Raw genomic sequence first — 50,707 nt, 5'->3', positions numbered from 1 at the left:
GGGATCATCAAATATAGTTAAGTTACCGGAAAATGCGGCAAAAGGTGAATCAAATCTTATTTGATTGGTGTTTTCATCCCAATATCCATTAATTGGAATAGGTGTGCCACGGAAATTAACCGTACCAACTATCCTGTTATCTGTAATAGAGTTAATGTTTAGTAAACCCCAAACGATTGGTCTACCAGCTATAGCAGCATGGATGCCCCATACTGACGGGAATGGAATACTAACCATTGTTTGCTGTGCAGTTTGCAATACTAATCTCCCCCTAAATTTAAAGTTTATGTTCTGAAGGATAAAGGATTAGATATCTTATTTACTATCCTATATAAAGGACCAATCCAGTATATGCACCACAAGCTGAATATGTTTACTTTTAACGGTTAGAAGCTCATCCTTTCGTTGAAAAATGCAGATCATTCAACGTTTAGAACAAAAAATTATGTTACAAAAAAATTCCTTTACACAGAGGCTCCAAGTCAAGTCCTTAAACGCATATTCTGTGGATACATATAAACAATGATAAAGGGTGCAACATATCAATGTTTTGTTGTTGATACTATATATAAGGTGCATATAGTTGAATGGTACGATTTGTCTTGAAAGGCTGAAGCTAAGGTTTCATCAGGCAAACGAGCCTATCATACCCATCTCTCCAAGTAAAGTCCTATGTTTGTATACGTTGTTGGATTATCCCATTTGTGTGCAAAGCTAACCTTAACGCAGTTATTAATCCATATAACTAGCAGGACAAATTGTAGGCTATAATATTTTGCTATTTATTATACGGAAAATGAATTTTGTCCAGCGTTTGAATACCTTCGTTACAGGAGTGATTCCCCATAAAATATGGGGATTACTAATTTGTATTAGGGTTATCAGTCAAAAATTATTAATAGTGATTTTCTGAAGCCATGGCAATTGCCTTTGTCTCATGAACAGTACCATATGGATGTTGAGGTGGTGCATAAATGGAGTATAATTTTATTGGTTTATTACCTGTGTTCGTTAGATTATGCCATGTTCCTGCGGGTATCACGATTACATAGTCGTCATATACATTGGCTTGAAAATCGTATATTCCTTTATTTTTCCCCATTTGAACAAGTCCTTGACCATCTTCAATACGGAGGAACTGATCCAATGTTGGGTGGATTTCCAATCCGATATCTTCTCCAACACCAATATTCATTAAAGTAACCTGCAAATGATTTCCCGTCCATAAAGCTATGCGGAAATTGTTATTCTTCTTGGCGGCCTGTTCAATATTAATTACAAATGGCTGCGGCCCGAAATCCTTTAATATATTGCCTCTATTATAAGGATTTTCATTATCGCCCAAATTATTGTTCCAGTTATAATAATGGGGATTCCAGTCGTTACACCAATTATTGTCATACCGGTTATAATACATTGGATTTTGCCATTGATGGTAATAACCTAATTGTCGGTACAAATTCATTCTCCTTTTACAGACGTATTTATCCCTTTAATATATGTCACTTTTTTTAAAAACGTGTTATTTACGCAGCAGGATTACTATATTATAAATGTAACGATTTATTTTTAATTAAATAACTTTTTTTACTCAACTAGATTACCAAAAACCAGTGTTTTTGTAATGTCCCCCCATCGCCCTGTTACCCTTTGATTTTATTAAGATTAGCAGTTACCAAAAATAATTACCAAAAGTATTATCAAATACCTTTACAATAAGTGCCCCTCTAGTAAAATAAAAATATACAAGTTTATTGGAGGTTACAAATGATAATTGGTTATGCTCGGGTATCTACTATTGACCAAAATTTAGATCGGCAAATTGGTATGCTTAATGAATATGGTTGTGAAAAAATAGTTGAGGAGAAATTCACTGGTACAGTTAAAGATAGAAAAGGACTTCACCAACTTTTTGATGTCATCCGGAAAGGCGATACAGTTGTAGTGGAGAGCATCTCCCGTTTAGGACGTAAAACATTGGATATCCTCAACATTATTCAACAGTTAGAAGAGATGGGGGTGCAATTCATTTCTTTAAAAGAAAATATGGATACAAGAACCTCTACAGGCAAAGCCATGTTCCAAATGATGTGTGTCATTGCAGAATTAGAAAGAAACCTTATTGCTGAGAGAGTAAAGGAAGGACTTGAAGCAAGTAAAAGGCGTGGGAAAACATTAGGTAGACCCAAGTTGGATAAAGAAAAGCTTGCTGTTGCGCTAAGGATGTATGATAGTGAGGAATATTCCATAAAGGAGATTGTCTCGGCAACTGGAATATCACAAGGTTCCTTATACAGAGCAGTCAATAGAAGAAAGCTTGAAGAACTAAAAAAATAGGATTTTATTACTTCTCCAAAGTTACTTTGCGGTCTACAGCAGGAACCCTGTCACTAGGCCTAGAGGAATAGAAGCAATCGCAAGCAAATCTAACTTATTTTTGGCGTTCATAAAATCCTCCGTACAAATATGACATCTTTTTTAGTATGATTAATTTAATGCAATCCATTCAAATAATTGACGAAAAAGTCGATGTAAAGCTAAACTATGAACATTATCATAAGGAAGAGAAAGGACTTATAATTATGGAGCATTTGTTAAATCCATCTGTTCGAAACATTCAGCTTTCCGGTATCCGTACGTTTTTCAATACGGTTAGCCAATATGAAGATGCCATTTCATTAACGCTCGGGCTGCCTGATTTTCCTACACCGGATCATATTAAATCCGCCGCGAAAAAAGGGATTGATGCCAATAAAACCGTTTATTCTCACAATGCAGGGTATTTTGAATTAAGAGAAGCGGCTTGTCATTTTTTAAAAGAAAAATATCAGCTATCTTATAACCCTGAAGATGAAGTGATCGTCACAAGCGGCGCGAGCGAAGCGATTGATGTTACGTTAAGAACGATTTTGCGGGAAGGAGATGAAGTCATTCTTCCCGCTCCAGTTTATCCTGGATATGCACCCGTCATTACAATGTGCAAAGCAACTCCTGTATTTGTCGACACAAGGGAACACGGTTTTAAATTAACCAAAAAATTAATGGAGGAACATGTTACGGAAAAAACGCGTTGTATCCTTCTTCCTTACCCTTCCAATCCTACGGGCTGTACGTTAAGCAAGTCGGATTTACAGGAAATGGCGGATTATTTGAGTGATAAAGATCTTTTTATTATCGCAGATGAAATCTACAGCGAACTGACATATGATGAAAAACATACGTCGATCGCTTCATTTCCGGGAATGAAAGAGAAAACGGTCGTCATTAATGGACTTTCTAAATCTCATGCGATGACGGGATGGCGAATCGGCTTTATTTTCGCACCGTCTTATTTATGTAAACATCTCATTAAAGTTCATCAATATAATGTTTCTTGTGCCTCTACCATTTCGCAAGTCGCAGCAATCGAAGCGCTGACAAACGGGATGGATGATGCTTTGCCAATGAGAGAAGAATATAAAAAACGATTAACTTATACGTTTAGCCGGCTTCAGGAAATGGGTCTCCCAACAACAAAGCCGGACGGGGCATTTTATATTTTCCCGAATATTTCTCGTTTTGGCCTTAGCTCGCTTAACTTTGCCACAAAGTTGTTTGAGGAACATCGTATCGCTGTGGTGCCCGGGAGCGCATTTTCCGAGTACGGAGAAGGATATATTCGCATCTCTTATGCAGCTTCGATGCCGCTATTGGAAAAAGGGATGGACAAACTTGAAACTTTTATACGCTCTCTTGAATCGTAGGCAGCCCTTTTCCGGGCTGCTTTTTCATATTTCCCACAATTCAAAAGAACTTAATTGTTTACAAAATGGGAAAAAGATATTAAACTTAGAAAGGTTCGGAAAATTCTTCCGAAAAATATAAATATAGGAGGGTCAACAAATGAAAAAGCTATTTGGTATTGCTGCCAGCTTGCTATTAGCATTTAGCATCGTCGGCTGCAGCAATAAAGATACTGCCGAAAAGAACGATAATGAACCGAAGAAAGTGGCGAAAACTGACAATGCTGTAAAAGAAAAAACAGAGGTTCTAAACTTTGAAGGGGATTTGTCGAATAAACTTAGAACATGGCATGCCCCTTACAATGCTTACATAGCGGCTCAAGATCCGGAAAAGAAAACGCCTAAAAAAGATCTTGAGAAAGCGAAAACTGATGCGAAAGCTTCTTTAGAAAAAGCCGTATCTGAAATTCCTAACATTACGGTTCCTGCGACATTGCCAAAAGACGATCAGGACAATATTAAAGCAGCACTGGAAGATTTGAAAAAATCTTATGAAGCTCGCGCCGCCTCTCTTAATGATGAGAAAAAAGGGGCTGAAGCTGATAAACTATTCAAATCATTCAACGACAAATTAAATAAAGTTCATGAAAAACTTAAATTAGTGCCCGCTGACTTATCAAAAGAAATATCGTAAATAAATGACCACCGCTTCCGCGGTGGTCTTTTATTATTCAATCGACTCTATTTTCCTCTGGCATTCCCGTAATTGTTCTAAAGCTGTTGGATCGTTTAACGCAAGAAGCAAGCCTTTAATATAAGCAGATAGCCGCTCATTGATTTCCCCCAATTGCGTTTCACATTCCGTTTGAAAGCAACTTCCGTAATAGCGGTTAAACTCCTCTGTCGACTTTAGGATAAAACGTTGACAAGGTTCATCAAACATATCTTTTGCCGACTCCATCATTTTGCTCTTCCCATTTTCTTCAAAAAATTGTCGTGCATTTTTAAAGAATTTAAAAAGAGCTGCACTTTTTGAAGCCTCTAAATGCTCAAGATTGAGCGATAATTCCGGTGTCTGAATGGTTACATCTATTTCTGTAAAGATGGATTCCGGCAATTCATTTTTTATAAATTCGTTTTTAAGCTCTTGCAAAATTTCCTTCAAGAGCTTGCTAATATAATTTTCAACCCTTAACATGGTGGCCCTTGATTCCTGCAACAAATCAAATTCTAATCTTTCATGCAATTCCTTTAGGCAGGAAGGCAATGCCATCTTTTGCTCCTTTACCGTGCCTGTTAGCACTGCAGGATTAAACGATTCATTAAAAAACTCATTAAACCTGAGGAACACTCTTTGTTTTACATAAAATAACAATTCCTTTATTTCTTTTTCAAGCCGCTGATTGTATTCAGCTTGATCAAGCTGTTCCGTAATTTCAAATCCTTTATTCAACTGTTGATCTAAGTGCAGTGCTTTTGCTTCTCGACTTTCTTTATCTAAAGCCGCCTGTCCGATAAAATGATCGAGAATAGTTTTAACTTGTTCAACTTGCCGCTTTGCCTTCGATACTAGCATATTCGACAAATCGTCCTGGATAAATGTTGTAAACCTGTTATAGAACGGCGTAAAGCCCGATTGGATTAAAACTTGTTCTTGTTCCGCGCTTCCTGCCCACTCTTGCAATCGTCTTTTCTCGTCGTCCGTTAATTGTGAACGATCTTTTTGTCCGAGAATAGCATATCTGCTCGAAACAGGAAATAACCGGGGGTTTCGAATGCCGAACTGTTGTAAATTTTGTTGAACATGCAGAACAACGTCATTTAATTCTTCCTCATCGCTCGCCAGATCCGCCGCATTAATTAAAAAGAACATTTTATCGAGTTCAAATGCATCTTTGACCCTTCCGAGCTGAATTAAAAATTCGCGGTCAGCGCTTGAGAAAGCGTGGTTATAATAGGTTACATAAAGAATGACATCTGAGTTTTTAATATATTCGAATGCGACATTTGTATGGCGGGCATTTATTGAATCCGCTCCAGGCGTATCAACAAGTGTCACTCCTAAATTTGTCAGCGGGGAATCAATATAAATTGTAATATGATCTGCAAAACATGCTTTCTCTTCCGTTGCGACAAATTCTTTAAATTGTTCGATCGATACTTTTAGTTGTTTCCCAAGTTGATTCTCTATTTTCTGAAAGCCGCTATTAACCGCCCTTAAAAATTGGATGTGCGGTTTTGTCTTTTCATTGCCGTCCAATTGAGATAAGCTACCTGCCATCTTCACGGCATCCTTCATGTTTTCAGCCTGTTTTCCAAAATGTGAAAGAGATTGGTTAATTTCTGAAAGCAGGCTATCTTCGCTTTTCAGAACGACAAAAACGGTTCCATGCGGTATTTCATTTGTTGCCGGTTTGATTTGATTGATCGTTGCCGTCGTTGGATTTGGAGAAACAGGAAGCAAATCATCACCCAAAAGTGCGTTTGCAAAAGATGATTTCCCTGCAGAAAATGCGCCAAATAACGATACTGTAAATTCTCGGCTCTCTATCCTTTCAGCAAATCGTTCCATATCGGCTGCGGAATTTTCCAGACCGCTTACGCTTCTGATGATGTCCGATACTTGTTTTAGCCTTGCCGCGGTTGAAGCTAATTCGCCTTTTGTGACCCGCGACGATTGTCTTTCTTGCTGATTGTGTGTTCCCTCTGTTAACTCTGTTTCTATAATCGGATTCATCAAGTTTTCGATTTCGCGCGCATCTAAGGAACGATTATGCCGGGCTCTTGCCGCTTCCGTTTCCTCAATCATTGCCTCCGGAATGTGTTCCGCCGTCAATAAACGGTTTAATTCCTCCTCCGTTTCTTCCAGCTGTTCTTTAACGCTTTCATATGTTTCGTAGGCTTCTATTTTTTGAGCCAATTGAACAAGTTCTTGTTCAACTTCCGCAAGCTTTGTCTCACCTTTTGCTCGAATAGAATTTTCGATTTCAGCGAGAATCGATTGGAGCTCTTTAAACGCCAGCCTTTTAATCACATTTGCGACATCATTACCATATTGAAGGACGTACTCTCCATTTAATGAGGCACCCGGTTTAATTAATTTAGCTAGATCGTCTTTTGTCAAAGGAATGGTTACCTCCTTAAAAGGAGGATGGTCGTACGTTTTGCAAAACGCAGTTAAATAGTCATTTAAATGCCACTCTATTTGCGTTTCGATATTTTCTTTCACACTTTTAAATAACGCTTCTAGCCGTTTGTCCCTTTCTTCTTCCGTCTTTTTGGAAGAAAAAAGGAAACCTACTTTAAATCCGTTTTGTCTGCTTTCAATATAGTTTCTCGCCAGGTCTCTCGTATGGAACGGCATTAAAATGGCGTTCTCTACAATTTTATTCGCCTCGTTTTTATAGTCAGCCCATTCTTCTTCTACGCGTTTTTCATGCGTTTCCTTGTCATGAAGCAATCTTTCGTACTCATTTCTCGTGTCCTCGCTATTTTCCCGTTCCTCTTCAATTAACTGAAACTGTTCATTAAAATTATCTTCAAAATGAGAAGTGAGCGTTTGGACATGTTTTTGAATGAGCCTTTTCGTTTCATTGATCGTGCTTTGTATAAGCGTTTGATCCTTCTCTAAATAAAACTTTTCGATTAACGTTCGAATATCTTTCAACTGGCTATATGGGTGGTCGGGTTTAAGGACGGACGTGTAAAAGATCTTTTCCGGCTCAATCCCCCAGCTTTTAAAACCAGCCTCGACTTTAGTTTGAAATTCTTTAAAGTCAAGTTCTTTTTCGTTGTGCTTATCGATCTGGTTAACGATTAAATACAGCTTCTTCCCTTGTTCTTTCAAAAGCCTTACAAATGTAAAATTCAGTTGTGAAAGAACATGGTTATAATCCATGACATAAAAAACAACATCGCCTAAATGAAGGGCAGACTCTGTTGCCACACGGTGGGCATCATCTGTTGAATCAATGCCCGGTGTATCAAAGATCGCAATCTTATCAGGCAAAATGTTTTTCTCCAAATGAATAGTAACTTCTTGTACATCAAGCCCATTTTTGCAAAGCTCTTTAATTTGCCCCATGTCAATTGGCGGAGGAAGGTGAATCGTGCCTCTATCCCTCACACGAATGTCTGCCCCGCCACTGCCTTCTTGGAGCCGTACAAGATTGGCACTTGTCGGAATTGGGCTTGACGGCAAAATATTGTTTTGCACAATCGCATTGATCATGCTTGATTTTCCAGCTGAAAAATGGCCGCAAAAAGCGATCGTAAGTTGCATCTGTTTCACTTTTTCATATAATTGCAACACTTCTAAAGCACTTTCTTCATCTTCTGTTTCTGCGATTTTTACATAAATCGCTGCAAGTGATTCTGCTAAAGCTTGAATTTTTTTCTCTTCATTGAATGATGTCTTCCGCATAACTATCCCCATCTACTTGTATTCTATCTTTTTACTTTACCATATTTATGTGTGTTCATCTAGATTTGTTCGGTTTAAACAAGGAACCGGCCATTTGCCGATTCCTGTTAAAAATGAATGAGATATCGAAAGTAGATATAAATATGGGCAATGATTAAAGAAAGGATAGTTAACGGTGCCCCAATTTTAAGAAATTCAAAATAGCTGAACCCTCTTCCATCGCGGGCAGCCATATTAGCGACGACTACGTTCGCCGATGCCCCAATGATCGTTCCATTCCCGCCCAGGCAGGCACCTAACGCTAGCGACCACCAGAGGCTATTGATTTCTGGCGAGTTTACAGCAAGGCCTAAATTGTGCGCCATATCTTTGATCAACGGAATCATGGTTGCAACAAATGGAATATTATCGATCGTTGCAGATGCAACGCCAGATCCCCATAAAATGAAGATTGAAGCAGTTGTTATATTTCCGTTGGTTACATCTAATACTTTTTGTGCGAGCAACTTGATCATTCCAACCTCTTGAAGACCGCCGACGAGTGTAAACAATCCGGCAAAAAAGAAAATCGTCACCCACTCTACCGACTCAAATGCTTCCTCAATATCTTTTTCTTTTAAGCCAATAAGCATGAGCAAAGTTGCCCCCGTGATACTAATAACGGAAGCTTCCAAATGAACGACTGAATGAAGCATAAATCCTACAATTGTTAAACAAAGAACAACTAACGACTTCTTCATTAATATCGGATTCTCGATATAGTTTTTTTCATTCAGCTCCATTAATTTGGCAACATCTTTTTCATTCACCTTCAGTTGTTTACGATAAATTAAATACAGCATAAATAATGTCACTGCTAAAATAATGACAATAATTGGGCCAAGTTGAATGAGAAATGCATTAAACGTTAAATGTTTGTTTGCTGATCCGATCATGATGTTTGGCGGATCACCAATTAAGGTTGCGGTTCCGCCAACATTTGAAGCGATAATTTCCGAAATTAAAAATGGGACAGGGTTAAGATGTAACAGTTTGGTGATCGATAGCGTGACCGGAACAACGAGCAAGACGGTCGTTACATTGTCTAAAAAAGCGGAGGCCACTGCCGTCAACAATGAAAGAAATAGCAATATTCGAACCGGATTTCCTTTTGCAAGTTTAGCAGCCTTTACTGCGGCATATTGGAATACTCCCGTCTTATTTGTGATTCCGACAAGAATCATCATGCCTATAAGCAGTGTAATCGTATTCCATTCAATGTACGTTGTAAATGCCTTATGAACATCAACGATTCCCAATATAACCATGATTGCCGCTCCGAAGATGCTTATGGCTGCCCGGTTTAATTTTTCCGTAATTATAATGGCATACGTCAATAAAAAAATAATGATGGCGACTATCGTTTGATTCATCTCGTTTTCCTCCTTTAATTAAATTAGGAGCCTTGCCTCCCACAAGACTCCTAAAAAATACAAAAGGAGCCCGTTAGTGACAGGCTCCTCCAAAAAACAATTTTTATTCTTTTTTTCAATCATAACAAAAAGTGGTTAATCGATCAATCATTAATAGGCTCGATTTTCTTCCCGGACTCTTTTTGGAGCGCGGTACGATTTATCTCTACCGCTTGATCGTTTCATACGGTCATTTCGCGGGTTTCTTCGTTTATCCCGGCCGTCTCTGCCATGCCGCCTGCGGTCGCCAAAACGGTTTTCATTGCGATTTTTCGCCTTTTTAACAGCGAGCGGTGGTTCCCCTGTCAATTCAACAGGCGTTGTATCCGGCTCTTTTGTAATGAGCTTTAAAGCGGCGGATAATAACGTTACTGAATCATTATCCTCCAATAATTCAATGGCAAGCTGCTTATATTGTTGGCTTTGTTCAGAATCGATCATGCTCATTAGCTTTTCAATGGCGATTCTTTGTTGTCCTTCTGCAGCCTCGGCAAGTGATGGGACAGGACGTCGAACGAGTTTTCGTTTCGTAATACGCTCGATCGTGTATAGATGGTCAAACTCTCTTGGGGTTATAAACGTGATCGCATACCCTGTTTTACCGGCGCGTCCCGTACGTCCGATGCGGTGTACATAACTTTCCGGATCTTGCGGAATATCAAAGTTATACACATGTGAAACACCGCTAATATCTAGCCCACGTGCGGCAACGTCAGTCGCAACAAGCACTTCAATCGTGTTGTTTTTAAACGCGCGAAGTACCATATCGCGTTTTGATTGTGGGAGATCGCCATGTATTCCTTCTGCTGAGTAACCTCTTTTATTTAAAGCTTCTGTCAGTTCATCAACACGACGCTTTGTTCTTCCAAATACAATCGCAAGTTCAGGTGAATGAATGTCAAGCAATCGAGTAAGTACATCAAACTTTTGCTTTTCTTTCACTTCTACATATTCTTGTTCGATACTTCTTACAGTCATTTCACTTGCTTTAACTTTAATGATCAGCACATCTTTCATAAAACGCTCAGCAAGCTTTTGAATTTGTTTCGGCATGGTTGCAGAGAAAAGCATTGTATGTCTTTCAGTCGGAACATTTTCTAAAATCGTTTCAATGTCTTCGATAAAGCCCATGTTTAACATTTCATCCGCTTCATCAAGAACAACAGTATGAACATCTTCTAACTTTAATGTTTTTCGGTTGATATGGTCAATGACGCGTCCCGGCGTCCCAACAATAATGTGAGGATTATTTTTTAATGCTTTAATTTGCCTTACAATCGACTGTCCCCCATAAATCGGAAGGGTTCTAATTCCTTTAAATTGGCCGATTTTGTTTAACTCTTCGCCAACCTGGACGGCTAATTCGCGAGTCGGGGCAAGCACGATTCCTTGAATTTTCCGATCAGCGACATTAATTTTTTCAATTAATGGAATGCCGAAAGCGGCAGTCTTCCCCGTACCTGTTTGCGCTTGTCCAATTAAATCAATTCCTTTTAACGCGGTAGGAATTGTATCCCGTTGGATCGGAGTTGCTTCCTCAAAACCCATATTATTAATGGACTTTAACAATTCCTTACTTAAACCTAATTCATTAAATGTTGTCAATTTGTTATTACTCCTTTACTTTCAAAAAAACTGAGTTAATCTCGTCATTTCAATTAATTATTCCGAACATAACCTTATCATTTCAGTTTCAAATTTGCAACCTCATTCACTGTGAACATGCCCTCATTTTAGACCACTTTTCATAAAAATAAGCCCATTTGTTATAGATTCTTTAATACTTATGGTCACCCGTAAAAAAAAGAATATACTATATCACTTCTTATTCCCTTGAATATAACAAATGAGGTGACGATGTTGAAAAAAAGAGCGTTTATTACAATTCCGATTTGCATTTTGCTATCGTGCGCTATTTGCTTCTCTGTTTATTTAATCAATATAAAGCCCGATACTTCGCATATAAGCACCGCTCAAAAAGTAGCCGAATACGCAAAACCCGCTGTTGTCAAAATCGTCAATTATGCAGTTGTCAAATGGCAATTTACGAATCCAGCCGATTACGAAGTTGCTGATTATTTAAATAAAATGAACAACGAAACCGTTGTCGGAGGCTCGGGCTCAGGGTTTATGATTAGTGAAGACGGTCACATCATAACAAATGCCCACGTTGTCGAAACGAATAAAATGGATGAAACTGAAATTGTCCAGGAAGCATTCGATCTTCTCGTCAAACAGATGTCCAATGATTTTCAAATTGACTCGAAAATCGTTGAAAGCTATATGCTTCAATATACGCTATATTCAGATGTAAAAAAAGAATTAAAAGTCATTTTGCCAGACGGCGAGAAAAAAGACGGACAAATTAAAAGTTACGGAGCGCCGGTTGGTGAAGGAAAAGATGTGGCTGTCCTTAAAATCGCAGGTCATCATTTCCCAACGTTAAAAATCGGTGATTCTAACCAGATTAGCCTTCAAGATAATGTCTGGGTCTTTGGTTATCCGGCTGCCGCTGATTCTGACTTGCTATCAGAGGATTCTGATAAGGTTGTTTCTATCACTGACGGAAAAATTAGTGCCACCGATAAAAAATCCAATGAAGGAAATCCAGTTATTCAAATCAGCGCCCCATCGACTCATGGAAACAGCGGTGGACCAGTTATTAGCGAGAATGGAACGGTCATTGGAATTTTAACTTTTCGCGGGGATACCGTAAACGGCCAGGAAGTTCAAGGATTTAACTTTGCCGTCCCAATCAATACTGTGAAAGAATTTATTCTTCAAGCAGGCGCGAAGAATAAACAAACGAAAACGGATGATTTATATAGGGACGGTTTGCAACTATATTGGGGCGGTTATTATAAAGATGCACTCACTAAATTCCAACAGCTTCACGCACATTATCCAGAGCATTCCGAAGTGAAACGTTGGATGGCAAAAGCAAAAGAAAAAGCAGGCGACAGTAAAATATTATGGTCAACTTATCAAACGTACTTTATTTTAGCCGATATTGTTTTTGCGCTTATCATTTTAGCACTTCTCGTCTGGACTTTTTTAGCAAAAAAGGAGGAAAAAACAGAATAAAAGATAAATAATATAAATTAAAGGAAAGGACGTGAAAAAATGAGTGAGACGAAGCTTAATTTATCGCCTAAAAAACCAACACATTTTTCTCTTTATTTTTCTATCCCTGTCCTATCATGGGCGTTATATGATTTTGCAAATACGATTTTTTCATCCAATATTACAACAATCTTTTTTCCATTTTATTTATCGGACGTTGTTGGAACGACGAAACAGATGGAACAAATCGCTAGCACGCTAATTAGTTATACAAATGCAATCGTCGCCATTTTTCTCGTCCTCTTATCGCCTTTATTCGGTGTTTGGATGGATCAAACCGGGCGAAAAAAGAAATACCTCGTCCCTTTCGCTTTAATTTCCATTATTTGCACCATTTTCATGGGAGTGTTCGCTAGTTTTACATTCTCAGGCACTGCCTTTCAGTTGCCATTATCTATTGTGCTGGTCATCATCTTTTTTTCCATCGCTAAATTTTTTTATCAATCTAGCCTTATTTTTTACGATCCGATGATGTCGGATATCGGCACAAACGAAGAGCTCCCACTGTTATCCGGATTTGGAGTCGCCGTCGGTTATTTAGGTACGATTCTCGGTCTTACCGTTTATCCGATTGCTGGAAAAAACTACGGTTTAGCTTTTTTATTAAGCGGCCTTTTATTTCTTATTTTTTCTTTACCGATTATGGTTTTTTACAAAGAGAAACCCGCTCAATCGCAAACTGGGAAAATCGGAATGTTAAAAGGTTATAAAGAAATTTATCATACCTTTAAAGAGGCAAAAAAGCTTAAAGGAATACTGTTGTTTATGTTTGCCTATTTCTTTTTTAATGATGCCATTGCTACAACGATCGCAATGATGGCGCCATATACAAAAACGGTCTTTGGCTTTTCGAATAAGTCGTTTATATCCCTTTATCTTGTTGCAACTCTCTTTAGTATTGTCGGTTCATTTATATTTGGCTACATCACGAAGATGGCGGGAACGAAACGCGCCGTATTTTTTGTCTCATGGTTGCTCATTGTCGCGTTATCTATCGCCGTTTTTTCGACAAGCGCCTCTTTTTTCTGGATATCGGGGGCTCTTTACGGCATTTCGTTAGGTGCCATGTGGGTGACGACGAGGACGATGATCATTGAATTGACACCGGAAAAAAAACGAGGACAAATCTTTGGCCTATTTGCCTTTTCTGGAAAAATATCCGCCGTCATCGGCCCATTACTATATGGCACAATTACCCTTGTTTTAGCTGACTATGGCGCTATCGCCAGTCGTGCTGCTCTCGGTTCGCTTCTTCTGCTCGTCATGATCGGCATGGTGATTCTTTTGAAAGTTCCTTATAAAAAAATGGGATGATACACATACCTGAATGATAAAAAGCTCACTTAGCGTGAGCTTTTTATGATTTCACCTATCTTTTCACCCATTTTAACGGCAGCTCCCGGTTGAATCGTTTGGTTAATCATTACCCGTTCTTTTTGAAACAAAAGAATCACCGTTGAACCGAATTCGAAATGACCGATTTCGGAACCTTTCTTAAAATAGGGCTTTGTGTGCATTGTATTTTTATGGACGGTTCGTTTTTTTCTTTTAAAACTTTCTTTATAGGCAACTTGAACGCTGCCTACAATGAACGCACCGACTTTCACCATCGCCATTTCGCCCGCTTCAGTCTGGATGTGTGTGATCACTCTTTCATTTTTCGTAAATAATCCTTTGACTTGAGTGACGCCTATTTCATTAACAGGAAACAGGCGTCCGGGTATATATGTGCTTCTTGTCACTTTACCTTCTAGCGGCATATGAATGCGGTGATAATCTTTCGGGCTTAAATAGATGGTCATATAATATCCGTCTTCAAATCCTGTTTCACCTGGAGATTCACCAAGAAGACTGCTCACCGAATAATCAATGCCTTTCGCCTGGATGATCGTTCCGTGTCTAATTTTCCCTACTTGCGAAACGACTCCGTCTACAGGAGAAACAATCGATAACGGATGCTCATCGATCGGCCTGGCATCGTATTTTAATCTTCGAGAAAAAAATTCAGTCAAATGCTTATATTCTTCGATAGGTTTTTCGATTTCTTTTAAGTTAATATTGTAATGTTTGGCATATGGTTTGACATACCATTTACTTAACCTGGAACGCCCTACCGTTCCAACAAATGAGGATATTTTATTTTGCGGCAACACGGAAAGAATGATTTTTGCAATTTTTTGTTTCACGTTTTTATCCCCTTATATTCCTTACTTCTATCTGCCTTAAAAAGTATATCTTTAGTTTTTCGGTTTTTTGTTTTTTTCATAAGCATCATGCCATGCTGGCAAGTTTTTCTTTATAGAAATCGCACGAAATGTTTCTTTTCGCACACATACATGGGATGTCATACCCGTCACACAAATTTCATTGCGTTCATTTCTAATTTCGTAGCCGTATGTTACTTTTAATCCATTATAGTCTTCAATCCACGTTTGGATGACAGCCTTCTGCCCATAAGTCAGCGGCTTTCGATACTTCACCTGAACGTCTGTTACAGGCGAAAGAATTTCTTCTTTCTCCAATTCCGCATAATTGAATCCTAATTCCTCAATTAATTTTGTCCTTCCTATTTCGAACCATATTAAATAATTCGCATGGTACACGACACCCATTTGATCGGTTTCAGCATATCGAACGTCAATTTCTGTTTGATTTCGTAACATAATACTTTATTCACCTGCTCTTTCCGTACTTATTTTACCATATAACGACCTGTAACTACATGAATAAGACCGGACAATTGTCCGGTCTTATTCATGTGATTGTCGATATGCTTTTTCATCTTCAATTTCGTTCTGAAACGATTGGATGCTTTCTTCGCGCCGCTTGTTTTTTTCGCGAATTTGCTCTTGTTGCTCAGCGGACATTGTATTTTCTAACGATTCGTTCGCCGCTTCGATATTCTCTTTCGTATTTTCAACCATTTGTTGAAGTCGTTCTACATTGTTGCTTCTGTCATCTGGTTTTGGCATCGCTACCCCTCCATTTTGCTTTAGTTTCCACAGTAGTTTTACTCAAAATGGAGCTTGATATGCAATTAACCTTTTATTAAAATCGGACTCATATTTTCAATGCTAATTTCACATAATGACCGCCATGTCTTCCAATAGTCAACAACTTCATCGTCTTCAAGATTCTTCATTGTCTCTTCAAGCCATGTTAATTCTTCTTGTAGACGAATGGAAGAGCCGATCCAAATTTTCTTATTTTTGACGGTAATAAAGAATGGTTCCTCAAAGCGAAAAGGTAAATAAAAGCCACTATCATTCGGATGCATGATAATGTGTTGATAAACGGTTCCTTTAAAAAGTTTAGCGTAAAAAAGAAATACTCCGTCATTTTTCGCAGCGGTTTTCTTAAGCCGATTTAAAGTCTCGCTTTTTCCAATATCGATCGTTGTTATGTCATTTTCCCAGTTTAATTCTTCCCGAAATGGGACAAGATGGCCAAGCCGCTGCATTTGAATTTCTAATTCTCTATATAAATGATCTTTGTCTTCTTTTCTTGGCGAAACAGGTAATGGTTTTATTTCTGCAGTAATCACCCGTGTACCCTCCTACAATTCACTCTATACAAGTATTCGACAAAGATTTCATTATATGGTGGTCATAGAGGAGAAAACCCGGGAGAATCCCTCCCGTTTCTATCCTTTGACAGAGCCGGCTAAAAGTCCTTTGACAAAAAATTTGCCTAATACAATATAGACCAATAATGTCGGCAAGGCAGCAAGCAATGCTCCGGCCATTTGCACATTCCATTGAACGATTTGGCTGCCTGAAAGATTTTGCAGCGCGACCATAACCGGCTGCTGATCTGAGGTTGTTATCGTCACGGCAAACAGAAACTCATTCCAGATGTTCGTAAACTGCCAGATGCCAACGACGACAAAACCTGAAATCGATAGAGGGATCAGGATGTGCCTGTATATTTTAAATATCCCTGCTCCATCTATTTTGGCGGATTCGATCATCTCATACGGCACACTCGAATAAAAATTTCGAAACATTAACGTGGTTACAGGAATTCCGTATACTACATGAACAAGTATTAAACCAGGAATTGTATTGTATAAATGAATTGTTCTTAAAAATTGGATTAAAGGAATTAAAATACTTTGATATGGGATAAACATTCCGAATAATATAGCTGTAAATAGCCAATCCGATCCTTTAAATTTCCATTTGGACAGGACATAACCGTTAAGAGAACCTAACAAAGCGGAAAGAAGGGTTGCCGGAATAACTAAATATAAACTATTTATAAAATTGGGTGCGAGTTTTGAAAATGCCATTTGATAACTTGAAAAATCAATTAAAGAAGGAAGCTGCCACATTTGACTTAGCGTAATTTGATCAATCGGCTTTAAACTCGTTGTTAAGATGACATATACCGGCATCAAAAAAATGAGGCCCAGCATGATTAAAAGCAAATAAAGAATCGGACGATAAACAGACTTTAAAACCATTAAGACTCACCCTTCCTATTTGAAAGCAAATATGGAACAATGAAAATAGCGACAGAAAGCAGCATGATAATGGCAATCGCGGCACCACTTGCATAATAGTTTCCACGGAACGTTGTTTCAAACATATAGACGCCCGGAACATCTGTAACAAAATTGGCTCCAGGGCCTGTCATCGCATAAATGAGGTCAAAAATTTTCAGCGAAATATGGGCCATTATAATGATCACACTGATCGTAATCGGCAATAACAATGGAAAGATGATTTTTCGGAAAATTTGAAACTCCGTTGCACCATCCATTCTAGCTGCTTCACGCACTTCGTCAGGAATGGCTCTGAGCCCTGCTAAGTACATCGCAACCGAAAATCCTGTCATTTGCCAGACGGCAGCGATCACGACAGCGATGACGGCAATCGGAATGCCGACCTGTATTTTTCCCCATTCTACACCCGGGATGACTTTAACACTGGTATACCACATCGGCTCTATGCCGACCTTTTTCATTAAAAGATTGACTCCGGTTGAAGGATTTAATATCCATTGCCAGACAACTCCTGTAACAATAAACGATAAAGCCATTGGAAAAAAGAAAATATTGCGGAACAAATTTTCAAACTTTATTTTTTGATCAAGGAAAACGGCAATCATAAGCCCCATTCCAAGAACGAGTACAATAAATAAAATCATAAAGACGGCTGTATTCCTTAGATCTGCTTGAAATCGGAAATCGTGAAACAACGAGACGTAGTTTTTTAATCCGGCAAATGAAAAATCCGGGATTTGCGAATTCCAATTACTTAACGAAACATAGCCCGTCCAGCCAATAAATCCATAAACGAATATGGCGATGGCTAAAATGGACGGCAATATAAAAAGAAAGGAAAATAATCGGTCTTTTGCTACGATTGTTTTTTTCTTTCGGACCTGGATCTTCATCTGCATTGCAGACTTTACTTTAGGCTCCATCTCAATCCCTCCATTTAACCTTAAAAAATCGGGGAAGCGATTTCTCCCGTCCCCGAAAATGTAAAACGATTATTTCAACTCGCTTGCGGCTGTTTTTAATGCATCGATAAATTGCGCTTCATTTTGTTGTGTCACAAAAATGTTAACAGCGTTATTCACTTTTGTAACAACCCCTTCTGGCGCAGCGGAACCATGTGCCAAACTCGGGGTAATGCGCGCTTTTTTAAATTCTTTCATCGTTAGTCGTCCATATGCGTCATACTTTGACGGATCCGCATCGATCCGGGCAGGAATCGAGCCTTTTAGCGGGTTAAATGTATCCTGTCCTTCCACAGAACCTAACAATGATAAAAATTTCATCACATCATCTTCATTTTTAATTCCTTTCGGCAAACCGAATGTATCCGTAATGACCATAAACGAATGTTGCGTGCCTGGCGTCGTTACCCAGCCAAAGTCTTTATTGACTTTTAGCTTTAGATCATTGACAAAATACCCTTTTGCCCAATCCCCCATTATATTCATGGCGGCTTCCCCTTTTCCAACCAGTTGCGATGCATCTTGCCAGTTGCGAGAGCTGTGATCTTTATTAATATAGCCTAACATTTTCTTAAATGTTTTGACGGCTTCTTTCACTTTCGGATCATCAAACGAAACTTCTTTTGTCCACAGCTTTTTATAATCGTCAGGGGCGAGCGTTCCAAGTAAAACATCTTCAAAAAGTTGAGTTGCGGTCCACGGCTCTTTATCACCTAGAGCCAGTGGTGTAATCCCTTTTGCTTTCAATTGGTCGGCGACTTTGAAAAATTCAGCAAATGTTTTCGGAGCTTTAAGGCCGTTATCTTTAAAAATCCGTTTATTGTACCAGAGCACGTTTCCTCGATGGATATTGACCGGAACGGAATAAATGTTTCCATCCTTACTGACAAGATCGATTAATTCTTTTGGGAATTTATCATTCCAGCCCTCTTCTTTGTACAGCTCATTAAGCGGCTTCATCTTACCAGCGGCTACCCAGCCATCATTAAGTTCTGCGCCGCCATGAACCTGGAATGTTGCAGGCGGATCGTTCCCCTGCATCCGGCTCGCAAGTACCGCTTTTGCATTCGTTCCGGCTCCACCCGCAACTGCCGCATTTTCAACTTTAACTTCCGGATGCTTTTCTTTAAACAATTTAATGAGCGCTTTCAATCCATCTTCTTCACCAGCACCTGTCCACCAGCTAAAAATATCGAGTCTAGTCCCATTGCCCCCACTTTTAGACGCTCGATCGGAATTACATCCAACTAGTAACAATGATAGTGCAAGCATGAATGAAAGAAAGGCGAACCATTTTTTCTTCAATTCTTATTTCCCCCTTTAAACGGAATATGTAATCGGTTCGAGCTTAACAATTATCTTGAAAACCCTTACACAAACACTATATCACGAACATTCAGAATTCTCTTTCGCTATTTCCTTCACTCTTTTGCGAAATCCTTCACTTTTTTGTGGTCTAAACAACAATAAACCAAAGTCTCCTTCGGCTTCTTTAACTGATATTCAGCTGCCGTTGCCTGAATTCTCTTGGTGACATTCCGGTTATTTTTTTAAAGACGCGGCTAAAATAGTTCGGGTCCTTGTAGCCGACATTAAAACAAATTTCTTTCAAACTTTGTTCTTCTTTTTTGATCAGTTCTTTCGCTTTTTCAATTCGAAGGATTGTCACATAATCAATAAACGTAACAGAAAAGCGCTCTTTAAACAGTTTGCTAAAATAAAAAGTGCTTAATTGAACATGTTCAGCCACCTCTTCAAGTGAAATGGCCTTTGTATAATGGGAGTTAATGTAGTCTTTCGCCTTATTTAAGGCATTCGTTGTAAGTTGAAGATCATCCGTTTCGTTTTGGCCGTCTAATACCGAAGCAATTACATTTGATGGCGCAAAAGCTAAAGCTTGCTTAAATTTCACCTGAAGCCGTTCATATTCTTCTCTTTCCATTCTTTCAGCCTTTATTTCAGCAATTACCCGTTCAATTGCCTGAACTATTTCATAGTTTCGGCTGGGCTTCAGTAAATATTCTTTCACCCCATATTTCATCACTTTTCTTGCATACTCAAACTCGTCAAAGGCTGTGACCATTATAAATTTGGTCTTTGGCGCTTCGCTTATGATTTGATTTACGGCTTCACACCCATCGACCCCGGGCATTTTTATATCCATTAAAATTAAATCCGGCCTGAGCCTCTTTGCTAGCTCAATCGCTTTTCGGCCATTTTCAGCCTCACAGACAATTTCAGCTTCCTTAATTTCATTCGTAATGATCAGCCTTAACGCTTGTCTTTCTAAAACTTCATCGTCTACAATCATCACTTTAACCATCTTTCTATCCCCTTATTTGTCTATCGAGTGGAAGTCTAAGACGTATCGTTGTTCCTTTTTTTATGATAGATTCAATTTCAACCATATTTTTTTGTTGATAAAACAACTCTAATCTTTTAATGACGTTCCTCATGCCAAGGCCAGTAGAATGACCGTTATTTCTTTTTATTCCGCTCTCTTTTTCATCTGATCTCAAAATTGTTTTAACTGTTTTTTCATCCATCCCTATTCCGTTATCAATCACTTCGACGACGACTTCAAGGCCCGTTTTAAAAATCTTCAGCGCTAAACATGCGCCATGCTCGTAAGATTCAACTCCGTGAATAAACGCATTTTCAACAATTGGCTGCAAGGTCAAGCCCGGCACCGCAACCGATAAACATTCTTCGCCAACCTCCATTTGAAACTTGACGCGTTCCCCAAATCTTGTTTGTTGAATAAAAAAATACTCTTGGACAACAGCGACTTTTTCCTTTAATGTTGTCGGCTGGTCAAGACTTTTTAAATTGTATCTAAGTAAATGCGAGACAGAGTCAATAAGTTCGTTTGTCCGCTTTGCTCCTTCAATATATGCCATTTTAGAAACCGTATTCAGAGTGTTAAATAGAAAATGAGGATTAATTTGGCTTTGCAGACTTTTTAGCTCCATTTCCTTTAAAAGCTTGTCTAGCTCAGATTTTTCTTTAATTTCCTGAATGAGCCTACGTATATTTTTTCTCATGGAATTAAACGTTTCGGCTAAAAAGCTTAATTCGTCTTTTGTTGACGTTGAAACATCTTTGCCCTCAAAATTGCCTGAAGCAATTTCTTCCGCCGCCCTTGACAGTCGGCTTATCGGCCTTGTAATCCCTTTTGAAAACCATATTGCCAATAATGTGCTGAATAATATGGTGGAGCTAAAAATGGAAATGCCCAATGAGCGAAAATAATTATTTTTCATGTTCATATCATGATAAAAATATTGGTAATCCGTTAATTCTTGATTGATCAACGATAATGTAACCTCCTGTATATAACGGGCAATTTTTGATGCTTCGGTAAGATGTTCCGAATAGACGTTTAAATTCTGATCGTTATAGGCATTCATTACGACTGTGCACTCTTCAAGCAAACTTGAAATTAAATTGGCGTAGTTTTCGAGCGTCATCGATTCCCCGCGGAAACTGATTTCAGCTTGTAACCGGCTCTTTCCTTCAACTAAAGCTTCCCGCTCTTTTTTATATTGACGGTATAAATCTGGTGAGCGATCCGTGACATAAGCATTTAATGATTGATACATACCATTTGTCTTTTGTGAAATGGTATTTAAAAGGAAAAATGTTTTTAAAATGTTATTATATTGTACAATCGATTTTTGACTGTTTTGGTATAGAAAAAAAGCAACCCCGTTCAGTAATAAAACAAAAACCATTGAATATAGCAAAATCTTCGTACGAATCTTCATCATGGACTGACATCCCCTTTCGCTATATCCTTCTGATAGAGAATGCCTGTATCCGTATGTATCGTCGAAGGGATGTGCCTCCCCTTTTTAAACTCATGCATCAATTTCACGCTTTCATATCCAATTTTATATGGCTTTTGTACAACCGTCGCCTGAATGATCCCTTGTTTCATTAATTGAAGTGTTTCGGGTAGTGTATCAAAACTGATAATATAAATTTTTTTCTCATGCCCTTGTCGTTTTATGACCTGGGCAATTCCCAGCCCGTCTAATGCGCTCGTTCCGTAGAAGGCGTTTACATCAGGATGTTCCGAAAGAATCTCATTCGCTTTTTCCGCAGCCTGGACTTTCGTAATGTTTGATGCTTTAATATCTACAACTTTAATTCCGGGTTTATTTTTAATTGCATCCTTAAATCCCTCTACACGCAATTTTTGATGGCTCGCTTCAAAACTTCCTGTAATGATACCAACAACCGCTTTTCCATTTGTTCCAGCGATTAATGCCTTTCCTGCCAAATAGCCGGAGCGATAATTATCCGTTCCTACATAAGAGACTCGTTTACTTTTTGCAGCATCTGTATCGACTGTAATGACCGGAATCCCTTTTTTCATCGCTTTATTTATAAGAGGAGTGAATTTTTCTTCACTAAGCCCCTGTGTAATAATTCCATCTACTTTTGAGGAAATAGCCATATCGATCAATTTCATATGTTCGGATAGATTCGATTGTAATGGCCCGTTATATTCAATGGAAACATGGTAGCGGCGTCCTGCGGCCTTAGCCCCTTTTTCGACTAAACGCCAATATTCATTATTTAATTCTTCTGAAATGAGAACATAATGGGCATTCGTCTTTTTCGCTTTCGTTTTTTTTTCGATTATTTGATCAAATTGCATCGCTTTATAGGCGAAAAATAAAGTAAAGAAAAAGGAAATGGTAAATGCTGATATACCGATCGCATAAAATACATTTCGATAATGGTTCATAGCTTCTCGCCTCCGAAATTCCAAAATATTCTGTCTACTAATAACTTAACTTATTCATCTCTTATAGTAAATACATAAAAAAGACCTGAACCCAGGTCTTTTTTTGTTTTATCCTTTAGGAGGAATATAATTCGGTTGTTCATTGCTTTTATTCGCCATCTGTCTTCCATTATTGCCTTTGCCGTCCCTTGGCTGTGTTCCTAAATGATTCGGGACAAAATATTTCGGAAATTTTTTCGGATTACTCATGCTTTTCCCCTCCTTAGTCATTAATATTTGTTTTTACACAAAAAAAGAAACAGAATCGCGTTCTGTTTCTTCAGGCATTCTTGGAATGTTTATCCTCTAACTTTTTTTCAATTCGTTCCATTTCTTCGTGGTCACTTAGCAATTGACGTTTATTTTCATTGACGAGATCTTTGAATGATATTTTGCGAAATTTCCTCATTCTCTTTTTCCTCCAAATATATTCATTTATATATACTATCGACAAATCCCAACATTTTTATTCAATTTTTAGAAAATAGAATTAAAAAATAAACAGCTCTCAAAAAGAGAGCTGTTTATAGAAATAAACTTATTTTGTTGCAACGAGTTTGTTGCGCAATACCATTGGCAGGATGCCACCATGGCGATAGTAATCGATTTCTACTTCACTGTCGAAACGAGCGATGACTTCGAATTCTTTTCCGACGCCATTTTCATCAACCGCTGTAACTTTTACAAGGTCACGAGGCTTCACATTTTCATCAATTTGAATGGTGAATGTTTCTTTGCCAGTAAGACCATGTGTTTCGGCATTTTCGCCATCTTTGAATTGAAGAGGCAATACGCCCATTAATACAAGGTTGCTGCGGTGAATACGTTCGAAGCTTTCCGCCAGAACGGTTTGAATGCCAAGAAGGTTTGTACCTTTTGCCGCCCAGTCACGAGAGCTTCCCATTCCGTAGTCTTTTCCGGCAATAACGATAAGACCTGTTTGATCCTCTTTATATTTCATAGCGGCATCGTAAATGCTCATTACTTCATTTGTAGGCCAGTATGTCGTCCAACCGCCTTCAGTTCCCGGTGCAATCTGGTTGCGGATACGAATATTCGCAAACGTACCGCGCATCATGACTTCATGGTTACCACGACGGGAACCATAAGAGTTAAAGTCGCGTTGCTCGACGCCATGTTCAAGCAAGTATTTTCCGGCAGGAGAATCTTTCGCGATGGCACCCGCTGGTGAAATATGGTCTGTCGTTACAGAATCGCCAAATTTCGCAATAAGCTTTAGTCCTTCAAGCGGCTTAATTTCTTTAAGCTCAGCTGAAAGGTTCTCAAAGAACGGCGGGTTTTGAATATATGTTGATTCTGGATCCCAATTGTAAAGTTTATCAGCGCTTGTTTTCAATTCATTCCAACGTTCATTTTCATCAAATACGCGTTCATATTCTTTTTTGAACGATTCCGGTTTAACGGATTTGTTCATCGCTTCTTTAATTTCTTCAGCAGATGGCCAAATGTCTTTAAAGTAAACGTCATTTCCGTCTTTATCTTTACCAAAAGAATCATTTTGCATGTCAAAGTTAACCGTTCCTGCCAATGCATAAGCAACGACGAGCGGCGGAGAAGCAAGATAGTTCGCTTTTACAAGCGGATGAATCCGCCCTTCAAAGTTACGGTTACCTGACAATACAGAAGCAACTGTCAAATCGTTTTTAGCAATTGCTTCTTCCACTTCTTGAGAAAGCGGGCCAGAGTTTCCGATACATGTTGTACAACCATAACCTACAAGGTTAAAGCCTAGTTGCTCTAAATATGGCATTAGTCCGGCATCTGCCAAATAATCTGTAACAACTTTTGAACCAGGTGCGAGCGATGTTTTTACATATCCAGGGACTTTAAGGCCTTTTTCAACTGCTTTTTTCGCAACGAGACCGGCTCCTAACATTACATATGGATTAGATGTATTCGTACAACTTGTAATCGCTGCGATCGCAACTGATCCGGTTTTCATTGTTGAAGTTTCGCCATTTGGATGTTTTACTTCAACTTGTTTGTTAATTTCATCAGCTGTCAAGCCAAAGCCTGCATTTCCTTGAGGCGCTACAAGCGCTTTATTGAACGATTCTTTCATTTTTGAAAGCGGAATTAAATCTTGCGGACGTTTTGGGCCGGAAAGATTCGTTTCAAGTTCATTAAGATTGATTTCAACAACATCTGTAAAGATCGGATCTTCTGCATCCGGGGTATAGAACAAGCCGTTAGCTTTGCAATATTCTTCAACTAACTTAATTTGTTCTTCACTGCGGCCAGTAAGTCTTAAGTAGTTAAGCGATTCTTCGTCAACAGGGAAGAAACCGCAAGTTGCACCATATTCAGGCGCCATGTTGGAAACGGTAGCGCGGTCTGCAAGCGGCATTTCGGCTAGACCCGGTCCGAAAAATTCAACAAATTTACCGACAACATTTTTTTGGCGCAACACTTGTGTTACTTTTAGCGCTAAGTCTGTTGCTGTTGTGCCGTTTGGAAGTGAACCAACAAGCTTCACGCCGATTACTTCTGGTACTGGGAAGTAAGAAGGCTGTCCGAGCATGCCTGCTTCTGCTTCAATTCCACCTACGCCCCAGCCTAATACACCAAGGCCATTAATCATCGTCGTATGAGAGTCAGTACCGACTAGAGAATCCGGGAATGCTTCTAACTCGCCATCGACTTCCATGCTTTGAACAACAGATGCTAAATATTCAAGGTTGACCTGGTGGACGATACCAGTTGCCGGAGGGACAGCACGATAATTATCGAAAGCAGATTGAGCCCAGCTTAACAACTTATACCGTTCTTCATTTCGTTCAAACTCACGGTCCATATTGTATGCTAACGAGTCGTTCGTACCGAATTTGTCAACCTGTACAGAGTGGTCAACGACAAGGTCAACCGGAATATCAGGGTTGATTTTCGATGGATCTCCGCCCATATCTTTCATTGCTTTTCTTAAAGACGCAAGGTCAACCACTGCAGGAACCCCTGTAAAATCCTGAAGAATAACGCGTGAAGGTTTAAATGGAACGTCGATATCTTTTACTTCGTCTGTTCCCCATTTCGCGAGGTTTTCAATATGTTCTTTTACAATGACTCTTCCGTCATGCTGGCGTAAGACGGATTCCAATAACACTTTAATGGAATAAGGCAATTTGGAAATTTTCCCTACTCCTGCTTCTTCTAAAGCACTTAATCGATAATAGTTGTAAGTTTTTCCATTTGCGCTGAAGGTCGCACGCGCATTGAAAATGTCATTCTTACTTTTAGACATTATCCATTCCTCCTTGTCTTGCTGACAAAGGCTCATTGGGGCACAACAAACAAATCGAATGCTGCCACCATAAAAAGCTGCCTTCGTTCTTCATTACAATCATACACTAACGGAAGAAAAATTGTCGAAATTATGTCTTTTTGTAACACAATAAATTTTCTTCAATTGCTTCCTTTATTATCATACGAAAATGTGTTTCATAAGTAAAGTACATAAATGTTATCAAAGGTCATAAGCAACTCTTATAACCTCAATATGAAAAGCCCTCCAAAAAGAGGGAGTGCTTTTAAAAGAAAATAAGGACAAACTATATATGGAGGTGATTTCATGGCTAACCATAAAGCAAATCATATTCGTCCCGGCATGAATGCCGCCCGTAGCCAGGGACAGGGAGCCGGATACAATATGGAATTTGGAAATGAACAATTAAGCATGCCTAATGAACCTTTAACTGAAGCACAACGTCAAAACAATAAAAAAACGAAAAAAAGACAGTAGTTTACTCTGTATGGGTTTGATCCGCAATTGAATACAATTCATTTCGATATTGTTCAAGCCGTTCACGTTGATGTTCCGAGGCAACTTCCATTGCATTTTCAATTTGCTGCAGAGCTTCTTCTACCTCCTGGCGAAATTCTTTCATTCGCCTTCCATATTCAGGATGATTTTGCTCAACATGGGAATAAGCCTGAAGGGCCTGTGTATAGCCCTGCTGTGCAGCTTGAAATGCTTGTTGCTTGTCTTTATGGTATGGCATAAATACATCTTCCTTTCCTATTGTTGGATACATGTTACTATGCCATATGTATCAAAAAATTATTCCAGTTTCTTTAAATGGAGGTAATAAAATGGCTGAACGAAACACCTTTAAAGACATTCGCAGAAATTCCCCAAAAGGGCAATATGAAACGCAACCCGAGCCTCTCGATGGTTCAAAAAAAGTGAAGAATAGAAATCATACGCGCCAAAAACAGGCAAAAGGATCGTAAATATCAGCATGACAAAAGCCAACCATTTAGTTGGCTTTTGTTACCATTTATTGAGCGTCCGAATGATGACCTCTTCTTCTTCTTCGGCTACAGTTCTCGGGTCAATGAGGCAATGATCATCTTTTATCCGGACGATGATAGGGATCGGCTGATTTCGTAATCTTTGTGCCATTTCATTAGCGGAAACTTTTTCATGCGAAAGCTTTAACACATAGGTTGGCAGTTGAACGCCCGGCATTGTTCCGCCACCTACCATGGAAAAATCTTTTTCAATTGAATAAGTGATGTTCCTTGAATCCAGCTTTTCAACCATTCGCTTTAATAGTCCCAATAGTTCTTCTTCCGTTTTTAAAATATCTCTTACAACCGGAAGCTGCTTTGCTTTTACCTTATTTTGATACGCTTTGATCGTCGCCTCCAGTCCGGCAAGTGTTAATTTATCCACTCTTAAGACACGTGCTAGCTGGTGCTTCTTTAACCGGTCAATATATTTTTTCTTTCCAGCGATAATGCCCGCCTGTGGTCCTCCTAACAGCTTGTCCCCGGAAAACGTCACAAGATCAACACCTGATGATAAAACTTCCGAAACAAGCGGTTCTTCCCCTATTCCGGCCGCTCTAAATGGATAAAATGCCCCGCTTCCTAAATCTTCATAAACGAGAATATGATCGTGGGATTTTGCTAATCGTACTAATTGCTCAGTTGGGACACTTTTTGTAAATCCGATGATTTTAAAATTACTCGTATGGACTTTCATTAATATAGCTGTATTCTCTGTAATCGCTTTTTCATAATCGACGATATGTGATTTATTGGTTGTCCCGATTTCAACCAGTCTTGCCCCACTTTCCTCCATAATGGATGACACACGAAAGGACCCCCCGATTTCGACTAACTCTCCGCGGGAGATGATTACTTCTTTCTGTTTCGCGAATGCTTTTAGAACAAAATAAACGGCAGCAGCGTTATTGTTTACAACGATCGCCCCTTCGCTTCCCAATACTTCACAAATCAATTTTTCAAGTAAATCGTGCCGTGAACCTCTTTTTCCACTATGAATATCATACTCTAGATTTGTATAATTTTTCGCCGCTTGCACAATATGCTCGATTGCTTCAGTGCTTAAGCGCGCCCGGCCAAAATTCGTATGTAAAACAATGCCCGTTGCGTTAATGACCCTTTTTAAAGAGACATCATTCTTTAACTCTATTTTCTCTTTCATATGTTCAATAATAAGCGTTAGAAAATCTTCTTTGCTTGCTTTTTCTTGAAATGAAGGCTGAAGAATTTGCTGCCGCAAATGGGAAAGTTCTTCTTGCACCCATTTCGTTATTGTGGAATCGGCAATATGTTTCGGAACAATTTCACGCAAGCGCGGATCATTTAAGACAGTATGAACAGCCGGCAAGCTTCGCAATACGTTTGACAATGATGACCCCCTCCCCCTGGGAATAGCACACCCGGTAAGGATGCGCTATTCTTCTTGCAGCTTTTTCATTTCATCAATCACAAATGAATGATCCGGGAATTTCCCTGTTTCTTTTTTGGAGTAAATGTTCGAGCCATTTACAGTGACTTCGAACACGCCTCCCTTGCTCGTAATCAGTTCGATAGAGGCGATCTCCGCCCGGAAATGATTGAACAGGTCTTCCGCGAGACTCGCGGCTTTTGGCGCATAGTTTCACATCATGCAAAATTCGATTTTTACTTTTAATGACATTTGCTTTTCACTCCTTTTATTTTTCTATTTCTTATAGTATAACCTTTCGCACTTTATAAAAAAAATAGTTTATACTAAAAAAGAGTTCCAATCAGGGAGGTGCGGATGAATGACTGATCGTGATCGAATTCGCCTGACTACACTTTCGTCAAAAGGCGGCTGAGGATGTAAAATTGGTCCTGACGACCTGGCGCAAGTTTTGTGCCGTTTACCAGAAAGAGAACATGATCCAAATCTAATTGTCGGTTTAGAAACATCCGATGATGCTGGCGTTTACAAAATTTCAAATGAACTCGCAATCATTCAGACGGTTGACTTTTTCACCCCTATTGTCGATGACCCTTACATGTTTGGACAAATCGCCGCGGCTAATTCATTGAGTGATGTTTATGCAATGGGCGGGGTTCCGAAAACGGTGTTGAACATTGTCGGCTATCCAATAAAGGCGCTCGGGGCTGATATACTCAGTGACATCCTAAAAGGAGCTGCAGATAAAGTAAAGGAATCCGGAGCCATCATCGTCGGCGGCCACTCTATTGATGATCAAGAACCAAAATTTGGCCTTTCCGTAACAGGGTTCGTTCATCCCGATAACGTGCATAAAAACATCGGAGCCAAACCGGGAGATGTCCTCGTTTTAACAAAGCCAATCGGTGTCGGCATTCAAACAACCGCCATAAAAAGGGACATGCTAAGTGATATGCAACTCTTAAAAGTAACCGAAACAATGGCCCAATTGAATAAGACGGCGGCAGAATGTTTGAAGGGGCTTCATCCGAATGCCGTTACTGATATTACAGGGTTCGGACTGCTCGGTCATGCCAGCGAGATGGCAAAAGGCAGCGATAATGTCACATTTACGATCAGATTTGAAAACGTTCCAATATTGCCCGGAACTAAAGAATTAGCTACCAACGGAGTCATCCCCGGCGGAACAAAAGCGAACCATAAATGGATTCGTGAACTTGTAAAATATAATCCGGAACTTACGGAAATTGAACAAATGATTTTATGTGATGCCGTTACGTCAGGAGGGCTTCTTGTCAGCTTGCCGGAAAAAGAAGGCCTTGAGTATGTCCAGCGGCTAAAAGAAAACGGAATTGAGGAAGCCGCTATTATTGGTACAGTAACATCATATGAAGGCACTCTTTTGAATGTCCTATAATTTAAGAAGGAACCAGCCAAACAGCTGGTTCCTTCTTATCTCAACTCACTCCGCTTCGTTCGATTGCATCTTGCCAACTTGGATAATAATACAGCGCGCTTCGCATCAACTCGGGGTGGCTTTCCTTCACCTGTTTCTTCTTTAGTGATTCTCCATTCCTGTCCAATTGCTTAATCTGGGTAATGACTTCCTCGGCCGTTAAATTAACTTCCATTTTCTTCACTCCCTTTAGCAAGTTATCACTATCATTTCCCTCTATTGAACGGGTTAAACAAAAAATAAAAAATTAACTTGTACTATTTTAATAAATCTGGCAAGAGCAACAATTAGAAAGGATGCCGGGTTACCCGGCATCCTTTCCTTGTTGAACGATTTTTTGATAAATGTCTTCAAGAGGGGTGACGATTCCTTTGTCATCTTTATACATGATGTGTTCACGCCGAAAATGAACAGGTGAATCAATTCCTGCCGCTGCAGCTAAACGAAACAGCCCTTTCCTTAGTGTTAACACATAGTTAACCACCCTGTATTTTTTTTCTTCAACGACAAGTGCTTTTTGCAAATCCGGATCAGTTGTCGCCACTCCAACCGGACAAGAATTGGAATGGCAACGGAGCGCTTGAATGCAGCCTACTGAGACCATAAACCCGCGTGCAATATTAACTAAATCGGCCCCCATCGCAAGTGCGATCGCAACCCGGTCAGGCGTGAACAATTTTCCTGAAGCAATGATTTTTACCCGATCTCGGACACCATGCTTGATTAATGCGGCATCAAGAATTGGCAGCGCCGACTTTATCGGGAGCCCGACACTATCGGCCAGCTCCTGGTAAGTTGCCCCTGTCCCGCCTTCCCCGCCGTCAACAGTAATAAAGTCGGGGCCTTTGCCGGATTGTTTCATGTGACTTGCCAATTCATCCGCTTCACTGAAGCTTCCGATGACAACTTTCATTCCTACCGGCTTCCCCGTAAACTGTCGGATTTGTTCCATAAAGTCAAATAACTTTTCAAAGCTGTCAAATTCCTTAAAACGGTTGGGGCTGTCAATCGATTTATACGGCTCGACCATCCGGATTTCTGCAATTTCTGGCGTCACCTTGTCGCCGTCAATATGCCCTCCACGCGCCTTTGCTCCTTGTGCAAGTTTCAATTCAAACGCTTTAATTTGCGGGATTTCACTTTTTTTCTTTAATGCGTCCCAATTGAAATTGCCCTCCTTATCCCGGACTCCAAAAAGCGCGGGACCAATTTGCATAATAATGTCAACACCGCCTATTAAGTGGTGCTTGGACAAGCCGCCTTCACCCGTATTCATCCATGTCCCTTTCGCAATTGCTAGCCCTTCAGACAATGCGGTGATGGCATTGGTTCCAAGTGCGCCAAAGCTCATAGCAGACATTCCAACTAGCCCTTTAACGACAAATGGATATTGCGTCTTCTCTCCAATAATGACAGCATCATCCGGATGAAGCAAATTTGCGTCCGCTTCTTCATCTTTTAAGTACTCTTTCCGCTGTGTAAACAACGTTTCGTTTACTAAAACATATTTTTTCGTCATTACCTTCGTTTCGCGATCCATTTTCAATTCTTCGGTCAGTTTGGGGAACATCGAGTTTTTTATGTAAAATCCTTCCTTTTCAAAATCCCTTTTTGAACCAAATCCGACGATATCCCGTTTATATTTCGCGCTTTTAACAATATGTTCATAATCATCGCGGGAAAATGGCTTTCCTTCCGTATCGCTATTAAACCAATATTGGCGAAACTCCGGACCGATTTTTTCCAAAAAATAACGCATTCTGCCGAGCACCGGAAAATTTCTTAACGTCGGATGTTCTTTTTGATTGCGGTCTTTAATATAAAAATAAACAAGCATAATGATCGTGACGAGTATGCCGAGGACAACAGCAAAAAATCCGATGATCGTTAAAATATTAGCAAGATTCATTTTTTATAAACCTCCAGAGTAGGCATTACATGTTACTACATTAGTTTGCAGTAATAAAGGAAGGTTTATACGGACAATTAGAAAACCGGAGATGAAATTATTCATCTCCGGTTTTCATCACCCAATGGCGCTTCATTTCAACTCTTTCTGTTATTCCTTTGTAATCCAGCAATTCAAGAAAAGGGATTAAATACTTCCTAGATAAATTCAAAACGGACTTTGCCTCCTGAATGGTAAATTCTCCAGGGAACTCCTTTTTTAATTGAAAAACTGCTTTTTCGAAAACTCCTATATGAAGGAAAAGGTCTTCTTCAAGTGGAACAGCTAATTTCTCCCGTATTAAAAAATGTTTAAAGTCCGTAAACAATTCTTGCGGCAACTGCGCCTTTTTGTAGAGGTTCGTGAACGAATCGGCTTGCAAGCCTTGCGTATAGAGTTCATTTACTACTGAATTCATCCTCTTCTCCCATTTTTTCGGAAAAGAAGGGTGAAAGGCCGTTTCTTTTACATATTGATCGCTCATTGAAATCTCGTCTTGCTTAAGCAACTGATGCAAACAGTGTTTTATAAGCCTTTCCGGATATTCTTCTTTAAGTTCTTGAATCAGTTCAGCCTTTGGCATCCCTATTTTTAAAGGATGTTCTTTGTGATAAGACAAAATTCTTTCACATGTGCATTTCTTGCAATCAGCAATGCTAACAAGAAGGGTGTAATACGAATTATCAATTTTGTCGATCATCGCTTCGTCCTGCATTGTTTTTAATGTGTTCACCAATTCGCTTCCTTGTAAGCTAGTAGACTGCTCCAACTCTTTTAAGGTCAAAAGTTTATGCTTTTTAAGCATGTCTTCTATACGATCTTCCGGAGAACCTTCCCACTTTGCTTTCAATCGGTTAATCGTCTCGTAGCCAAATCGGTATTTTTCACCGGCCGGTTCTATTACTTCACCGCCACCTATTGTCTCTTCCGGTGACGGTCTTCGTATAATGAAACGATCGCCTCTTTTAGCGACAACGGGGGAATGTAATCGAACCTGGCAAAAAACGGCTTCATTATCTTCCAGCAATTCATTGCGGTCGAAAAAAACAATTTTTCCTATCATCTCGGCGGTTCCAATATAAAACTTAATCGGTGCCCGCTGCTTTAACGGTTTTACGTTCTTCACGGTTTTCAAACGGATATCAATCGTGTCACTTGTAATAAAGGAATGTGCTGATATAAGCACATCTCCTCTCTTAATCTCTTCATGTGACACCCCAGAAAGATTTAGAGCCGCCCGTTGTCCTGCCATTCCTTTTGTTTGATATTGGCGATGAACTTGAAGCTGCCGAACTTTAACTTCACTTCCTTTTGGTTCGAGAACGAGGCGATCCCCCTGTCCAACCGACCCTTCAAAAATAGTTCCGCGGACGACAGTACCCTGCCCTTTAACGGTGAATACGTGGTCAATCGGCATGCGAAAAGGACCAGATCTTTTTCTTTGCGCTACCGTTTCAAGCTGGTTTAAAATAGACGACTTTAATGAATCAATCCCTTTCATTGAAAGACTGTCAACAAAGTGAATTGGAAAGGCTTCAAACGGGGTGCCTCCTATTAAATCATGAATGTCTTCCTTTAGTAGCTCAAACATGTCTTTTTGCACGTTGTCGATTTTCGTAACGACAACGAGACCTCGCTCAATCCCGAGAAAAGAAAGAATTTCAAAATGTTCACGCGTTTGCGGCATGACCCCTTCATCGGCTGCAATTACTAGCAATACGAGATCGATACCAGCCACCCCTGCAATCATTTGCCTGATAAATTTTTCATGTCCAGGTACATCGACAATGGAAGTATGTATATCTTCGGTCAATGGGAATGGCGCAAAACCCGGTTCAATCGTAATTTTTCGTTCTTTTTCTTCTTTTAACGTATCGGTGTCGACATTGCTTAACGCCTTCGTCAAACTTGTTTTCCCATGGTCGATATGCCCGGCCATTCCAATGGTATAATAACGCATGAATTCACCGCCTATCTTGCTATTATAGTTAACTTTATATCTTGTTTTCATATTTTACAAGACGGTTGCCTGCTTGAAATATACATGGAACCTTGTATATAATGAAATCGTTGGAAAAATGGGGCCAGATGCGTAGCTGGTGCTTGCCTGGGTCTTCAAAACCTTTTGGGAGGCGCGTGCCGTCTCCGGTGGGTTCGATTCCCACATGGTCCCGCCAAACAAACGTTGATTTGACGCTGATTTAGCGATGATTTACCCGTTGATTTATAACGGTGATTTAGCGCGAATTACCACTAGGATTTTCGAAAGTGTCATACGGAAACCGTGTTAATCCTATTTACGAAACCTCGCTCGTAACTTCCTAATTTTTATACGTAGGAGGTTATTTTTATGCAGTCGTACTTATCGAAGACAAAACGGAAGGGGAAGCGCAAGGCAACCGAAACGGCAATACGTGCCGTCAATCAGATGACGATGACGGAAATGTTCGATACGTTTATGGCGTATAAACAAACGGAGGGGTTGTCGCCAGTAACGATTGCCGATTATCACACGCACTTCCGATGGTTCTTGGAGTATACGGAGCAAGACTTAACGAAAGAAGAAATAACACCGATTGTATTTCGCGGTTATATCGATTATATGCTCAATGATTTAGGCGTAACACCCGTAACTGTAAACGTTAGGATACGAACGCTTCGTCACTTTCTGCGTTTTTGTTATAACGAGGGATATATCGACACGCCAGTCCACGAAAAATTTAAGCCGGTAAAAACCGCAAAGGACACGTTAGAATCTTTCACGCAAGAAGAAGTTAAACGAATGCTGGCGGTCTTGGACGATGATTTATACGTAGGATTTCGCGATAGAGTGATGATTTACGTCATGTTAGACACGATGGTTCGCGCTTCGGAATTACTAGCGATGAAACGATCCAACGTTGATTTAAAAGCCGGTGAAATTCGATTAGAAGGCGATAAAACAAAAACCAAAAAGGCTAGAACCGTTCCTATCTCGGCACATACTGTAAAACTACTTCGCGAATATATAGAGGAAACGGAAGATTTCGAAGAAGAAACGTTGTTTTTGACGTATGACGGTCATAAGCTGGCACCTAATACGTGGCGAAAACGATTGTTAGAAATAGGCGAAAAAGCCGGCGTTCTTAACAAACGAGTTAGCCCGCACACCTTCCGACACACCGGAGCGCTCTTCTATATTATGAATGGCGGTGATCCGTTCAGCCTACAGAAAATACTCGGACACTCCGATATGTCGATGGTAAGACGGTACATTCAAATGACCAACAACGATGTTAAACGCCAACACAATTCGTTTACACCGTTAAAAGGAATCGTAAGTAAAAGACGTTAAACACCCGCACACCGCCCGCCGTTTGGCGGGTACATTTACGCTTGATAACCGAACACACTTTCGCGTATCTTATTCTACGTTTGTTCCACTTTGTCCTCTTTTGTCGAAAAGAAATCTGAAAAATATTAACAAATCACTTTACATATAATTAATTGCATGTTATTATTTATACAGATAGTGAAACGACGGGAGGAAATAAAGATGACTAAAAAAGTAATGGTTAGAGCTTGGGAGATCGCAAGAGCAGCAGTTGTGAAGTTTGGAGGAAGTGCAAAGGAGTATCTTACAGGAGCGCTTAAAATGGCATGGGCACAAATCAAAAAAGCTAACCGTATTCACAAGATGGTCATCATCGGCAATAAAGATACTATGACTTACACAATCGAAAGATATATGGATTCTGAATGTGTTGAGGTGCAAGAAGAGTTAACAAAAATTGAATATGCTTCTGTATATAACAATTTTCTTAAACGCGGTGCAAAAATGGTTGATTTTTACCGTATTGAAAAAGGTATTAAAACATTTTTAGGAACAAAGGAGATTGCTTAATGCCAAAACGAGTAGACTCAAAGCGAATCGATCTAACCGGGCAACAGTTTGGAGAGCTAACCGTTGTTAAATTAAGCGATCAAAGGGGCACTAACAACACTCTTTTATGGGAATGCAAATGCAGCAGCTGTGGAAAAACTGTTTATTTACAAGGCTACAGCTTGTTACACGGACACTATAAAAGTTGTGGATGTAAACAGCCGATAAAGCGCGACAAAGGGGTAAAAAAGCATATTGAGCAAGACAAAGTAGATGGAACCAGAAAGACAGCACTAAAAGCCAAACTGCACAAAAAGAATAAAAGTGGCCACAAAGGTGTTATGTGGATGGAAAGCCGAAAAAAGTGGAAAGCATACATCGGCTTTAAAGGAAAACAAATTAGCCTGGGTTATTTTGAGAAAAAAGAAGATGCGATCACCGCAAGAAAAGAAGCAGAAGAAAAATACTTTAAACCAATACTGGAGGAAAACGATGAACAGTCAAGAAATTAAAAAATGGATAAAAAACAATCTTGTAATGCAAGAGGAGGCCCGACAAATTACCGGCCAATCTGTATCAGCTTTTAACCAGTCGGTAGCAACCGGAAAGATTATCCCTTTTATTGAGTTTGGCGAGAGCCGGAAAACGCGCCTTTATTTAAAAGCCGACCTAGAAGAATACGCCCGAAAGAAAAAAAGCGCCAAATAATTTTTGGATTTTATCATATAATACTTTACATGCAATTAATTATATGTTATATTATTAGTAACAACAAGAGGTCAACAGAAAATAAAAATTTAGGAGGAATGAAAGATGGTAAAAGTATTTTACGAAGACATCTTAGTGGGAGAGGTTTTAACAAACCGCAGTTTAACAGTGGATGAAGCTTTAGACTTGATCGGTTTTGAAGAACAGGCGTTTATTGAAGAAAACGGTTTTGACGACATCGAATACAACGTATTCAAGATTGTGTACTAAAAACAATGTAAAGCCCGCCTCTTATTAGGTGGGCTTTTTTACCCTTTAACAATAAACGGTTTGTACCTTTTTTTTCTCAAGAAGCGCCACGCTCGCGCTCGAGAATCATCCGCTCGACTTCCGTCCACTTCCGCCCATACATCCGTGAGTGCCGGGCGGTAAGGAACGAATTATCGTACGTTTGCGTCGGTGGCGGTGCCATTCGCACAAGAAACGGATGCTGCCGTCTGCCCCCGAATTGTAGTAAACATATTGCGTGGTATCGTTCCGTTTGCATAGCCGACTCGACATCGAAGGTCGGCGAAAGTTCCTCCGATAACCTTTCGTAAACTCCCTTGTGGGTATTCGCGAATAGAAACCAATTCGTACCGGACGCTTGCAAGTCGTCGGCGAACGCCCGTGGGAGAAGTCCCACGTGATGAAACGCGAACAACGAACCCAGGCGCCACTTACGCCCTTCGAGTACCAGGCGTTGTAATAAACGCTGCAAACCGTCCGTCATATACTGATGCGGTTCGTTAAATACGAGAAAACAGCCGATGTCTGCGCGATCCATTAATAGCTTCGTCATAAACGTTTTTAGCACGATCCAGTGCATTAACGTTTTTGTTGCGAGTGTGCCGAGCTTTCGGTTAGGAATCCGCAAAATAACGACTTTTCCTTCCGCTATCCACTTTTCGAAGTTAACGTCAGGGTGCGGGTCTTGCGCAAAGATATGCAATAAAGCGTCATCGCCGAAAAGTTCATCTAATCGATAAAGGATAGCGTCAGCTTTCGCGCCTAGTTTTTTATTGTCGCCCCAGCCTTCGATTTGCTCCGCTAGTCGTTCGTTGCCTTCTTCGCGCAGTTTTTTTACTCGACGCGCCCGGTATTCCTCGTTTTCTAATAGCAATTTTACTGCGAGTAACGAGCCGCCGCTTGCTTTCGCTGCCTCCCGTAAGATAGCCCGCGACCGTGCCATTTCCGCCAAGTCTCCGAAAAAGTCGATAATTTCTTGCGCGAACCTATTTACTCCGTTACGTCCTAATTTCGCAACAATTTCCGTCAAGTCCATCGGCACCGGCCAGTCAACATTAGATAAGTCGAGGTCAACGATTTTATCAGCCGGCAAAGCATCACGTAAACCGTCGGCAAGACCGCGCGAGCCGTCTTCGCAAATAGCATCAGGAACAATCGAGCCTATCCCGTGTTCCAAGCACGCATCTATAACGAAATTCTTTAACGCGGTGTCTTTTCCCATGCCTTGCGATCCCTGGAAAACGTAAGTCCGAAATAATTCGTCGTAATTTTTAACCGGAATTTTCACCGGCACAGAATCGCCTTTAAACTCGGAATGACCTAACGTTATGCCTTTGCCACGGAATACTGCCGGCACTTCCGTTTCCACTTTGCGATTCACCGACAACGCATCTTCATAGCGCATCTGCACGTCACGCGTTGGCAGTTGTAAGGCAATTTTGGCGAGCTCATCGCATGACATCAAATTTGCGTCGCCGTCCGCTTTCGTTTGCGCAGAAAGTTGTAGTGTGTTAAGTTCTTCGATAATCTTAACGCGTTTACCGTTCACACGTATTTTGATTCGGTGTAGCTCGTTGTCTTCACCTAGTTCACCGAACGCAGACGAAATAGTATTCGCGACAAGGTCCGTACGTAATTTCGAATTACAATGCGCAGCTATACGAATATGCGTACGCCAAACCGGTTGGTATCGTTTAGCTGCGGATTTATTTCCGAGCCGCGTTGTATCGGTTTCTAACGGTTTAATCTCGGGCGTTTCGATGTCTTTGGAGTCCGATTTAATGAACGATTTTTCAACCGCTTTAAACACGTCAGTAACTAGCGAATGAACTTCGTATATCAGCTTCGCAATACCGTTTTTAACGCCTTTAGACACCCGTGTAAGCGACATTCGACCGCGTTGGGGTATTACCCCCTTCGCAAGTTTATCGTGCGCGTACGCGGCATTTTGTGCCCATTTACGGTGGTTTATAGTTTCAGTCGCGATACTCAACCGAGCAAAGTCGCCATCCTCGCTCAAGTCGTCTACCGCGCTTAAAATTGACGAGATAGGCGAAGTTTGTTCGGTTGCGTCCGTGTGTAATGAAAAGATGTCATTTCGCAAATAACGTAATTCTTGAACGACTGTATTTTCTTGCGGTACTTGTAACGTTTCCCTTTCGACTTCTTCAATCGTAACTTTCATGCGGTCTTCGATTGTTTCGCGTAATTTCTTCGACCATAACTGCGCAGTAGATACGTAGAACTCGATTCGCTTTTCACCGTCAATTACCCGGAAAACAACGTCGTACCAAATAACGTCTTTCTCGCGGAAACTGAACCGTAAACCTTTTCGTGTCAAACGCGATAATTTCGATTCATATATCAAGTACATTTTGTGTAATTGACGCCATAGTTTTCGGTTTGTGTTGTTGGTTACCGATTGGTGCGGTGTTAGCCTGTATGTGACCATTTCGTTCTTTTCGTACCGAAAGAAGTCGGACCATTTTATCGTCTTAATTCGATTATTACGCCATATACCGCTTATACCGAGATTAACCATACGACCGCCCCCGCTAATCCGATTAAACAACGCGATAACCACTTGCCGACGTCACCCGTCACCATCATCATTATGCCGCAACCTAAAACAATACAACCTCCGATTATTGGCATATTTACGGTTAAAAGTTGGCTTACGTAGTAAGCGCAATCAACGATTGTATGTCCGATTGAATTTACGATGTGTTCAGTAAGCCCGTCTTTTGCTGCGTTAACCCCCTGTAAAATCGGTCCTTTTATCGATACTTGCGCTAACAAACCGTCTTGTAACGTAAATTTCACCGCAGACACCTCCGTTTAAATCGATTTTAGAAAATCACGAATGTCGATCGCATGCCTACATAATAAATAACCGCAGCAGCAGCCTATAGCATATTCTAGCGCCTTTGACCGATGTCCGAGCATCCACATTCCGCCCGCAAATATCAACACTCCTACGCAGATCCAATCGGCAAGGTTCATAATTGCGGAGTAAATATTCGAAAAGGAATTGTCGGCTTTCGTTGCCTGTGCGTAAGCCAACTTAGGTGCGAGTACTGCGAATAAACCGCCACCAAGCGCAACCACTTTAAATGCGTGGTCTCGTTTTCTTTCCGACCTCCATTCGTTTTTTACGAACGAACGGAAATCAATCGTTTCTACTTTCGCCATTTTAAACGCTCCTTTCGTGTAATACATAAATGTTACGCGTAAAGGGTAAAATAAAACCGTCAGCGTCGGCGGACGAGACGGTTAAGCTGTACGTTTTCGGCGTTGCCTTTCACGCCAACAGCTTATGCTCATGGGACGCTAAAAATGCAAGTACGTTAAAATTAAATTTCGGAGGTGTCGATATGCCTTTCTTAATCGGTAGTGGGATCGGTGCAGCTATCGCCTGGTTACTCGAACGTTTGGCGAGTTAATTGCGTGGAATGTTCGAAAATAGTTTCGGTGGGGTTGCCGGAAAACTTGGCGGTGGGGTCCGTTTAGGCTTCGGCGGTTTCGTAAGGCCTCGCTCAATATCGAGTCTAATTAATTTTTTCACGTACGCAGAAAAGTTACCGTATTGTGCTGCGTGTTGCCACAAATCACCGTCGATGGTTTCATTAAAGTAAACCGGCTGTCGTATCGCCATTTGCGTCACTCCTTTCGCACTTAAGTACGTTATGTTGCGTACTCTTGTAATACGATTGTATGACGTACTGGGCTTGTCGGTTGCTTGTCGCTAAAAAAATAAACAAAAAAAAAGACGCCACCCTCGAAAGGATGGCGTTACATTAACGAAGCTATTTCTCGATAAGTCTTTTCATCACACCGAATGTGCAACGTTACTTCTTCGTTGGTTTCCGGGTTTATCAAATAAACGTAAGCCTTCGAATTATCACGTCGGCGACCACCGATCGCAGCGCCGGCGATAGTTCCAACCGGACCCGCAAGCGATCCGAGGATCGCGCCGGCAGCCGCTTTGCCCCCGCTACGTTTTGCGGATTCTTCCCATTCAATGCCGTCGAGTATGAACGGCAATTTCGATGCAAACGGTACTTGAATTACAACGGCTCCCCGTTGATCACCCTCAATCATCACTGCATTTTTTATCGGTACTGGTAATTCTTTATTCGTTATATGATTTCCGCCTGAAAGAATATCTAAATTAATCCGTTTTTTGAATATCGATTTTAACCCCACCGTAAACCCTCCCGTTTTCTTCTTATATTACCATTATTTTATGTATACGCGAAAGGGGGCAAGAAAGATTCCACCCTTTCGTAAATTTTTCGTTTATTTATCGTTCGATTCGCTTTTGCTCGGATTGTGTTTCGTGAAGAAATAAGCAGTAATTGCGCCTAACGCGTTAACTAAAACGCCGATAATTAAATAGACCGTCTCTTTGTCTCCGCGGAATACATAAAGAGATCCGGCTAACAAGGCAATAATCGCAAACGCAAAAATGTGCTCGAACTTAACTCGCTTCATTTTTCGTCACTCCTTCGTTTTTATTAAAACATCATATTCCACGTTTTTGGGCCTACAATACCGTCTACAGAAAGACTTTTACGTTTTTGGTACGCTCTAACTGCCTCTTCGGTTACCTTTCCGAAAATACCGTCAGGTTTAACGTCTACTGCACGTTGAATACGCTCCACGTCTTTTCCGGTGGAGCCTCGTTTAATTACTTTACCAGGATACGAAACTATCGCTTGTTTTTTAACACCGCCTTGCTTCTTCGGAGCAGGCGTTTTCTTTTTACCGATAAACCATTCGAGGTCTTTGTCGCCAATTAATACGTTTAGGTCAACGTCTCCATTTACACCGGCAACTCGACCACATGACGTGTACTGCCACATATCGCATTTAAACGCGGGCTTGGCGTTCTGTTTACCGTCATTTCGTCCGTAACGCGGAAACCATTTAAAATCGATCCCCTTTACCTTGTCGAGTTGCCATTGTTCGTAAGCGTGGTGCGCGAAATAAGCTCCGACCTTCTTTGCGCCTTGTTTCCGCAATTCATCAATAAACGCCTGTGTACCGGCAGCCATATCGTCCATCGTTTTAACTTCGACGTCCGCAACCCAAAATAGCGCGTCTTTATCGCCTCGTGCGTAAAAGTCTTGCGCTTCTTTTCTCGCATCGGCAACTGAAACAAACCGAGTAAACGCGTAATGACCGAACGGTATGCCCCGTTTTTTACACTCGGCTACGTACGTTTTGTACTCGCGATCAATCGTGGTAGAACCGTCCTGAACCCGTATAATAACAAGGTCGACGTCCTTTGCAAAAGCATCCCAATCGATCTTACCCTGATGATGCGATATATCTACGATTTTTCCCATTTTGAATCCCCTCCGTTGATTTTCCGATTTACTTCGTATATTATTATCGGTAAGCTCGGCGTTGCACCTTCGTTGTCACAGCGCCGTGCGCCAATTAAAAAGCGATTGTTACGATAAGTCCGCCGATACTAAGGATCGAGGTTATCGTTAAGCCAATCGCCCACTTCGTTGTTGTTCGGATTTGATCGATATTTTTATCGATGTCGTCCGTTTTCATTAACGCTTTTTCCGCTTTCTGTTCTGCGCGTTCTGCTGTCGATCTCACTTCGTTGAGGTAATCGACTTTTGTATCAATCCGTACTAGCCATTCACGAATGTCTGCGATTTTATCGTTAAGCTCGCGGTTATTTGGCTCGGTCATCTTACGTCCTCCTTTCCGTGATTTACGCAAGAAAAAAAGACGGGGTACTGTAAACCCGTCTTTCGATTTATTCCGCTAACGCTACTACTGTGTCCGCATAATCCTGCTGACTAATCCACGCTTTATATAACGCATAGTCAAGCTGTGACTGCGTAAAGTTCTTGGCGGCGTACTCTTTTACTGGCTGGTGATACTCTTCGGGAATCCCTGTGTAACCGTCACGCGCTATAAATCGCTGATTCCCGTAAATGTAAATCGCTCTTGCGTATGGGCCGATTTTAAACGTATAAACCATTGTCAGTTACCTCCGTTCACGTTAGTAATAAAATCCGCTAACGCCATAAAATCATCGTTTAATTGTTGCGTCTGTGCCCGCAATTCCGTTAATTGTTCCGACAACGGCTTTTGATAAACGGGCGGCGCTGGGGGTTCAGATGGCGGTTGTTTTTCTGGATAAGTAAACTCTAACGTTTTTGTATCGGGATTAACGCGATACCCGTTACACTCCGCAAAGTCCTGAGCGTATGCACCGAATGGTAATTCAATCACATCGAAGGTGTCTCGGTTGCGCTCAGATAATGCCGTAAAGGTTGCGATGTCTTGTTCGATGGTTGTTGCGATGACTGCGCCTTGCATTTCGCCTTTGTCTATAATGATGTTGCCGGTTGATTTTTCGAAATAAATGCGTCTACCAATTCTGCTCACGATATCCCCTCCTATTCATACGCAACCCAATTATAAACTCCGTTCGCAGTGTCTACCCCCATTGTAAAACCTGTCATTGAAACGGTAGCAGTATAATCTAAATGATTATAACTAGTTGATGAAATCTTAACCCTTGTATTAATAAACGATGTATCCGAATTATCGGATGAATTTCTATAAGCAATAACTACGGATGGTGTAAACGTTAAACCGGAAACGGATAACAATTTACCGCCGTTTGCCGTAGCTGTACCGCTTGCGAATTTCTTTCCACCTACAACACCTAATTGAATTCCATCAATCGCAGTCTTCATCGTACCCCACGAATCCGCATCGTTAACCGTTCCGCCCTTACCACGAATAGCACTCGCTAATTTCGCTTTAACACTCGGCAAAAACGTATTTTGAGAATCTTGTACCGCCTTAACCGCACTCAAAACGTCATCACTAGACGCCAACCGTTTGTCAAACGTGTATACCCAACTGTCACTCCCCATTTCGATAGTTAACGTATTCAGTCCGCCAGATGCGTCTTTATACTTTCCGTATTTTATCGCATCCCATTGCGCTTGTGATAACGATACAGTAAACGATTGACCACTTACCGGGTTTGAGCGTGTATTAACGACAGTGCCGTTTATTTTTTCGGTGATAGTCGACATTGAATCCGATGTAATCGAATAGGTTAAAAGCGAATTGCGGTTGGACTTTGTGCCGATTTCGCCTTCTGCCGCAGAAATAATTGACCAATTTCCGAAGATTCCGACCTTCGAGACACCCATGTAAATGAATAAAGGTTCAATAAACTTAAAGTTTGGATCGTATAACGCAGATGGATAACGGTCTAAGTTATTTCCTACGTTAGTTTTAGTAATAACGCTTCCCCAAGCGTTATTAGACCACTTTATAAATTTAACTTCCCGAATGTTCGAAGAAGTCCCTTGCCAGACAACAAAAACCTCATTATATTTATTAGCCGTGATGGATGCGTAATTATGCGCAAATGTATTTCCATTTGTTAACTTTTGAGCAGCCGACCACGTAATACCGTTGTCATCCGAATAAGCAACTTTCAAATTATATACCGTACTGTCCGTTGAATCGGTTCCGTGCCATACAACCCAAATACGACCGTTCACCAGCCCGTTAATGCTTTTCGGCACGAATATGGCGGATGGAGAAACTTGTTGGTAGGAAGAACCGTTATATATAGTTTTAGCACTCCAATTCAAATGAACATTTGCTGAATAAGGAAGAATCTTATCTCGTTTTAGTAATATTACAGAATTAGATGATAACGCGGTATTATCATTCATATACGCAACATTTTCCGACTCAACTACAATAAATGGAACGTTATCTTTACCTAAAGCGATAGAAGGATTACGAAGATGAAAAGCTCCGTTATTTTCAGCCGTAATCTGTTCTATACTACTCCACTTTACACTACCATCTGCATTGATCGTTCCTTTTGCGTAACGGATGTTGAACGAGTTTGGGTAGCCGCTGTTTTTCGATGCCCATGCTGCGTGTAATTCTGTGCCTGTGTCATCAATCGCAAGAGATACATTACCGATAGCAGACTGCCCCGAGTCGACTACTGATACCCCGCCTACTAACTTATCATTTACGACATCAACAACAGAAAAGTTAATACTTGTGCTTCCTGCTCCGCGCAATAATCCAATGTTATTTCCAATCGCAACCATAGCTACGTCACCGATATTATTCGATTCTGTAACTAGTTTTGTCCAGGTTGCTCCGTTATCCGTTGATTTATAAATGTAGAAGCCACTGCCTGTTTTAAGAACGGCAACTAGCCGCCCGTTTGCTAAACGTACTAATTTACGCCCGCCGTTACCACTCGTGTCGTACGCTTGTGCGACGACCGTTGCGTCATTTATTGTTGGCATTTAACCACCGTCCTTACATTCCGAGCAAATTATTTGTTGATGCTATAAGCGAGCCCCGCATCGAATTTAACGTTTGCCCGATCTCTTGAAGTGTTCCTTCCACGTCCTCAGCTGTAAAATAGTTTCCGGTGTCAGTAATCGAAGTACCTGCGGCAGTTGACGCGGAAACCGCCTTATCATACGCAGTCTTCACGGCACTCGGCGTTGCTGCTAGTGTGTTTGAAGTGCTATTTGTTGCCGCTGAAAGCTGAACGATACCTTTGACCGTTATTGAAGCGTCAGCGGGCGGTTGTACATCCAGTTGACTTTGCGGAACTTTGCCGTCTGCCCCTAGCGTTGCGAGTCCGTTCGCCACCCCGACCTTTCCGTCAACTCCGTTGGCCAAAGCGTTTAAATCTCGCACAACGTCAGCATTCATATTGCCCGTTATAAGCGGCAGCCCTAATTTCGTTGTAGCCATCGTGAATCCTCCTTATCTACCATTTAGTACGTCATCGTACGTTTTAGCCAACATCGCGTCATAGCTTGCAAATTGTACTTTCGCTTGATCATATGTCAGGAAGGTGAATTCATAGGTAATCACCAAATGAGCTGGGATAATTTCACGCAACACATTTTTGATGTCGTCGATATTAGGAGGTATCCCTAACTTACCAACGAATTTAACCTTTATGGTATAATTTTCCGAATCTTCCGTTACCGTGACTCCACCGTTTGCGTACGATTCGGCAACGTTTTTAATTAGCGACACTGTCACTGTGCCTATTCCGCGAATCTTCGATTTTATAACAGAACGACGTTGGTCGTACGGTTTCGATTCATCGGTTGGGATACCGCAGAGACTTTCCCAATTCGCAAGCCCCCACGTGGCTGTGTCTACGAAAAACTGGTTTAGAACGTCTTGAATATCGCTGTTTAATTGTTCTATCGCCATCGATTCTACATCGATGATTGTGTTAGCCTCACGAATTTCCTCGTAATAATTTGGTAAATAGCTGTGCATAGCGTACTTAAGGTCGCGTTTCTGCATTACGTAAACACCACCGTTCCAACAACGCCTACCTGTATATCCGTCGGTTGAATATTGCTTGTGCCACCGTTCACCGTTAAATTCGAGTAGTCGATAATATTCGGAACATCGAGCATTAGGTTGGCAATCCGCGTATAACGAATCAAATCGCCTGTGAATGCGATAGACTTAAGGTATTCTCGTAACGCGTCCGTAAATTGCGTGGTAACTTCCTCAACCGTTGCGCCAGCAGCAAGCGTTAATGTTGCGGAAACATTTACCGCTAACTCACTTGCTCCTACAACAGTAACGGTCGCCCCAATCGGCTTATTTTCGTTTATATATACTGTGGCCACGTCAATTATTGCTTGTGTTGGCGCTGTTTTTTCCGTATCAAGTAGAACGACTTTTACCGTACCAGGTCCGTCAGCAGTTGGATAAACCTTTGCGTCTCCAACTCCCGCGACTTCCATCGCCCATTGGTAATAATGCGCCACGTTGCCAGACGTTGCCGGCTTCTGAACACGGTCTTTCAAGCGTTTCAGTAACGACTCGTCGTCTTCCTCATCGGCGCCACCGTCGAATGCTAGCGGATTATTAACGGAAACCACTCCGTAAAGGTCGCCAGGTGCTAATGCAGTAATCGTGTTAGGCGCAACATTCCCATCAATTCCGCCCGTTTCAGCTTCGGCCGTTACTGTTGCTGTTCCGTTCGTGAGTACCGCATCCTCTAATGTGACGAAAAAGATTTCGGTTTCCGTTTGTAGTCGAGTGCCTGACGGTACTAATGTGTCCGTAGGGCCAGTTAACACAACGCTACCTTGCGCCTTTAATGCGGGTTTTCGTGTGATTCCGAATTCACTTGCTCTCAGATCCAAATAAACGCCTTCCGCTGTCTCCGCGAATCCTAACCCAAGTACAGAATCGAGTTCGACGTAGGCGTTGGCGATTTCGATTGCTGCCGGGTAAAGTAAATCGTGAGCAACGGATCCTTCGCGTTTATCGATTGCGTCGTCAATCGCCTCTAACATTGCTTCGTGCAGAAGCTCCGGTGTCATTTCTTCGAATGCCACTATAATTCCACCTCCTCTGTAAACGATGCGCCACTTTCGGGAACAACCGTAAAGGTAATGAAGAGTTTGTCACCTTCACGCATACATTCGATGTCTGTGACGTCTTCGATTCGGTCATCGTACGCCAATGTTTCGTAAACCATACGTGGTATTTCCGAATTCATTAAGTCGAGCGTAGTGTCGTCGCCTATTAAGTCTTGAAGTTCTGTGCCGTATTCATCCGAATAAATCACGTACTTATCGCGTTCAGTCAATAACGCTTTTACGACGAATTGACGCAACGCTTCGGATTCGTCGATAAATCCACCAATTGTTCCGTTTTTGAAATCGATTGCCCACGTTTTAGACGGCTCGATTTCGACGTCTTCCCCAACGTCAAGCTCGTCGATTAACTCGGAATTGTTTTCGGGTGTCAACGCCATTACACCACCGCCTTGTCAATTACATAATAGAATTGAGTGTCGTCGTCTCCAATAACAATAACGGTATCTCCCGGCTGTAGACGTCTTTCTTCGGCAGTTGCTGATAAAATTAAATCGTCCATGTCGAGTGTCACACCGTCAATATTTATCGAAAGATTAGGTAGCGTTGTCGCAACGGTTCCGATTTCAATTGTAATATCTCGATTATATCCGTGCTTACGAATTAACTGAATCATTCGCGACGCTGCGGAACCTTCAATTCCTTGTCGTTTTTCCATTACGGCAACACCTTCCTAATTTCCATATAATGCTTACCCCAATAACCTGTCGTATAACTGTGCTCCTTACATCCGCTTGAAGCAAGGCTTACGCAATAACCTGGGCGAGTCACTATGCCAACGTGAGAAACGCCTGCGCGGTATGTGCCTTGAAAGAAAACTAGATCGCCCGCTTGCGCACTTGATTTCGGTATTTGCGTTCCTTTTCGAATTTGCGCTGACGTACCGTGTCCGATCTCCATACCGATTGCTTTTTTATACACGTAGTTGGTAAAACCGGAACAATCACCGGATCCATTCGCGATATTTTTACTTCCAAAAGAATAACGAAGTTTGCCTTTGAAACTTCTTGCTAATTTAACAACGCTGTTCCGTTTATCAAGCGCAGCACTTCCTGAGTCGGCATTCTCGGCAAGCTTTTTCTTCCACTTACTTTCGACACTTCCCCATTTCTTTGCCTTGCTTCGCGCGTCAGAACGTCCCTTTCCTCGTTCGAGTATCGCGATTTGTGCATTTCTAACACCGAACTGTTTCGCTTTTGAAGCCTTGACCGCGACATCGATTTTCTTACCTTTGATCGCTCCGCCCGTGTCTTCCGCAAGGTATAAACCACTATATTCGTTCAAACTCGGGATATACAATGCAACAACCGATCCTAGCGGAATCACGTTAGGATCTACCGCAATCGTGCGTCCTTCAACGACTTTTGTACCACTAGCCGTCGTTCCACTGCCGTTAATACCGCCGAGGGCAGGCGCATAAGCAGTAGCAACATAACCCGTCTGGTAGGCAACGCCTTTTATTTTCTTACCGTCATCCGCAACTCCTTCGTTCTTTTTAGCCTCTTCGGGTGGCTCGTATTCGATTTCGTTCAATTCAAGCGTTTTCGAAATCTTTAACGACATCGTATGCGTTCCGTTAGCTTCAAACGTATGAGAATCGGTTATAACGTAAAAGCCACCCGAAAGCCCCGTCATCTTTTCGCTAACTTGAACCATTTTCCCGGCGATTATCGAAGAGTCTCCAATAGCGTCAACATTCGATTCTTTCTCAACCTTGTTTAACTCTTTTAATAACGCTGTGGCAATCGGCTTAAGTTGCGTATCTATTTTATCGCTTTCATGCTTTTTTTCACGCATAAGTCCATATTTTTTAATCGAGCCTTTATCAGTAACAGTAACTCCTTTTGAATCTTCGCCCGATTTACCTGTGATGCGCACACTATTACGCAAGTCTTCAATTGATTCCGAGTAAGAAGCGCTTAACAAGTTCGAGCCATCCGTAATTACTAAACGTTTGACTTGATTCTTACGCTCGCGCAAAACGAGTTTTCCTTTTTCGTTACCAAGCACGAATACTTTGCCCGTTTTCTTCTTCGTCTCGGTTAACGCGATAATAATCATATCGTAAATCGTTTTATCGCGAAGAATTAACTTAGGGATAACGTAGCCTGTGTCATCAATATGACCGTATGGAATATCAAACTTCTTGCATATTGATTTAATAATTTGCGAGGCTTTCGTTTTCTTGAAAACCATTGAATCGGTGTTTTTGGTTAAATAATGGTTAAAATCTCGTGCGGATAGAGAAAATTCGCCCGTATCGTTTACTTCCGTCTCAAAAATAACTCCTCGGAAAATTTCAGAGCTATTAACAAATAGTCGAATTTCCTTTCCGACCTGAACGCTAATAGCTCTTGTTGTTCCGTTTATCGTATTATTTAAAGTAATCTCGCATTTCCGTGATGCTTCCGTAGTGTCCCCAGACCACTCAACTGATTTCACTAATGGGGTAATATAGTAGGCGTTTGTGTCAGTATAATAAACTACTGAAATCGTTTCACCTATCATTTCGGAATCACCAACTTTTGTCCTGGATAAATAAGGTTAGGGTTTTTTCCAATTACCTTCTTATTTGCGTTATATATTTTCCTCCATAAGGAACCCTTACCGTAAAATTTTTTCGATATTTTCCACAGGCAGTCGCCTTTTACGACTTTGTAAGTTTTTGGAGGCGTTGGCTTCGGTTTTGATGGGCGTGGTTTCTTTTTTGGAGGCTTTTTCTTCGATAAATCTATTTTTTTAACAGTAACGTCTCGGTATTCCTTTAAAGTTAACGAAAAATAAACGTCACCAGGCGATCCTGCTCGTTCCGCTTGAACCTCGAAATCACGAATGGTAACTTTATAGTTAACGCCTTTAATTCCCGTTACTACCAAACGAATCGGAATCCGTTTATTACGCCAACTTTCGATTTTTGAAACGAAGCTTGCCGGTGACATAAATTTCGAATACCCGCAATAAGTCGGATTATACGACGCAGGCCAGAACGTCGAAATCGTAAACTCCTTAAGCCCGCGATACCCAATCGTCGTAACTTCTCCTAGTCCCGCAACCTCCGTTTCTTCGTAACCGAAAGGTGACGTATAGCTCAACGATTCTGGATTTACGGGGAAGCGCAATTTATCTTTACCATTGATAAGCCAATATTCAATCGCCATTATGCGCCTGCACCTCCCGCTAATTCTATTTCGCTAACAATTACGTCCATTAATCGCTTTACCGTATGTTTATCGGTTGGTCCGCCTTGTATAACGATGTCGCCGAAGTTGTACGTGTTTCCTCCGCCTTTATC

54 protein-coding genes, 1 tRNA gene and 2 pseudogenes are annotated in these 50,707 nt (G+C 40.9%); 15 read left to right on the top strand and 42 right to left on the bottom strand.

Going from position 1 to position 50,707, the window contains the following annotated elements; all coding sequences use genetic code 11:
* A pseudogene (locus tag WD019_RS16305) lies at positions 1–258 on the bottom strand (hypothetical protein); the annotation flags it as partial.
* A gap of 637 nt (positions 259–895) precedes the next feature.
* Positions 896–1,465 (bottom strand): cupin domain-containing protein, encoded by a 570-nt coding sequence (locus WD019_RS16300; RefSeq protein WP_058005455.1) that lies wholly within the window; start codon positions 1,463–1,465, stop codon positions 896–898.
* 302 nt (positions 1,466–1,767) lie between these two features.
* Here WD019_RS16300 and WD019_RS16295 point away from each other — a divergent pair, with 302 nt between their 5' ends.
* From WD019_RS16295 to WD019_RS16285, 3 genes are all read left to right on the top strand, one after another.
* Positions 1,768–2,337, top strand: a complete 570-nt coding sequence (locus WD019_RS16295) for a recombinase family protein (RefSeq protein WP_009336472.1) — start codon at positions 1,768–1,770, stop codon at positions 2,335–2,337.
* 245 nt (positions 2,338–2,582) lie between these two features.
* A complete protein-coding gene (locus WD019_RS16290; protein WP_425712182.1) occupies positions 2,583–3,743 on the top strand; it encodes an aminotransferase A in 1,161 nt (386 codons plus the stop codon).
* A 139-nt stretch (positions 3,744–3,882) separates the two neighbouring features.
* A complete protein-coding gene (locus WD019_RS16285; protein WP_026677737.1) occupies positions 3,883–4,416 on the top strand; it encodes a hypothetical protein in 534 nt (177 codons plus the stop codon).
* 33 nt (positions 4,417–4,449) lie between these two features.
* Here WD019_RS16285 and WD019_RS16280 read toward each other — a convergent pair whose 3' ends face one another.
* The 3 genes from WD019_RS16280 to WD019_RS16270 all read right to left on the bottom strand — a co-directional run bounded on the left by WD019_RS16280 (position 4,450) and on the right by WD019_RS16270 (position 11,201).
* Complete coding sequence (locus WD019_RS16280) at positions 4,450–8,145, bottom strand: dynamin family protein (protein ID WP_425712181.1); 3,696 nt, start codon at positions 8,143–8,145, stop codon at positions 4,450–4,452.
* Between the two features lie 107 nt (positions 8,146–8,252).
* Positions 8,253–9,557, bottom strand: a complete 1,305-nt coding sequence (locus tag WD019_RS16275) for an ArsB/NhaD family transporter (protein ID WP_026677739.1) — start codon at positions 9,555–9,557, stop codon at positions 8,253–8,255.
* A gap of 150 nt (positions 9,558–9,707) precedes the next feature.
* Entirely contained in the window at positions 9,708–11,201 is a 1,494-nt protein-coding gene (locus tag WD019_RS16270; protein ID WP_425712180.1) for a DEAD/DEAH box helicase, read from the bottom strand.
* Positions 11,202–11,453: 252 nt separating this feature from the next.
* On the opposite strand from WD019_RS16270, the gene WD019_RS16265 reads away from it, so the two are divergent.
* Entirely contained in the window at positions 11,454–12,680 is a 1,227-nt protein-coding gene (locus WD019_RS16265) for a trypsin-like peptidase domain-containing protein (protein WP_425712179.1), read from the top strand.
* A gap of 39 nt (positions 12,681–12,719) precedes the next feature.
* On the top strand, positions 12,720–14,033 hold the full coding sequence (locus WD019_RS16260) for an MFS transporter (RefSeq protein ID WP_425712178.1): 1,314 nt from the start codon (positions 12,720–12,722) through the stop codon (positions 14,031–14,033).
* Positions 14,034–14,062: 29 nt separating this feature from the next.
* Here WD019_RS16260 and asd read toward each other — a convergent pair whose 3' ends face one another.
* From asd to acnA, 13 genes are all read right to left on the bottom strand, one after another.
* On the bottom strand, positions 14,063–14,905 hold the full coding sequence (asd, locus tag WD019_RS16255) for an archaetidylserine decarboxylase (RefSeq protein ID WP_026677742.1): 843 nt from the start codon (positions 14,903–14,905) through the stop codon (positions 14,063–14,065).
* Between the two features lie 51 nt (positions 14,906–14,956).
* Entirely contained in the window at positions 14,957–15,382 is a 426-nt protein-coding gene (locus WD019_RS16250) for an acyl-CoA thioesterase (RefSeq protein ID WP_026677743.1), read from the bottom strand.
* An 87-nt stretch (positions 15,383–15,469) separates the two neighbouring features.
* Positions 15,470–15,691 carry a small acid-soluble spore protein Tlp gene (tlp, locus tag WD019_RS16245; RefSeq protein WP_026677744.1) on the bottom strand — a complete coding sequence of 74 codons (222 nt, stop codon included), beginning with the start codon at positions 15,689–15,691 and terminating at the stop codon, positions 15,470–15,472.
* A 65-nt stretch (positions 15,692–15,756) separates the two neighbouring features.
* Positions 15,757–16,263, bottom strand: a complete 507-nt coding sequence (locus tag WD019_RS16240) for a hypothetical protein (protein ID WP_026677745.1) — start codon at positions 16,261–16,263, stop codon at positions 15,757–15,759.
* A 99-nt stretch (positions 16,264–16,362) separates the two neighbouring features.
* Positions 16,363–17,184 (bottom strand): carbohydrate ABC transporter permease, encoded by an 822-nt coding sequence (locus WD019_RS16235; protein ID WP_026677746.1) that lies wholly within the window; start codon positions 17,182–17,184, stop codon positions 16,363–16,365.
* On the bottom strand, positions 17,184–18,149 hold the full coding sequence (locus tag WD019_RS16230; protein ID WP_026677747.1) for a carbohydrate ABC transporter permease: 966 nt from the start codon (positions 18,147–18,149) through the stop codon (positions 17,184–17,186). Before WD019_RS16230 ends, WD019_RS16235 begins: the two co-directional genes overlap by 1 nt.
* A 69-nt stretch (positions 18,150–18,218) precedes the next feature.
* Positions 18,219–19,493 (bottom strand): ABC transporter substrate-binding protein, encoded by a 1,275-nt coding sequence (locus tag WD019_RS16225; protein WP_425712177.1) that lies wholly within the window; start codon positions 19,491–19,493, stop codon positions 18,219–18,221.
* 187 nt (positions 19,494–19,680) lie between these two features.
* The gene (locus tag WD019_RS16220) at positions 19,681–20,511 is read right to left on the bottom strand and encodes a response regulator transcription factor (RefSeq protein WP_026677749.1); all 831 of its coding nucleotides are present in this window, start codon (positions 20,509–20,511) and stop codon (positions 19,681–19,683) included.
* 4 nt (positions 20,512–20,515) lie between these two features.
* A complete protein-coding gene (locus WD019_RS16215) occupies positions 20,516–21,958 on the bottom strand; it encodes a sensor histidine kinase (protein WP_425712176.1) in 1,443 nt (480 codons plus the stop codon).
* Positions 21,955–22,944: a sugar-binding protein gene (locus tag WD019_RS16210; protein ID WP_425712175.1), complete on the bottom strand. Its 990-nt coding sequence runs from the start codon at positions 22,942–22,944 to the stop codon at positions 21,955–21,957. Before WD019_RS16210 ends, WD019_RS16215 begins: the two co-directional genes overlap by 4 nt.
* Before the next feature lie 108 nt (positions 22,945–23,052).
* On the bottom strand, positions 23,053–23,193 hold the full coding sequence (locus WD019_RS16205; RefSeq protein WP_026677751.1) for an acid-soluble spore protein N: 141 nt from the start codon (positions 23,191–23,193) through the stop codon (positions 23,053–23,055).
* Positions 23,194–23,263: 70 nt separating this feature from the next.
* Positions 23,264–23,392: an FbpB family small basic protein gene (locus tag WD019_RS16200; protein ID WP_081412640.1), complete on the bottom strand. Its 129-nt coding sequence runs from the start codon at positions 23,390–23,392 to the stop codon at positions 23,264–23,266.
* Between the two features lie 129 nt (positions 23,393–23,521).
* Positions 23,522–26,242 (bottom strand): aconitate hydratase AcnA, encoded by a 2,721-nt coding sequence (gene acnA / locus WD019_RS16195; RefSeq protein ID WP_425712174.1) that lies wholly within the window; start codon positions 26,240–26,242, stop codon positions 23,522–23,524.
* A gap of 327 nt (positions 26,243–26,569) precedes the next feature.
* Between acnA and sspO the strand changes: the two genes are divergently transcribed.
* Positions 26,570–26,740, top strand: a complete 171-nt coding sequence (gene sspO, locus WD019_RS16190; protein ID WP_081412641.1) for a small acid-soluble spore protein O — start codon at positions 26,570–26,572, stop codon at positions 26,738–26,740.
* Between the two features lies 1 nt (position 26,741).
* On the opposite strand, the gene WD019_RS16185 is transcribed toward sspO, so the two are convergent.
* Positions 26,742–26,999, bottom strand: coding sequence for a hypothetical protein (locus tag WD019_RS16185; RefSeq protein WP_425712173.1), 258 nt, complete (start codon positions 26,997–26,999; stop codon positions 26,742–26,744).
* Positions 27,000–27,090: 91 nt separating this feature from the next.
* Between WD019_RS16185 and WD019_RS16180 the strand changes: the two genes are divergently transcribed.
* Entirely contained in the window at positions 27,091–27,231 is a 141-nt protein-coding gene (locus WD019_RS16180) for a small acid-soluble spore protein P (RefSeq protein ID WP_081412642.1), read from the top strand.
* Between the two features lie 40 nt (positions 27,232–27,271).
* Here the strand turns inward: WD019_RS16180 and selA are convergent, their stop codons facing one another.
* Together selA and WD019_RS16170 are read right to left on the bottom strand one after the other, a co-directional pair.
* A complete protein-coding gene (gene selA, locus WD019_RS16175; RefSeq protein WP_425712172.1) occupies positions 27,272–28,660 on the bottom strand; it encodes an L-seryl-tRNA(Sec) selenium transferase in 1,389 nt (462 codons plus the stop codon).
* 45 nt (positions 28,661–28,705) lie between these two features.
* A pseudogene (locus WD019_RS16170) lies at positions 28,706–28,900 on the bottom strand (Rdx family protein); the annotation flags it as partial.
* Positions 28,901–29,060: 160 nt separating this feature from the next.
* Between WD019_RS16170 and selD the strand changes: the two are divergent.
* On the top strand, positions 29,061–30,116 hold the full coding sequence (gene selD, locus WD019_RS16165; RefSeq protein ID WP_081412643.1) for a selenide, water dikinase SelD: 1,056 nt from the start codon (positions 29,061–29,063) through the stop codon (positions 30,114–30,116).
* Positions 30,117–30,156: 40 nt separating this feature from the next.
* On the opposite strand, the gene WD019_RS16160 is transcribed toward selD, so the two are convergent.
* From WD019_RS16160 to selB, 3 genes are all read right to left on the bottom strand, one after another.
* Positions 30,157–30,330 (bottom strand): hypothetical protein, encoded by a 174-nt coding sequence (locus WD019_RS16160; protein WP_169729205.1) that lies wholly within the window; start codon positions 30,328–30,330, stop codon positions 30,157–30,159.
* Positions 30,331–30,459: 129 nt separating this feature from the next.
* Positions 30,460–32,064 (bottom strand): FMN-binding glutamate synthase family protein, encoded by a 1,605-nt coding sequence (locus WD019_RS16155; RefSeq protein WP_425712171.1) that lies wholly within the window; start codon positions 32,062–32,064, stop codon positions 30,460–30,462.
* A gap of 97 nt (positions 32,065–32,161) precedes the next feature.
* The gene (selB, locus tag WD019_RS16150; RefSeq protein ID WP_425712170.1) at positions 32,162–34,063 is read right to left on the bottom strand and encodes a selenocysteine-specific translation elongation factor; all 1,902 of its coding nucleotides are present in this window, start codon (positions 34,061–34,063) and stop codon (positions 32,162–32,164) included.
* A 120-nt stretch (positions 34,064–34,183) separates the two neighbouring features.
* Here selB and WD019_RS16145 point away from each other — a divergent pair.
* From WD019_RS16145 to WD019_RS16120, 6 genes are all read left to right on the top strand, one after another.
* Positions 34,184–34,280: transfer RNA gene (locus tag WD019_RS16145), tRNA-Sec, on the top strand.
* 173 nt (positions 34,281–34,453) lie between these two features.
* Positions 34,454–35,437 carry a tyrosine-type recombinase/integrase gene (locus WD019_RS16140; RefSeq protein ID WP_425712169.1) on the top strand — a complete coding sequence of 328 codons (984 nt, stop codon included), beginning with the start codon at positions 34,454–34,456 and terminating at the stop codon, positions 35,435–35,437.
* A gap of 201 nt (positions 35,438–35,638) precedes the next feature.
* The gene (locus WD019_RS16135) at positions 35,639–35,986 is read left to right on the top strand and encodes a hypothetical protein (protein ID WP_425712001.1); all 348 of its coding nucleotides are present in this window, start codon (positions 35,639–35,641) and stop codon (positions 35,984–35,986) included.
* The gene (locus WD019_RS16130) at positions 35,986–36,477 is read left to right on the top strand and encodes an HNH endonuclease (protein ID WP_425712168.1); all 492 of its coding nucleotides are present in this window, start codon (positions 35,986–35,988) and stop codon (positions 36,475–36,477) included. The genes WD019_RS16135 and WD019_RS16130 overlap by 1 nt, the downstream gene beginning before the upstream one ends.
* Positions 36,458–36,673 carry a hypothetical protein gene (locus WD019_RS16125; protein ID WP_425712167.1) on the top strand — a complete coding sequence of 72 codons (216 nt, stop codon included), beginning with the start codon at positions 36,458–36,460 and terminating at the stop codon, positions 36,671–36,673. Before WD019_RS16130 ends, WD019_RS16125 begins: the two co-directional genes overlap by 20 nt.
* A gap of 105 nt (positions 36,674–36,778) precedes the next feature.
* Positions 36,779–36,943 (top strand): hypothetical protein, encoded by a 165-nt coding sequence (locus WD019_RS16120; protein WP_425712166.1) that lies wholly within the window; start codon positions 36,779–36,781, stop codon positions 36,941–36,943.
* A gap of 76 nt (positions 36,944–37,019) precedes the next feature.
* Here the strand turns inward: WD019_RS16120 and WD019_RS16115 are convergent, their stop codons facing one another.
* The 3 genes from WD019_RS16115 to WD019_RS16105 are packed head-to-tail and all read right to left on the bottom strand — an operon-like array spanning position 37,020 to position 40,153.
* A complete protein-coding gene (locus WD019_RS16115; protein ID WP_425712165.1) occupies positions 37,020–39,503 on the bottom strand; it encodes an ATP-binding protein in 2,484 nt (827 codons plus the stop codon).
* Positions 39,485–39,784 (bottom strand): hypothetical protein, encoded by a 300-nt coding sequence (locus WD019_RS16110; RefSeq protein ID WP_425712164.1) that lies wholly within the window; start codon positions 39,782–39,784, stop codon positions 39,485–39,487. The genes WD019_RS16115 and WD019_RS16110 overlap by 19 nt, the downstream gene beginning before the upstream one ends.
* A gap of 15 nt (positions 39,785–39,799) precedes the next feature.
* Complete coding sequence (locus WD019_RS16105; protein WP_425712163.1) at positions 39,800–40,153, bottom strand: TrbC/VirB2 family protein; 354 nt, start codon at positions 40,151–40,153, stop codon at positions 39,800–39,802.
* Positions 40,154–40,182: 29 nt separating this feature from the next.
* Between WD019_RS16105 and WD019_RS16100 the strand changes: the two genes are divergently transcribed.
* On the top strand, positions 40,183–40,404 hold the full coding sequence (locus tag WD019_RS16100) for a hypothetical protein (protein WP_425712162.1): 222 nt from the start codon (positions 40,183–40,185) through the stop codon (positions 40,402–40,404).
* Here the strand turns inward: WD019_RS16100 and WD019_RS16095 are convergent.
* From WD019_RS16095 to WD019_RS16025, 15 genes are all read right to left on the bottom strand, one after another.
* Complete coding sequence (locus tag WD019_RS16095; protein ID WP_425712161.1) at positions 40,401–40,616, bottom strand: hypothetical protein; 216 nt, start codon at positions 40,614–40,616, stop codon at positions 40,401–40,403. The two genes, WD019_RS16100 and WD019_RS16095, sit on opposite strands and share 4 nt — an antisense overlap.
* Before the next feature lie 137 nt (positions 40,617–40,753).
* The gene (locus WD019_RS16090) at positions 40,754–41,167 is read right to left on the bottom strand and encodes a hypothetical protein (RefSeq protein WP_425712160.1); all 414 of its coding nucleotides are present in this window, start codon (positions 41,165–41,167) and stop codon (positions 40,754–40,756) included.
* A gap of 93 nt (positions 41,168–41,260) precedes the next feature.
* Positions 41,261–41,455 (bottom strand): hypothetical protein, encoded by a 195-nt coding sequence (locus WD019_RS16085; protein ID WP_425712159.1) that lies wholly within the window; start codon positions 41,453–41,455, stop codon positions 41,261–41,263.
* Between the two features lie 23 nt (positions 41,456–41,478).
* Complete coding sequence (locus tag WD019_RS16080) at positions 41,479–42,312, bottom strand: GH25 family lysozyme (RefSeq protein WP_425712158.1); 834 nt, start codon at positions 42,310–42,312, stop codon at positions 41,479–41,481.
* A 94-nt stretch (positions 42,313–42,406) separates the two neighbouring features.
* On the bottom strand, positions 42,407–42,673 hold the full coding sequence (locus WD019_RS16075) for a hemolysin XhlA family protein (RefSeq protein WP_425712157.1): 267 nt from the start codon (positions 42,671–42,673) through the stop codon (positions 42,407–42,409).
* A gap of 67 nt (positions 42,674–42,740) precedes the next feature.
* Positions 42,741–42,968 carry a hypothetical protein gene (locus tag WD019_RS16070; protein WP_425712156.1) on the bottom strand — a complete coding sequence of 76 codons (228 nt, stop codon included), beginning with the start codon at positions 42,966–42,968 and terminating at the stop codon, positions 42,741–42,743.
* A 2-nt stretch (positions 42,969–42,970) separates the two neighbouring features.
* On the bottom strand, positions 42,971–43,378 hold the full coding sequence (locus WD019_RS16065; RefSeq protein ID WP_425712155.1) for a hypothetical protein: 408 nt from the start codon (positions 43,376–43,378) through the stop codon (positions 42,971–42,973).
* 11 nt (positions 43,379–43,389) lie between these two features.
* Positions 43,390–45,291 carry a sialidase family protein gene (locus WD019_RS16060; RefSeq protein WP_425712154.1) on the bottom strand — a complete coding sequence of 634 codons (1,902 nt, stop codon included), beginning with the start codon at positions 45,289–45,291 and terminating at the stop codon, positions 43,390–43,392.
* 13 nt (positions 45,292–45,304) lie between these two features.
* Positions 45,305–45,751, bottom strand: a complete 447-nt coding sequence (locus WD019_RS16055) for a phage tail protein (protein WP_425712153.1) — start codon at positions 45,749–45,751, stop codon at positions 45,305–45,307.
* 12 nt (positions 45,752–45,763) lie between these two features.
* Entirely contained in the window at positions 45,764–46,321 is a 558-nt protein-coding gene (locus tag WD019_RS16050) for a YmfQ family protein (RefSeq protein ID WP_425712152.1), read from the bottom strand.
* Positions 46,321–47,373 carry a baseplate J/gp47 family protein gene (locus WD019_RS16045; RefSeq protein ID WP_425712151.1) on the bottom strand — a complete coding sequence of 351 codons (1,053 nt, stop codon included), beginning with the start codon at positions 47,371–47,373 and terminating at the stop codon, positions 46,321–46,323. The genes WD019_RS16050 and WD019_RS16045 overlap by 1 nt, the downstream gene beginning before the upstream one ends.
* The gene (locus tag WD019_RS16040; protein ID WP_425712150.1) at positions 47,373–47,795 is read right to left on the bottom strand and encodes a DUF2634 domain-containing protein; all 423 of its coding nucleotides are present in this window, start codon (positions 47,793–47,795) and stop codon (positions 47,373–47,375) included. The genes WD019_RS16045 and WD019_RS16040 overlap by 1 nt, the downstream gene beginning before the upstream one ends.
* A complete protein-coding gene (locus tag WD019_RS16035) occupies positions 47,795–48,073 on the bottom strand; it encodes a hypothetical protein (protein WP_425712149.1) in 279 nt (92 codons plus the stop codon). The genes WD019_RS16040 and WD019_RS16035 overlap by 1 nt, the downstream gene beginning before the upstream one ends.
* Positions 48,073–49,923, bottom strand: coding sequence for an XkdQ/YqbQ family protein (locus WD019_RS16030; protein ID WP_425712148.1), 1,851 nt, complete (start codon positions 49,921–49,923; stop codon positions 48,073–48,075). Before WD019_RS16030 ends, WD019_RS16035 begins: the two co-directional genes overlap by 1 nt.
* Positions 49,920–50,573, bottom strand: a complete 654-nt coding sequence (locus WD019_RS16025) for a LysM peptidoglycan-binding domain-containing protein (RefSeq protein ID WP_425712147.1) — start codon at positions 50,571–50,573, stop codon at positions 49,920–49,922. Before WD019_RS16025 ends, WD019_RS16030 begins: the two co-directional genes overlap by 4 nt.
* Between the last annotated feature and the right edge of the window lie 134 nt (positions 50,574–50,707).

It is taken from the genome of Fictibacillus sp. Mic-4 (genome assembly GCF_049843615.1).
GTDB lineage: Bacteria > Bacillota > Bacilli > Bacillales > Fictibacillaceae > Fictibacillus_A > Fictibacillus_A gelatini.
Note: the sequence above shows the minus strand (reverse complement) of the source record. Positions and strands in the feature narration are given on the sequence as shown.

What these genes read in the sequence shown, in the direction of transcription:
- WD019_RS16280 (WP_425712181.1), bottom strand. Translation starts at nt 8,145, where the DNA reads ATGCGGAAGACATCATTCAATGAAGAGAAAAAAATTCAAGCTTTAGCA.
- WD019_RS16115 (WP_425712165.1), bottom strand. Translation starts at nt 39,503, where the DNA reads ATGGTTAATCTCGGTATAAGCGGTATATGGCGTAATAATCGAATTAAG.
- WD019_RS16130 (WP_425712168.1), top strand. Translation starts at nt 35,986, where the DNA reads ATGCCAAAACGAGTAGACTCAAAGCGAATCGATCTAACCGGGCAACAG.
- WD019_RS16235 (WP_026677746.1), bottom strand. Translation starts at nt 17,184, where the DNA reads ATGGTTTTAAAGTCTGTTTATCGTCCGATTCTTTATTTGCTTTTAATC.
- WD019_RS16035 (WP_425712149.1), bottom strand. Translation starts at nt 48,073, where the DNA reads ATGGAAAAACGACAAGGAATTGAAGGTTCCGCAGCGTCGCGAATGATT.
- WD019_RS16215 (WP_425712176.1), bottom strand. Translation starts at nt 21,958, where the DNA reads ATGATGAAGATTCGTACGAAGATTTTGCTATATTCAATGGTTTTTGTT.
- WD019_RS16060 (WP_425712154.1), bottom strand. Translation starts at nt 45,291, where the DNA reads ATGCCAACAATAAATGACGCAACGGTCGTCGCACAAGCGTACGACACG.
- WD019_RS16025 (WP_425712147.1), bottom strand. Translation starts at nt 50,573, where the DNA reads ATGGCGATTGAATATTGGCTTATCAATGGTAAAGATAAATTGCGCTTC.
- WD019_RS16220 (WP_026677749.1), bottom strand. Translation starts at nt 20,511, where the DNA reads ATGGTTAAAGTGATGATTGTAGACGATGAAGTTTTAGAAAGACAAGCG.
- WD019_RS16180 (WP_081412642.1), top strand. Translation starts at nt 27,091, where the DNA reads ATGGCTGAACGAAACACCTTTAAAGACATTCGCAGAAATTCCCCAAAA.
- WD019_RS16155 (WP_425712171.1), bottom strand. Translation starts at nt 32,064, where the DNA reads ATGAATCTTGCTAATATTTTAACGATCATCGGATTTTTTGCTGTTGTC.
- WD019_RS16210 (WP_425712175.1), bottom strand. Translation starts at nt 22,944, where the DNA reads ATGAACCATTATCGAAATGTATTTTATGCGATCGGTATATCAGCATTT.
- WD019_RS16125 (WP_425712167.1), top strand. Translation starts at nt 36,458, where the DNA reads ATGAACAGTCAAGAAATTAAAAAATGGATAAAAAACAATCTTGTAATG.
- WD019_RS16140 (WP_425712169.1), top strand. Translation starts at nt 34,454, where the DNA reads ATGCAGTCGTACTTATCGAAGACAAAACGGAAGGGGAAGCGCAAGGCA.
- WD019_RS16285 (WP_026677737.1), top strand. Translation starts at nt 3,883, where the DNA reads ATGAAAAAGCTATTTGGTATTGCTGCCAGCTTGCTATTAGCATTTAGC.
- WD019_RS16050 (WP_425712152.1), bottom strand. Translation starts at nt 46,321, where the DNA reads ATGCAGAAACGCGACCTTAAGTACGCTATGCACAGCTATTTACCAAAT.
- WD019_RS16250 (WP_026677743.1), bottom strand. Translation starts at nt 15,382, where the DNA reads ATGTTACGAAATCAAACAGAAATTGACGTTCGATATGCTGAAACCGAT.
- WD019_RS16105 (WP_425712163.1), bottom strand. Translation starts at nt 40,153, where the DNA reads ATGGCGAAAGTAGAAACGATTGATTTCCGTTCGTTCGTAAAAAACGAA.
- WD019_RS16070 (WP_425712156.1), bottom strand. Translation starts at nt 42,968, where the DNA reads ATGGTTTATACGTTTAAAATCGGCCCATACGCAAGAGCGATTTACATT.
- WD019_RS16275 (WP_026677739.1), bottom strand. Translation starts at nt 9,557, where the DNA reads ATGAATCAAACGATAGTCGCCATCATTATTTTTTTATTGACGTATGCC.
- selB (WP_425712170.1), bottom strand. Translation starts at nt 34,063, where the DNA reads ATGCGTTATTATACCATTGGAATGGCCGGGCATATCGACCATGGGAAA.
- WD019_RS16205 (WP_026677751.1), bottom strand. Translation starts at nt 23,193, where the DNA reads ATGAGTAATCCGAAAAAATTTCCGAAATATTTTGTCCCGAATCATTTA.
- tlp (WP_026677744.1), bottom strand. Translation starts at nt 15,691, where the DNA reads ATGCCAAAACCAGATGACAGAAGCAACAATGTAGAACGACTTCAACAA.
- WD019_RS16030 (WP_425712148.1), bottom strand. Translation starts at nt 49,923, where the DNA reads ATGATAGGTGAAACGATTTCAGTAGTTTATTATACTGACACAAACGCC.
- WD019_RS16085 (WP_425712159.1), bottom strand. Translation starts at nt 41,455, where the DNA reads ATGAAGCGAGTTAAGTTCGAGCACATTTTTGCGTTTGCGATTATTGCC.
- WD019_RS16080 (WP_425712158.1), bottom strand. Translation starts at nt 42,312, where the DNA reads ATGGGAAAAATCGTAGATATATCGCATCATCAGGGTAAGATCGATTGG.
- WD019_RS16100 (WP_425712162.1), top strand. Translation starts at nt 40,183, where the DNA reads ATGTTACGCGTAAAGGGTAAAATAAAACCGTCAGCGTCGGCGGACGAG.
- WD019_RS16260 (WP_425712178.1), top strand. Translation starts at nt 12,720, where the DNA reads ATGAGTGAGACGAAGCTTAATTTATCGCCTAAAAAACCAACACATTTT.
- WD019_RS16095 (WP_425712161.1), bottom strand. Translation starts at nt 40,616, where the DNA reads ATGGCGATACGACAGCCGGTTTACTTTAATGAAACCATCGACGGTGAT.
- WD019_RS16200 (WP_081412640.1), bottom strand. Translation starts at nt 23,392, where the DNA reads ATGAGGAAATTTCGCAAAATATCATTCAAAGATCTCGTCAATGAAAAT.
- WD019_RS16055 (WP_425712153.1), bottom strand. Translation starts at nt 45,751, where the DNA reads ATGGCTACAACGAAATTAGGGCTGCCGCTTATAACGGGCAATATGAAT.
- sspO (WP_081412641.1), top strand. Translation starts at nt 26,570, where the DNA reads ATGGCTAACCATAAAGCAAATCATATTCGTCCCGGCATGAATGCCGCC.
- WD019_RS16230 (WP_026677747.1), bottom strand. Translation starts at nt 18,149, where the DNA reads ATGGAGCCTAAAGTAAAGTCTGCAATGCAGATGAAGATCCAGGTCCGA.
- WD019_RS16265 (WP_425712179.1), top strand. Translation starts at nt 11,454, where the DNA reads ATGTTGAAAAAAAGAGCGTTTATTACAATTCCGATTTGCATTTTGCTA.
- WD019_RS16290 (WP_425712182.1), top strand. Translation starts at nt 2,583, where the DNA reads ATGGAGCATTTGTTAAATCCATCTGTTCGAAACATTCAGCTTTCCGGT.
- acnA (WP_425712174.1), bottom strand. Translation starts at nt 26,242, where the DNA reads ATGTCTAAAAGTAAGAATGACATTTTCAATGCGCGTGCGACCTTCAGC.
- WD019_RS16120 (WP_425712166.1), top strand. Translation starts at nt 36,779, where the DNA reads ATGGTAAAAGTATTTTACGAAGACATCTTAGTGGGAGAGGTTTTAACA.
- WD019_RS16040 (WP_425712150.1), bottom strand. Translation starts at nt 47,795, where the DNA reads ATGGCGTTGACACCCGAAAACAATTCCGAGTTAATCGACGAGCTTGAC.
- WD019_RS16075 (WP_425712157.1), bottom strand. Translation starts at nt 42,673, where the DNA reads ATGACCGAGCCAAATAACCGCGAGCTTAACGATAAAATCGCAGACATT.
- WD019_RS16160 (WP_169729205.1), bottom strand. Translation starts at nt 30,330, where the DNA reads ATGGAAGTTAATTTAACGGCCGAGGAAGTCATTACCCAGATTAAGCAA.
- WD019_RS16295 (WP_009336472.1), top strand. Translation starts at nt 1,768, where the DNA reads ATGATAATTGGTTATGCTCGGGTATCTACTATTGACCAAAATTTAGAT.
- WD019_RS16300 (WP_058005455.1), bottom strand. Translation starts at nt 1,465, where the DNA reads ATGAATTTGTACCGACAATTAGGTTATTACCATCAATGGCAAAATCCA.
- WD019_RS16185 (WP_425712173.1), bottom strand. Translation starts at nt 26,999, where the DNA reads ATGCCATACCATAAAGACAAGCAACAAGCATTTCAAGCTGCACAGCAG.
- WD019_RS16135 (WP_425712001.1), top strand. Translation starts at nt 35,639, where the DNA reads ATGACTAAAAAAGTAATGGTTAGAGCTTGGGAGATCGCAAGAGCAGCA.